The sequence below is a fragment of the Gottfriedia sp. NPDC057948 genome (genome assembly GCF_042887255.1).
Taxonomy (GTDB): Bacteria; Bacillota; Bacilli; order Bacillales; family Bacillaceae_G; genus Gottfriedia.
This window is the reverse complement of the sequence record NZ_JBHVPN010000005.1, coordinates 1-57,671: the sequence shown is the minus strand read 5'-3', so window position 1 is coordinate 57,671 and position 57,671 is coordinate 1. Positions and strand designations below refer to the sequence as shown.

Below are 57,671 nucleotides of genomic sequence, written 5' to 3'. Positions count from 1 at the left end.
AACAATGTAATTTTAGATGAGAAAACTTGGGTTCGCTATAAAAATGAAATTGTTAGCGGATGTTCAATCGCTGATCAGGAATTTTTATCCAAAATAAGGAATAACTACGGATTTTCATTTGAAATAGATAAAATTAAGTTTAATGAACCTAGTGTATTTTTATTGGGATTACAAGACTCGGTCGTTGGATATAAAGACGCATTTACTATTCTTGAAAATTATCCAAGAGCATCATTTGCAATTTTAGACAAAGCGAGCCATAATCTTCAAATCGAACAAGAGAAACTATTCAACTCGCTGATCAATGAATGGTTAGACAGAATATTAGATGTAGAAGAAGGACGTAGTATTACTTAAGATAAAAAAGAAGAGTTACTTTGATAACTCTTCTTTTCAGAGTGTTGAAATATAAAATCGTCAATAGGGGAAACGAACTTTAAGTGAACATTTTATAATGATAAAATTAGCATTTTTTGATCTTTAAATGGTTTTAAATGTTAATATGTTTGAGCAATTTCATTATTTCAATAACACTAGAAATGATTTTTTTTAGAAGTTAAAAATATTATGAGCTTTTTTTAGAAAACAAATTCGATTGTTTAGTTTAATATATGTTCAATATTAATTGATCTACAATCTGATTAATTACCACAGTTAGATTACTCTAAGTAAAGGCTATTTGATTAGGGTTTATCGCAGACATTTTTTTGATGAATAAGTTGATTGGAATGGAGGGATGCTCGACTCCTATGGGATTAGCGGGAAGGCTGAGACCCCGCAGGCTTGCCGAGGAGGCGAAAGAATCTCGCCCCATGGAAAGCGAGCATCCTGTAATGGAAATCAACATCACTCTGCTACTTTACGAAAATTTGATAAATAATTGACAAGGTTGTTTTTCAACAGCATGATAAAAAAGCAGACACAAGTCTGCTTTTTTATTGATATCTATGATTTAAACTTGCAGTAGGGGGCGTATGTTTTACTGAATAAAACTTATTTAAAGATTGATCTACATATACCCAGCCCTTCCAGCCTAAGTGAATTGTATCTTTTAAGAAAAACTCATCGTATTCATGTGAAGAAAAATCAGCTACTTGGAATCCAGCATCTTCAATTTGTTTTCTAACCTTTTTGTAATATACTTCTCTACCTTCTTTTGGGAAGCCAGCGTAATCATACCATGGTCCATTTACTGGAACTGAAATAAACAACGCTTGCGTATGCTCTTTTTTTAATAATGCTAATACCATTTGAAGGTCATCATATTCTGGCGATACACCATAGTTACTATTTCGTTTATAATTTTTTAAAGCTGGAAGACGATTTTGAATGTGCTTTATATAGTATTTATTAATTATTCCGAAATGGTTAGAAGTTGACTCACGTTTGCCAATTTTATCAGCAACTTGTGCTACCCGATCCCAGGATAAATCTTCATATTTTGATTTTTTTAATCGGAAGTTTTTATCAGGATCCATTATAACAGTCTCGAAAAGATCTTTCTTTTCAAGTATTTTAAAATAAGTGTAAGCTAACGGTTTTTCAGCCATAGCTTCGAACTTAATTTTTTTGCTATTTGAAATAAAAGCATTTAATTGGGTTACTAATAAAGAGTCTTTTTTGATAATTGATAGCGTTAAAAGTCTCTTTGCAATTTGTCTCTTTACTGAATTATCAATTGTATTATTAAAAACGAATGAATAAGTTTGAAGCGCAGAATAATTAGGTGAAAAATGAGTATCGTCAATGCCATGTGGAATAAACCACTGTGGAGATAAAACAAACACAATTTTTCTATTTTTTATTCCATCACCTAAAGATGCTAAGTCAAGAAAATGAACGAGACTTTGTGATCCCCCTCGACCAATTAGATAGGGAGTAAATTCATTTTTTTCTCCCATAAAAAATCTAGAAGGATGGAAGGGGTCTCTTCTAGCAAGTTCTGAAGACCCAAAAATAGGTAGGAATTTTGGGTCTTTTATCATTTTATCTTGAAGTAGGGTCCCTTGAAATGTTTCAGGGTTTAAGGATGCTGCTGTATTATTTAATCGTTCTTTTGTAATAAATAGTTCGTAAAAAGAATTTGGAAGATACAAAGCTAGTAAAAAAATGAGAATAGCTGTTATCATCCCAAAAAATTGAACTTTTTTCATTTTCTAGCCTCTAAAATCGAAATGATTTTATTTGGTGTTGCCCACTCCTCGCGATCGAAGTCAGAAATCGTCACGTTGATACCGAGTTGTTCTTCAACTTCAACTAATAAGCTAACTGTACCAAATGAATCTAATAATCCTTCTTCAAAAATCAGAATATCTGGGTTTTCAATCACTTCATCTGTATTACATAAATCTGCTAAAATGTTTAAAACTTCTGCTCTTAAATTTTCCATTATACTAATTCTCCTTTAGTTAACTAGATGTCCTGAAAATATTAAAAATCCGAAACAAATAAAATGGAATGTAATAATAACCGCCAATACATGTGTTAGTTTAGTATTTTTCCAAATCTTTTTTTTCTTATTGAATTGTTCAAACCAATCAAAACTACACATCAATATGGCTTGGTATAAACCATAAAGTAGGTAATTAATTTGGATCCCATGCCATGCACCCATTAGTAAAAATAAGGTAGTATAACTGATATAAGAAATATTTCTTCTGTTTTTAACAATTTTTTTCTTAGTCAGTAAGAATACCATTCTCATATATACATAGTCGCGAAACCAAAATGATAAGCTCATATGCCAGCGATTCCAAAAGTCTTTTATATTCCGACTAATGAATGGCATATTAAAGTTTTCAGGTGTTTTAATACCTACTATATAACTAACGCCGATTGCAAATGCACTATAACCTGCAAAATCAAAAAATAAGTACAGACTATATGCATACATATACGTTAGATTTGAGACAAATGTATGCCCGAGTGTAAACTGTGTTTCAAGTATATGAACGTTAATTAAATAACCAATTATATATTTATAGAGAAAACCAATAAAAATTTTATGAACACCAATTTGAAAATACTCCCTGTATTCAATAGCCGTTAGCTTTTTTTGACAATCCTGTTGAAATCTCCTAAAACGATCAATTGGTCCAGATGAAATCGTTGGAAAAAATAATAAAAACTTCAAGAAATCAACAATCTTTATTTCCTTTATACTGTTGTCACGTATTTCAATAATGACTTGTGTTGCTTTAAATGTTAAATAGGAAATTCCTAAAAAGCCTACAAGTGTAGTACTTTCAAAAACCGGTGAAACCTTTACAATCAATAAAGGTAAAATTGATAGAAAAACACTTAAGTAATATACAGTTGAATGGTTTGAGTTCTTCCGATAAACACTATAACCTTTTATTAAAATAATTACCCAAATTATATAAGTAACTAAATAGAAGGTTTGTATTTTAGAAGAGGAAAAGACTAATAATAAAAACACAAAAGAAAGAAATGTTGTGTAGTTAGTTGATCTTTTTCCTAAAAACCCTAATATGACTGCTGGGATTAGCAGAACAAATAAAATACCGAAAAACGTAAAACTACTGTATGGAATCATTGGTGAGTTTGCTCCAATAATTTTTTTCGATCAACTTTACCGTTCGTTGTCATTGGTAAGCTTTGTAAATAACTAAATTTTCTTGGAATCATATAAGTCGGCATATATTTATTTAATTCTTGTTTTAAAAAACGTGTTAAATGATAGTCCTTTTCGAAATCGTGTTCTTTAACAACTACTAAACAATGTAAATCTATACACTTACCATCTTTCATCTCTGGTAATATAACGGCAGAATGAACTAATGGTAATCTTCTAATGTTATTTTCAATGTCCTCAATTTCAATCCGATAACCGTGTAGCTTTACTTGGAAATCAATCCTACCTTTATAGAATAATAATCCGTTATCAAAGTAACCAGAATCACCAGTTTTATAGGCGCGCATGCCATTTATTTTATTGTAGGCTGCATCAGTTTTTAACTGATTATTAAGATACCCTTTACTAACGCTTGGACCAGCTATAATAATTTCTCCTGTTTCACCTTCTGGAAGTGGGTTACCCAATTCATCCATAATGTAAATGATTGTATCGTCTTTCGGCGTACCAATCGGTAATGGGGAGTATTGGTTTATGACTTCCTCAGTAATCTGGACGAATGTTACAGCAACTGTCGCTTCTGTTGGACCGTAAGTATTATAAATCTCTGCTTTAGGAAATCTAGATAAAAGCTGTTTAGCACTATTATTCGATAGTACTTCACCACAGAAAAGAAAAGTCTTTAAGTTGGGTAGTAACAATTCGCTGAAATTTGGATTCATCATACACATCTCTATAAATGAAGGTGTAGAAGTCCAAACCTCAATATCACTTGCCATTAAATAATCGAATAGTGCTTTTGGTCGCTCAATCAAAGATTTTTCAACAGAAATGAGTGTGCCACCAGATAATAACGATGGATATAAATCCATTACTGATAAATCAAAAGAGAAAGGAGCTTGGTTCAAAAAGCGTTGTCCATTGTGTATATTAAAATCCTTCAATATCCAATTGGTAAAACTACGTAAGTTTTTTTCAGTAATTTGTACGCCCTTTGGATCTCCAGTACTGCCAGAAGTATAGATAATATAAAATGTTTCATCTTCTTTAACATTGAACTCAGTTAAAGGTTTGACTAGATTTGTAGAATCAATAATCTTCTGTAGTTCTCCAAAATTTATGATATTAATTGAATCGAAACCAAAAGTAATATCTTTTGGTGTAATTAATAAAGTAGCTCCAGAATTTGTAATCATTTTTTTGAGTCTCTCAAACGGAATAGACTCATCAACAGGAATATAAGCACAACCTGCTTTTACACTTCCTAAGAAAATGGAAATCATTTCTGCCTGCATATGGCCATACACAATAATGGGCTTATTTGTAAAATTATTTTTTATCATCCAGCTAGCAATCGCATCTGATTGTTGCTTTAAAGTTTTATATGTTAACGAATAATCACTATTTTGAAATGCGATAGTGTCTGGGGTGTTAAGTGCCCAATAATCTATTTGTTCAATAATTGATTTCATCAGTTCACATCCTAAAAATCGTTATATATAAAGGTCCCTGTAAATGAATCTTTAAATCCATATAAGTAGAGTAGTGCAAGTAAAATTGATAAATAAAACGCAGTATAAAATAAAAATCTTAATGTCTTTGAACGGAAAATATGGATTTTACCCATTTGTTTTCACCTTTCTTAATTTTTAGCTAGACGTATTATAACACCGAAAAAAAGATGAAAAATTAACGAAACACCTTTTAAAATTACAGGAAGATAATAAATTATTAAAGGTTAAGTAAATTTTTTCTAATGAAAATCTAATGATTAATGGACGAGATTGTTAATACAATTAGGATAAAGTAAATGAAATGAACTTTTGTTCTTAGTTCATTACTTACCATAACTTTAAGATAGTAGGTGTTGGATCTAAAATAATAAAATAGGGGTAAGGTAAAAATAATGGGGAAAAGGGAATATAGGTAAATCCTTGGCCCTGCTCTATGGGAGATCGGTAAATGATGAAAAAGATTTATTTGTTCTTGATTCCTAGTTTCTTAACTGTTTTAATAATGTCTCCATTTTGTAGTTTTATCTGGAATAAAAACTCTTCGAAAGTGACAGATTCGAATTACTCTACTATGAAAAAAGTTGATTATACAAATGATCAAAATAAGAATACTGGAGAGATTGATCGCTACTTACAGCAAATTCATTTTAACGGAGTTGTTCTTGTTAGGAAGAATAAAGAAAATATCCTTAATAAGGGATACGGTTATCGAGATATCCAAAATCAGTTACAGAACACATCAAATACGTACTTTCCAGTTGGCTCAATTTCTAAATTTTTTGTTTCAACGTTGTTAATGCAATTAAAGGAGGAAGGTAAAATATCGTTTAACGATCCGATATCAAAATATATACCGGAATTTCCAAATGGATCAAAATTAACATTATTTCATTTAATTTCACATACTTCAGGAATTAAGAGAGAAAAAGAGTTATTTAATCCAATTTCATCAACTGGTTTAATAAAGAAAATAGTTAAATCAAATGCTCACTATAAACCGTTAAACAAATGGGATTACAATGATACAAATTATATTTTACTTGCTTACGTTATAGAAAAAGTAACTGGAATTCCTTATGGAGAATATATAAAAACACATATTTTTGATAAAGCGAATATAACTGAAATTGGACAAGGTAATGATTTTTATAAAAAAGGGAATCATGCACTAGGTTATTTATTAATTCAATCTAAAAATAATCCGAAGCAATTACGTATTCCAAATTTTAACTATTTATTAGGCTGTGGAGATATTTATTCAACGGTTTCAGGAATACAAAAAATGGATGAGGCACTTATTTCGAATAAGCTTATTTGGGGTAAAAGTTTTACTCAATTTATTAAGCCGTATCAACATCATTATGCATATGGAATTTATAATAAAGGAAAGTATTTATACAATCATGGGGTAGTTCCAGGAATTAATTGTGTGAATGTATTTGATCCAGTTTCAAAAACATATGTAATTGTGTTTTCTAATAGTCAAAAAATGAAGCCAAATACATTTGCGATCGCAATGAACTTATTTAAACTTGTTAACCAAATTAGTTGAGAACAGTTTGTTGTTTGATTGTGAGATTCCAGACTTTTATAAATTATTTCATAAATTAAATAAAAGATACTCATACTATTTTTTGATAAAGAAAATAGGAGGAGTCTAGTGAAAAAGTTTCTATATTATTTCTTATTAATCATAATGACTAGCAGTATTAATTTGGGCTCTATTAAATTTGTTAATGCGGAAACGAAAGCCGGGTTTAATGAAAACTCATTAACGAGACATATTAAAATTATTGAACAAAAACTAAATGATGCCCCGATTAAGTATCCACAAATAAGTGGAGCATCTAATTCAACTGCACAACAAAAGGTCAATAGCATCTTAAAACAAGGGGCTGATTTAGCGAAAAATAATCGTTTAAAGCTATTAGAAGACGAGAAAGAAGCTAAGTCAAAATGGGATGCTAGCCAAGGGCCGTGGAGACCGTATGAATATGTTTATACTTATAAAGTACTGTACAACAATCTTGATAAATTAAGTGTTATTTATAATGAGTATTCATATACAGGTGGGGCACACGGGATGACAATGGGTACTACATTTAATTTTGACGTGAAAACAGGTGATGTAGTTCCACTATCTAAGCTAATAAACGAAAATACAAAATCCGTACAAGAATATGCTTATCAGCAATTACAAAAGAAATATAAAGGATATGTATTAATAAAATCCCCTAACGAAATTGACTTAAGTGACAAAAACCGACTATGGGCATTTGACCATGCGGGAATTAAATTAATCTTTAAAGAATATGAAGTAGCCGCATATGCTACTGGTATGCCTGAAGTCTTTATACCTGTTCAAGTTTATCAATAATAAAAACTTCCTTTCAGCTTTATATTTATTTCCTTTTTCAAAAGAAAAAAAGAACCTCCATTTTTATAAAAGGTTCTTCTCTTAGAGTGTTGAAATATAAAACGGTCAATAAGGAGAACGTTTTATAATTGATCGTGATAAAATTATCAGTTTTTGATGAGCATTTAATGATTATAAATAATAATTACTTATTTTTCCAGAAGTTAAATTAAGAGCTAATTTTTAGAAGAAAAGTTCAAATGATTAGTATATAAGTTGATGTTTAATCTTAATTGACCAGCAAACTGATTAATAAATTTTTATTTTTCCCAAAGTAAAGGATATTAGATTAGGTTTTGAATGTAAACTTTTTTTGATGAATAAGTTGATTGGAGCGGAGGGGTGCTCGACTCCTATGGGATTAGCGGGAAGGCTGAGACCCTGCAGGCAGCGCCAAGGAGGCTCAGGTCTCGCCCCATGGAAAGCGAGCACCCTGCAGTGGAAATCAACCTTACGCGGGCTCCTTTACGAAAACTTGGTTAATAATTGACGAGATTGTTTTTCAACAGCGTGAAAAAGAACCTTCATTTCTAAAAGGTTCTTTTCTTTATTTATTTAATAAATTTGATTAATGAAATTAAACCTTTTCGTAAATAATGGTAGAGTCTGCATTAAAAACATTCATTTGTTATAACAATATAAGAATAAGTTGAACAACTAAATAAAAATTGAATAATCTAAAATTGAGTATGTACGATTAATAAAGTGTGTGCTAAAGGTCGTTAAAAACTAAAGGCAAAGAAGTTTAATAAAACAACTTAATCTTCAATCTGTTCTTTTAATAATAAAGCATAAAGATCTTCAACACGTTCGGACATAAATCTTTGTGAGTCTTCAACTCCCTTATTGTAAAAAATAGGTCCAAGTTTTTGTGATATAAAGTCTACTAGTAACATCGAACTTAATTCACTTAATTCTTCGTCTCTTTCTTGTAAGAAATACGTTTGTAGTTGATTAATCGCAAATTTTTGTTGATCTGGTGAAAGCTTAGTTGTTTTAGACATTAAATTCCCCTCTTTTTTAGTTGTGATATTAGTTTTTTTATTTCCTATATATATAGTATCTCTATTTATTCTTTTTTTGCGAAAATAGTTACACGTAATAAAACTTTTTTGGTAAAATAGTGCACAGCTTGAAAATACTTTTTAATTGCTTTAAGATTAGAATGAGAATAAAATGAGAATGAACTTAAAATAGCCATTTTCTATTTTATAGAATTTTTATGTAATATTATGGAGGGTGTAAAATGGGAGCTTCTACATTAAAAATAAAAGACCTTCAAGTAGCAATTGAAGGAAAGCAAATTTTAAAAGGTGTAAACCTTGAAGTAAAAGGTGGAGAAATTCACGCAATCATGGGACCAAATGGAACAGGTAAATCAACTTTATCTTCTGCTATTATGGGTCATCCTAAATATGAGGTAATCGGTGGTAGCATCGAGCTTGATGGCAACGATGTTTTAGAAATGGAAGTTGATGAGCGCGCTCAAGCTGGTCTTTTCCTTGCTATGCAATACCCAAGTGAAATTAGCGGTGTTACAAACGCAGATTTCTTACGTTCTGCAATGAATGCACGTCGCGAAGAAGGCGATGAAATTTCATTAATGAAATTTATCCGTACATTAGATAAAAGCATGGAATTCTTAGAAATGGATCCAGAAATGGCTCAACGTTACTTAAATGAAGGTTTCTCAGGTGGAGAGAAAAAACGTAATGAGATTCTTCAAATGATGATGATCCAACCTAAAATTGCTATTCTTGACGAAATTGACTCAGGTTTAGATATCGATGCGTTAAAAGTAGTTTCTAAAGGTGTTAACGAAATGCGTGGAGAAGAGTTTGGTTGCTTAATCATCACTCACTACCAACGCTTATTAAACTACATTACTCCTGACTTCGTACACGTTATGATGCAAGGTCGTATTGTAAAATCAGGTGGTCCTGAATTAGCTGCACGTTTAGAAGCTGAAGGATATGACTGGATTAAACAAGAGTTAGGTATCGAAGACGAGACTGTTGGGCAAGAAGCTTAATCGGATAGGAGGGATTCTCATGACAACTGGTACTACAATTCCATTTAGTCAAGAAACAGTTAAGCAGCTTTCTGCACTGCTAAATGAACCTGCATATTTCACAGAGTTCCGTTTAAATGCACTAGCAAAAGCTGAATCACTTTCTCTTCCAAAGCCAGATAAAACAAATATCTCTAAATGGGATTTCTTTGGAAAAGAATTTAATGTTACAGCTGGAAATGTTCCTACAAAAGATCAATTACCAGAGTCAGTAACATCTTTAATCAATGAAGACACTGATCAATCAGTTTATGTACAATATAATGGTTCTGCTGTATATCACTCTCTTTCTTCTGAAGCAAAAGAAAAAGGTGTAGTATTCGTAGATTTACACACAGCGATTAAAGATCACGAAGATCTTGTGAAAAAATATTTTATGACAGAGGCTGTAAAAGTCGATGAAAATAAATTAATCGCTTTACATGCAGCATTAGTAAATGGTGGAGCTTTCTTATACATCCCTAAAAATGTTGTATTAGAAAAACCAATCCAATCTATTTTTGTTGTAGATGGTGAAAACGTACCTGCATATAACCACGTTTTAGTTGTTGCAGATGTAAACAGTGAAGTTACTTATGTTGAAAACTATGTTTCTACATCTGCTGATTTAGATGCGGCTGTTGTTAACGTTGTTACAGAAGTAATTACATTAGACAATGCAAAAGTTCGTTATGGTGCTGTTGATACTTTAGCTAAAGGTGTTACTGCTTATGTTGTTCGCCGTGGTCACGCTGGTCGCGATAGCAAAATCGAGTGGGCACTTGGCCTTATGAACGATGGAAACTCAGTTTTCGAAAATATTACAAACCTAATTGGAGACGGTTCTTTCGGTGACTTGAAAATGGTTACTGTAGGCCGTGGTGAGCAAACTCAAAACTTTACAACAAGCATTATTCACTTTGGTAAAGGTTCTGAAGGTTGGATCTTAAAACATGGTGTATCAAAAGATGCTGCTACTTCAATCTTTAATGGTATTGGGAAAATTGAGCACGGCGCTTCTAAGTCTAATGCACAACAAACTTCACGTGTATTAATGCTTAGTGAAAAAGCTCGTGGAGATGCGAACCCAATTCTATTAATTGATGAAAATGATGTTATGGCAGGTCACGCTGCTTCTGTTGGTAAAGTAGATCCAACTCAACTGTACTACTTAATGAGTCGCGGTATTCCGAAGAAAGAAGCAGAGCGCTTAGTTATTCACGGATTCTTAGCACCTGTAGTTTCGGAATTACCAATTGAAGAAGTTAAAAAAATGCTTGTTGATGTTATCGAGAGGAAGGTTAAGTAATGGATGTTAAAGCAATCCGTGAAGCCTTTCCGATATTAAATCAAGAAGTAAATGGACATCCTTTAGTATATCTGGATAGTGCTGCAACTTCACAAAAACCTGTTCAAGTAATAGAAGCTGTTGCTAACTACTATAAAGAATATAATTCTAACGTTCATAGAGGTGTACACACTCTAGGAACAAAAGCTACTGATGCATACGAGGGAGCTCGTGATAAAGTTCGTAAATTTATTAATGCATCATCTATTGAAGAGATTATTTTTACTAGAGGTACAACTACTGCAATTAATACAGTTGCTGCTAGCTACGGAAGAACGAACTTAAAAGTTGGAGATGAAATTGTGATTTCTTATATGGAACATCACAGTAACATCATTCCTTGGCAACAGGTTGCTAAAGCTACTGGCGCAACATTAAAATATTTACCATTAGAAGAAGATGGTTCAATCAGCGTTGAGCAAGCAAAAGCTACAATTAACTCAAATACAAAAATAGTTGCGATTATGTACGTTTCAAATGTACTTGGTTCAATTAACCCTGTAAAAGAGATTGCAGCTATTGCTCATCAAAATGGAGCAATTATGCTTGTTGATGGTGCACAAAGTACTCCACATATGAAGGTTGACGTTCAAGACTTAGATTGCGATTTCTACGCATTTTCTGGTCACAAAATGTGTGCTCCTACGGGTATTGGTGTACTTTATGGTAAAAAACATCTACTTGAAAACATGGAGCCTATTGAATTTGGTGGGGAAATGATTGACTTCGTTGACTTACAAGATTCTACTTGGAAAGAACTGCCATGGAAATTTGAAGGTGGAACTCCAATCATTGCTGGTGCAGTTGGTTTAGGCGCTGCTATTGATTTCTTAAATGAAATCGGTATGGATAATATCGAAAAGCATGAACATGAGATTGCGAATTATGCACTTGAACAGTTATCAACTGTAAAAGGCGTAACAATCTATGGTCCGAAGCATCGTGCAGGACTAGTAACGTTTAATGTGGAAGATGTGCATCCGCATGATGTTGCAACTGTATTAGATGTGGAAGGTATTGCTGTTCGAGCTGGCCATCATTGTGCTCAGCCATTAATGAGATGGTTAAAGGTATCTGCTACTGCTCGTGCAAGTTTCTATCTGTATAATACAAAAGAAGATGTAGATGCTTTTGTAAGAGGATTAGTTAAAACGAAGGAGTATTTCAGCGATGTCTATTAATCGAAACATTGATCTAGATGCATTATATCGTCGCGTGATAATGGACCATTATAAAAACCCTCGTAACAAAGGGGTAGGGGCAATATCAGAAAACGATGTAACAATAAACATGAATAACCCTACTTGTGGTGATCGCATTGAACTTCGTTTAAAGGTTGATGATGGAATTGTATCAGATGCTCGTTTTGACGGTGAAGGCTGTTCAATTTCAATGGCATCAGCTTCAATGATGACTCACGCAATTAAAGGTAAAAAAATAGAGGAAGCCCTACAGCTTGCTCAACTATTTTCAGATATGATGCTTGGAAAAGATTATGATGAATCAATTGATTTAGATGATATTGAAGCACTACAAGGTGTTTCAAAGTTTCCGGCACGAATTAAATGTGCAACACTTGCATGGAAAGCGATGGAGAAGGGGTTAAAATCAGAATAACTTCTGAGCTTTAATCCTCCTCTTCTATTAGAAGGGAGCAAGATAAATGTCTACTAATTTGCCAGATATTAGTGATTATAAATATGGTTTTCATGATCGTGACGTATCGATTTTCCGTTCTGAACGTGGATTAACAAAAGAAATCGTTGAAGAAATTTCACGCATGAAAAATGAACCACAATGGATGTTAGATTTCCGTTTAAAATCTTTACAACATTTTTATGATATGCCAATGCCTCAATGGGGTGGAGACATGTCTGATTTACGCTTTGATGAAATTACTTATTATGTAAAGCCGTCAGAGAAAACAGAAAAGTCTTGGGATGAAGTACCTGAAGAAATCAAAAATACTTTTGATAAATTAGGTATTCCTGAAGCTGAACAAAAGTATTTAGCGGGTGTATCTGCACAGTATGAATCTGAGGTAGTTTACCACAGCATGAAACAAGATTTAACTGATCTTGGAATCTTATTTACTGATACAGATACTGCATTACGTGAACACGAAGACATCTTCAAAGAACACTTTGGTAAAGTAATTCCACCAACAGATAACAAATTCTCTGCATTAAACTCTGCAGTTTGGTCTGGTGGATCATTCATTTACGTACCAAAAGGTGTTAAAGTTGACACGCCATTACAAGCATATTTCCGTATTAACTCAGAAAATATGGGTCAATTTGAGCGTACATTAATTATTGCTGATGAAGGTGCACACGTACATTACGTTGAAGGATGTACAGCTCCTGTTTATACAACAAACTCTCTTCACTCTGCAGTAGTAGAAATCATCATTAAGAAAGATGCATACTGCCGCTATACAACTATTCAAAACTGGGCGAATAACGTATTCAACCTAGTTACGAAACGTGCTGTTTGTGAAGCGAATGCAACAATGGAATGGATCGATGGAAACATTGGTTCAAAATTAACAATGAAATACCCAGCAGTAATCCTTAAAGGTGAAGGCGCTCGTGGCCTTACACTTTCTATTGCAATTGCTGGTAAAGGACAACACCAAGATGCTGGTGCTAAAATGATTCACTTAGCTCCAAATACTTCTTCTACAATCGTTTCGAAATCAATTTCGAAACATGGTGGTAAAGTAACGTACCGTGGTATTGTACACTTCGGACGTAAAGCAGCTGGATCACGTTCAAATATCGAGTGTGATACGTTAATTATGGATAATGCATCAACTTCTGATACAATTCCATACAACGAAATCTTAAACGACAACGTTTCTCTTGAGCACGAAGCAAAAGTTTCAAAAGTGTCTGAAGAGCAATTATTCTACTTAATGAGCCGTGGTATTTCTGAGCAAGAAGCTACAGAAATGATCGTAATGGGCTTCATTGAGCCATTTACAAAAGAATTACCAATGGAATACGCAGTTGAAATGAACCGTCTGATTAAATTCGAGATGGAAGGTTCAATTGGTTAATACCGTTGTATAAAGATAAACCCTGTTGCCAAATTGGTAGCAGGGTTTTTTTTGAGGAAAAGAACCATTAGATGCATATGTTGTTTTTTTCTCAGCTTTTTATAGTCGTGCTTAAAATCGAAAGAAATATGTCGAGTCCTGTAATAATATCTTTCATTTTCGGTAGATTATTCGTTTTTTGATCTTAAAAATAACACGCCTTCATCCGATTGAGGTAAAAGTCAATTATCTATATAATTCAAATTATATGAAAATTGGATGAGCAAAATTTGAATTAGCTAAGCTTCATGAGAGGTAATTAGTAACCCCCATTTTCAAATTAAACCATTCAATTTTCTTCAACATTATTATGATCATTGAGGAGTGGTTTGAAAGGATGAAAAGGAAATTAAAAAAAATTTCAACCGTTGCACTAGGAGTAGGTTTAGCTTCTAGCAGTTTATTAGCATCATATTTGAGTACCTCTTCTAAAGTCCATGCAACAACGTCAACTCAACATGTTATTATCAATAATTCCCAACAAGAAAATTCATCTGGTAGTTTGAATCAAACTGAGCAGTTACTTAATAATTTAACTCCTGAACAAAAGAAAGCCCTAGTAAATTTACAATCAATTAATGAAACAGGATTACATTTAGCGCCAAATATAGACAAAAATAGTTCAGAAGAAATTTCCGTCATTGTTGAATTTAAACAACCTACTTCAAAAGCTGCGGTATTAGAAGCAGCAACTGAAGGGAAAGTTTTAGACGAAAAAGAAGCAGATAAACTAGTAGATGACTCACATGCCTCTTTTAAAAATGATTTAGCAAAAGTATTACCAGCAAAAGGAACTAAGAAAGCATCTACATACAAAGTAAATCGTACGTTTAAAACAACATTTAATGGTATTTCAATGAAACTTCCTGCAAATCAAGTTGAAAATTTATTAAAATCGGAAGCTGTTAAAGCTGTTTATAGCGATGTAAAAATAAAGGTAGAACCACCAGTTCAGGCTAAAGATATTGCTCCAGAACAAATGGGGTTAGGAATGGCTGATGAGCGCTCGTATTTACAAGTGGACAAGTTACATGCTGAAGGTCATACAGGTAAAGGAATTAAAGTTGGAATTTTAGATACTGGTATGGATTATAACCATCCGGATTTAAAAGCGGCCTTTAAAGGTGGATACGATTTTGTAGATAATGATAATGATCCAATGGAAACTACATATGAGGATTGGAAGAAATCAGGAAAGGCAGAAAAAAACTCCATTGGTACATATTATACGGAACACGGTACGCACGTTTCTGGTACGATAGGCGGTCGAGGTGCAAATAACAGTAAATATGCTACAACAGGTATTGCCCCGGGTGCTGATTTATATGCATATCGCGTTTTAGGTCCTTATGGATCGGGTCCGACTAATGGTATTATTGCTGCAATTGATCAAGCTACTGAGGATGGGATGGACGTTATTAATATGTCATTGGGCTCCGCTACAAATAATCCAATGGATCCTTTAAGTATAGCGGTAAATAATGCTGTTTTAAATGGAGTAACGGTAGTTCTATCTGCTGGTAATTCTGGGGATGGAATGTATTCATTAGGTACACCGGGTGCTTCAGCATTAGCAATTACTGTAGGTGCAAGTGATGTACCTGTTTCCATAGCAAGCTATAAAGGGACACTAGACACAGTCACTGCAGATTTACGCGCAATTGCGTTAGGTTATAAAGATGATATCAAGAACCTGAAAGGTAAATCGCTTCCTGTTGTATATACTGGCATGGGTGCAACAGCTGATTTTGCAGGGATCGATGTAAAAGGTAAAATTGCTTTAATAAGCCGTGGGAAGGGTATTCCGCTTGCTAATAAAATTACAGAAGCAAAAAATAATGGTGCAGCTGCTGTGCTTTTGTTTAATGATAATGCGGCAGAAGGTCATATTCCTGCCTATTTAGCAGAAGGTCAAAATTACATCCCAACGTTTTCATTAACTAATGCAGACGGTCTAGCGTTAAAGTCAAAGGTAGGTAATGGACAAATTAACTTTACTTTTGGAGAGATGAAGGAATTAAAATCACAAGGGGATAATTTGGCTGCTTTTAGTTCTCGAGGACCAAGTAGGACAAATTATGATATAAAACCAGAAGTCATTGCACCAGGTGTGTCCATGATGTCAACCGTTCCTTCTGATGTGGTAAATGGTGATAAAGGAGACGACTATGAGTATGCTTATGCACGATTATCGGGCACATCAATGGCAGCTCCTGTTGTTTCTGGTATTTCTGCTCTTTTATTAGAAGATAATCCTAATATGAAACCGTCCGATGTTAAGAGTGTTTTAATGAATACTGCAGATTCATTAAGCAAACCATATAGTGTTTTTGAGCAAGGCGCAGGACGTGTCAATCCATATGAAGCGATTCATTCAACTATAGAAATTAAGGTAAAAGATAATACAAATATGATTGTAAATGGAGAAATGAAAGTAATTAATGAAGAAACTGGTGGCCTTAGCTTCGGTCGAGCAGTTTTAACAGGTAAGGACATTTCAGATACACGTTCCGTAAAGATTAATAACAACGCGGGAAAGGCTAAAATATTTGATGTGAAAGTACAATATCAAACAGATTTAAGAGGATCAAAAGACGCAGAGAAAAACGGAGTGAAGGTTCTAACCGAAAATTCTATAAAAGTAAATGGTAATAGTAGTAAAAAAACATCCGTGTTTTTATCGATTCCAAAAACAGCAGAAACAGGTATCTATGAAGGGTATATAATCTATACGAACAAGGACAACTCATCAGAGGTGTACCAAATACCGTTTGGTGTAACGTATGAAGAAAACAAATTTGAAGCATTCGACATTTTAGGATCTCATGCAGTAGCTGCAAACGCCACTTTTGATCAAAGTATATTTTCAGTAAGCGGTTTTTTTGTAAACTTTAAATTAAAAGGACATGTTAAACGAATTGATTTCTTATATTTGGATCCAAAAACTAACAAAATCTTGGGACATTCAGGATATATTAGTGGAAATGCTTTAAATCCAAATACAAATTATAATTCTGCAAACTTAGGCTTTAGTACACCATTTACAGGTGATCAAAGTAAGCCGTTTTCTTCTGATCCTGAATATATGTTATCCCAGTTTGATCATTTTTCAGAATTTGTTAAACATGGAAACTATAAATTTAGGGCAATTGCAACGGACGATCAAGGGAATACATTTAGTTCTGACACTTACTTATTTGTAGATAATACGGCGCCAAAATTTAATATCACTTCTCTTCCTCATGGTGTTTACGAATATGAAGATGGACAAAAATCAGTATTAATTTCGGGATCAATTGACGAAGAAAATATTAAAGCGATGAATGAATATGGTTTTACTAGAGATCAATCTGCAAATAAAGTAGCGTTTTATTATAATAGAGATTTACTAAAACAAGACAAAACAGCAAATACTGCAAATGGTATTGTTCCTTTAAATCCAGATGGTACGTTTAATGCGATTATGCCAATTGATGATACGATGTCCATTCTTCCAGTTCGTTTCTTTGGTGTAGGTGTATCAAGTGCAGTTGATTATCCGAACGCACACGTAACCTATTTTGTAAAAAAAGGTACGCAATATGTAGATGCTAAGCCAGATCAGGTTAACTCAACGATGGGAGATACAGCTACTTATACACTAACAGCAAATAATGTGAAAAATGTAAATGATCAAACATTTACTTTTGATTATTTAAATAAAAATTTTGAAATAGAAAATGTAACAGTACGTCCTGAATTACTGAAAAAAGCTAACGTACAGTTAGAACATAAAGAATTAACTAGTAATGGAGAATTGAATAAACATACGATCCATCTAACAATAAATAACTCAGATGGTATAACTGGAACAACTCCAATGGTAGACGTTAAGGTAAAAGTAAAGAATGAAGATTATTATGAAGGGATTTTACAATTGCAAAATCTTGCTTCAACTTATGTGAATACAGACAAAGCGGAAGTCTCTATTCCTAGTTTATCGGTGGAATCTTATGTGAAACCATCATTCTCACAATTAACATTTTCTCCTATTGCTGAAGGGTTACATTACACGTATGATGGAAGAAATTTATACATGAGGGATTATACAAATATAGGTGCGACTGCATATGTTACTGATTCTAACAACAAATTATACAATGGATCGATCACTTCTTATCCTATAACTTCACCAGCTTATGGGACATACCTGTGGCCTAAAGCAACAATTAAATTGCCTGTCACAGATAAAGAAATGATGTTCACTATTCATGTTCCAGGGCATTTTAAATATAGCAGACCATTTACATTATTTAAACAAGCAGGCGATCAGTATCGTGGCGAATGGAACAATATTTATGGTGAAGTGCAATTACAAGCCGGTGATGTGAACGGTGACCAAGTTATTGATGTTATGGATGCCATATTTATGCAAACATATTGGGGTACGAATAAACGTGCTACAGATATTAATTTTGATGGCAAGGTTGATATGGAAGATTTTGAATTTATTGAAAAAAATTATAAATTAAGAAACCCATCAATGACAATTACTCCAGAACCTAAGTTAAAATATAAGGGTATGACATTAGAAAAAGTAAAAGCAGAGTTGGAGAAAATAGAATAGTAGTTAATTAGCTTAATCATTTTTTACTGACTCCGGTACTTAGATGCATGGCAATCTTGCCATGCTTTTTTCTATTAGTAAAATCATGATGATTTTAATTTAGTTATCTTTTTTATGGTAAAATGGTAGAATTTAACTTGTAGGTTCATGTTCTGTATCAAAGGGGAGGGGTTTTTATGAATTTTAACCTTAAAGAAGCGATTGAAGTTTTAGAAAGAACACCCAAATCATTAGAGTTCTTTCTATCGGGTTTATCAGAATCTTGGTTACAGTGCAATGAAGGGGAAGGAACTTGGAATGCTTCTGAAGTAATCGACCATCTAATTGAGTGTGAAAAAACAAATTGGATTCCAAGGGTGAACTCCATTCTTAACAAAGAAGGAAACAACCATTTTCCGCCATTCGATCGTTTTTCGCATTTAAATGAAAAACATGAAAAATCAATAGAAGAAAGATTACTTGAATTCAAGAATTTAAGAATGGAAAATATTAATAAACTGCAATTATTAGTGGATCCTAATAACCATCTGGAATTAGAAGGGATTCATCCTGACTTTGGCTCCGTTAAATTAAGAGAATTATTATCCACTTTCGTCGTACATGATCTAACCCATATAACTCAAATTACAAGAGTGATGGCAAAAAGATACAAAACTGACGTAGGTCCTTGGATTGCAAATTTAAGTATATTAAAATAATAGCAAGTGTTTATAAAAAGGTATTATTTATACTCGGGGAATTCCGAGTTTTTTTATGTTATGTTAAACTGTTAGTTAAATTAAAGAGAAAATATATTTTTAGTGTATGTAAAAAGGAGAGTAATATAGGTTGGATATCATTCTACAAATTCTTATACTCATCAGTATAGGACTTGCTGCAGGAACAGTCGGATCATTGATTGGTTTAGGCGGAGGAATTATTATTGTTCCAATGCTGCTTAATATTGATCACTTTTTATCCGCTTTTTCGACTGTACCAATTCATGTTGCAGTTGGAACTTCACTGATTACAATTGTGTTTTCATCGCTTTCATCCACCCTTTCGTACCATAAGCAAAAACGAATCGATTATAAGAGTGGTATTTTATTTTTAATAGGTAGTGTTCCTGGTAGCTTACTAGGTACATACATCAATTCGCTTTTAAATACAGAGCGCTTTACTTTATTTTTTGGTATATTTTTAATCTGTATATCAGTCTTTCTATTTGTTTCTTCAAAATTAAATAGAAAATCAAAGGAAGTACATAAAGGGATTATACGAACATATACAAATGATGAAGGCGAGGCATATACATATAGCTATAGTCTTCCATTGGCGATTTCTTTGTCTATTATTATCGGGATTATCTCAGGATTATTTGGAATTGGTGGAGGAATATTGTTAGTACCAATGATGGCGTTTTTATTTGGTTTTCCACCTCAGTTAGCTGTTGCGACTTCAATGTTTGTCGTTATGTTTACGACTCTTGGAAGCTCAATTTCATACATAACATTAGGAGAAGTAAATTTCTATTACATTCTTCTACTTATTCCTGGTGCATGGTTTGGTGGGAAAATTGGAGCATATATTAATCAAAAATTAAAAACTGAAACAATCGCATTAATTTTAAGGTTAGTTGTGTTATTTTATGGCATAAAATTAATTATAGAAAATATTTAAAAAAGGATGGTGGAACAATGGAAACAAATCAAACGTTAAATATTCGGTTGTTCCATACAAATGACATTCATAGCCACTTTGAAACGTGGCCTACAATCGTCGGTTTGTTAAAGTCTAAAAGAGAGTTAGCTAAAGGAAAAGGTGAGGCGACACTTACTTTTGATATTGGGGATTTCGTTGATCGATTTCATCCAATTTCGGAGGCCACTTTAGGAAAAGGTAATGTGGAACTTTTAAATGATGCAAAGTTTGATGCAATTACAATAGGAAATAATGAAGGAATTACCTTATCAAAAGGTGAGTTGTTAAACCTTTATGAAGATGCAAAGTTTGATGTATTAGTTGGTAATTTAAACATTTCAGATGAAGGTACCGAGAGTTTCAGCAAGCCTTTTGAAATATATGAAAAAAATGGATTAAAGCTAGGAGTAATTGGTTTAACAGTCGCTTATCCTGTGTTTTATGAAACATTAGGATGGAGTATAAAAGATCCGTTTGAAATGTTAAATAGCATATTGCCAATTGTCAAAGAGCAATCAGACATTGTCATTATACTTTCTCATTTAGGTATGAGAGACGATCAGAGAATCGCTGAACAATTTTCAGGAGTCGATATTATCTTAGGCGCACATACTCATCATTTATTTCCAAATGGAGAGTATGCTGGTGAAACTCTACTTTGTGGAACAGGTAAACACGGTAACTATTTAGGAGAGGTTTTAATTACTGTAAATAAAGAGACGAAAAGTATTATCAATACTGAAGCTTCAGTTACTGAAGTACATACAGTCCCAACATCTTACCAAGATGAAATGACGAAAATAATGTTGGCTAATTTAATGAGATTAAGTAAAGAAATTTTAAATGAACCAGTGACACAACTACCGAGTAACATGGGTGTAAATTGGTTTAAAGATAGTCCATTGCTGAAATTATTAGCAAATGCACTTCGCCAATGGACTAAATCAGATATCAGTATACTAAATTCCGGTATTTTACTTGAAGGTTTAAATAATGGCCTTGTTACTAAGGGTGACATTCATCGGATTTGCCCACATCCTATTAATCCTTGTGTCGTTAAATTGTCTGGTAAGGAATTATTAAATGTTTTAAATCGTTGTGAAGATAAAGAGCTGACTCATTTAAAGATGAAAGGTTTTGGATTTAGAGGGAAAGTAATTGGGAAAATGGTTTACGATGGAATTGCTTTTGTTAATAAAGATAAGAAAAGGAATTTGAAAAAAGAGGATCTATTTATTAATGGCGAGATGTTAGATTTAAATCGAATGTATGCGATCGGAACTTTGGATTTATTTACATTCGGTCATTTAATTCCTGCAATTCGAGATGCTAGTCATAAAAGATTTTTTATGCCTGAATTTATTCGTGATGTGTTATTTTCTGCTTTAAAAGATGTTTAAAATTTATCAAGATTAGACAGGTTACACTTTTGTTTTTTTCTCATATTTTAGAATGAGAAAGGAGCGTTGAACTTGATCAATTTAAGCCCAATTAAAATAGATAATCATACATTTAATGCTGTTACGGTTTTACTTCCGAAAACTACATTATTGGTCGTTATGAATGATAACGGATATATTATGTGCGGAGCATTAGATGTAGCTTTATTAAATGAAAGATTGCGCGATCGTCAAATTATCGCAGGCCGAGCAGTTGGTGTGAAAACAATAGAAGAATTATTAAATGCGCCTTTAGAATCCATTACTGTTGAAGCAGAAAAGTTAGGTATTCAAAAAGGAATGATTGGAAGGGACGCATTATTAAAGATGATATAAAAAAAGCCACTAAATTTTTTTAGTGGCTTCTTGTGTAAACGAAGTACAAAAAAACTGATTATTACAGCGTATTAACTGTTATGAAGAGCCATATATATAATTAAAAAATTGTTCAAGGAGAAAAACAATGAGAGTTGTTGAAGTATCAACACTTGTCCCAGGTACGATCTTAAGAAAGTCGGTTTATAATGAACATGGAAAAATGATCGTTAATGCAAATATTCCTTTAACAGAAGAGATGATTAATCAAATACATAAATTAGCTATTCAATTTGTTTTAGTACATGCTCAATCATCAGAACATTTAAATGGTAAGACAATTATTTCAGACGAACTTCGCACTGATATCACACAAAAAATAGAAGATACTTTTGTTAAATTAATTAGCGAAGATGTTTATTTAAGGGGGCTATCTTTAGAAAAAAACGCATTGAGGCTTAAAGAAATGATAAAATCACTGCAAAACGAATTATGGCAACAGAAGGATGCTTTATCTTTATTGGTTGACGTATTCCTATATGATGAGTATCTCTTTACTCATTCTCTACATGTAGCTATGTATTCTTTAGGAATTGGAACCGCATTAGATTTAAGTAAAATCGAGCTTAATTTACTTGGATTAGGTGCACTTTTACATGATGTCGGGAAGATGGCTATACCAAAAAAGATTTTAAATAAACGGGACCGTTTAACTGAAGATGAATATGCGTTCATGAAACAACATACAATTGCTGGATACGATATGCTACGACAAGTATCTTCTATTCATCCAATTGTTGCGGACTGTGCCTTACAGCATCATGAAAAGATCAATGGGAGCGGCTATCCAAAAGGTCTAGTTTGTGAGGAAATGCATCTGTTCTCAAAGATCATTGGGATTGCCGACTTTTTTGATGCTGTTACTTCAAATCGAGTATATCGAAAAGCAATGCTCCCGCATGAAGGATTAACATTATTAATTAATGGAAGTGATAAATTTTATGATGCTAAATTAATCAGCATATTTAGCGATCTACTAACCGTTTATCCAACGGGATTACACGTAAAATTGAGTGATGGTAGACAAGGAATTGTTTTTAGTCAAAATGATGCTTCTACAGATCGTCCAGTTGTGCTGATAATTGAAGAAAACGGAAGAAAGTTAAGTATTCCTTATGAAGTGAATCTCTATAATGTGTTGAAATTAGAGATTATCGAATGTGATCAAACAATAAAAAGCATTTATTATTAAATGGGATGTTTCAGAGAAATGACTGGAGCATCTTTTTTCTTGTTTTTGTACAAATCCATTAAGAATGAACAGGCATTGACATGCATACCCATTAGAAAGGGGGCATGGATCCGATGAAGAGGTTTAAGTACAGACGTGTTCCAAAAAATAAATTTTTTGTTTCAAAAAGAAAATCTTTTGGCGGATTTAAAACTAATTCAGCTCAAATAACCCAAACAATTCGTAATATATTTCCAAATAAATATGTAGTTATTTGTATTGTTCTATTATTTTTTTCATTATATGCTTTTTGGGAAATTGATAAAATTTTCACTCCAACGATCTTAAAATATTCTGAGAAACAAACAAGACGAATTGCTTCTTTAGTGATCAATGAAGCGTATGAATCGGCATCTAAGGAACTGCAAGGGCAGGATATTATCATTCGGGATGTTGATGAGAATGGGAAGGCGATAATAAGTACGAATACATATTTAATCAATAAAATAATTGGTTCTACTACTTCGCATGTTGAAGAGAATATACGTAGAGTTGAAAATGGGGATTTATCATTTTTATCTTTATCAAAAGCAGAAATGAAGAAAATGAAGGCGGATAATGAGGGGCTTTATTTAAAAGTACCGATTGGGGTCGTTACAAATACAGTACTTTTAGGTAAACTTGGACCTACTATACCAGTTCGCTTTTCTGTAGTCGGTGATGCAGTGGCTAATGTTACACAAGAAGTTAAGCCATTTGGATTTGATAATTCTGTAGTCGAAATTATTATGAATGTAGAAGTAAATATGAATGTAATTATCCCGTTTAGTACAAAATCAACAAAGGTGAAAGTAGAAGTCCCAATTGCTACTGAAATTATCGATGGGGAAGTTCCAAGTTATATTCCATTTACTCCAAATACTCAGGCTAATCCCATCAACAAAAAAGGAAAAAAATAAATTTAATATAGAGCAGACTAACTTAGTACATAAGGAAAAGTTAGTCTGCTCTTTTATAATTAAAGGTTTCAGTTTACCTTCGTTATTTACTTCGATCCTGACGCTCCCAAAGGCGTAATTTTGGATAAGGATCAAATGACCACTCTGAATAACCATTGTCTTTGTAAATACCATAGTGCAAATGTGGAGGGAATTTTCCAGATGTCCCTGGAGGTCCATATCCAGTACTTCCAACATAGCCAATTAGTGTTCCTGGCTCGACTACTTGCCCTCTTTGGAGGTCTTTGTTAAAGCCGCCTAAATGAGCGTAGTAATGATAATTATTATATAAGTCTCGAATTCCGATTCTCCATCCTCCAATTCGATTCCAGCCCTTTGTCTCAATAACTCCATAGCATGTAGACCTTACAGGAGTACCATAATTTGCAAAAATATCAGTACCTTCATGAACTCTTCGTCCGCCAAAGCTTCGAGGTGCACCCCACGTACTACGATAACTATGTGTACTGCGAATTGGTAATGGGAAGGCATTACCTTCTATATTTAATTTTCCGTAATATTGATACAAACTAGCGTATTCATCGATAATATCAACAGTTATTGCTCTTTGGTAGTAATCCCATAGCATCATTCGAATATATTGCCTGGATGGGCCATAGAAATGCAATCGATGAATGAAAGTGTACAGAATATCCTCATCATCTTCTAATGAAGCTTTTCCGTCATTATTTCCATCTAAACCAATGCCGCTAAATAAATGGATAGTAGGAGCGTATGTGTCTTTCTTAACGGGATTTGATAGGCCACTCCAATCCTCTGGCTTAATATAGATCGAAAGGACCCCATTTTCGCGTTTTGGTATATCGTTCCTAACACTACGGACATTTCGTTCATAAGTATCTATAGCTGCAAAGTAATACCAAGGGATAAACGTTAGTGTTTCACCTTTTTTATATAAGGCCATTCGTTCTTTATTAAGCTGAGCTTGATCAATTTCTTCTGCATTTGTAAATGATGGCATTATGAAGGTAACCACCATACAAAAAAGTACAATTATTTTTTTCAAAACCATCATCCTTTAAATTGATTTACATCTATAGTTTGGTTAAAGGAGCGACTTTCATAAATGGGAATTATAGGATAATAGAAATAATCAAACGAAAGTTTTTCATATCCGCGAAAAATGTAGTAATATATAAACTATTGGAAGAAAAAATGAAATATGTCGTAAACGAATAAACGTTGGAGGAATTTCAAATGGCATCAAAAAAAGAAGAATATTTGAGAAAGCCCGAGTGGCTAAAAATAAAATTAAACACAAATGAATCTTACACAGAATTAAAGAAAATGATGCGATCTAAAAATCTTCACACTGTTTGTGAAGAAGCTCGTTGTCCAAATATCCATGAATGTTGGGCAGTTAGAAAAACAGCTACATTTATGATCCTAGGTGCGGTTTGTACTCGTGCATGTCGTTTTTGTGCAGTTAAAACTGGTTTACCAACTGAACTTGATCTACAAGAACCAGTTCGAGTTGCTGAATCTGTAACACAAATGAACCTTAAACACGTAGTAATTACAGCAGTTGCTCGTGATGACTTAAGAGACGGTGGAGCAGCTGTATTTGCAGAAACTGTTAGAGAAGTTAGAAAAGCAAATCCATTTACTACAATTGAAGTTTTACCATCTGATATGGGTGGGAAATTTGAAAACCTTAAAATGTTAATGGATGCAAAACCAGATATTATGAACCATAATATTGAAACAGTTAGAGAGTTAACTCCACGTGTTCGTGCAAGAGCTACGTATGAAAGATCACTTGAATTTTTACGTAGAGCAAAAGAAATTAACCCTAGCATCCCTACAAAATCAAGCATCATGCTTGGTTTAGGTGAAACAAATGAGCAAATTTACGAAGCAATGGATGATTTACGTGCTGCAGGTGTAAATATCATTACATTAGGTCAATATTTACAACCAACGAAAACTCATTTATCTGTAAAAAAATACTATACTCCTGACGAGTTTGCAGCTCTAAAAGAAGTTGCTTTAGGAAAAGGATTCTCACACTGTGAGGCTGGTCCACTAGTTCGTTCATCATACCATGCTGACGAACAAGTAGAAGCTGCTAAACAAGCATAATAAAAAAGCACTAGCCTAAGCTAATGCTTACTGACTGAAAATCAAATTATTTGGAAATTGTAAAAGCACTAGCCCCTGCTAGTGCTTTTATTTTGATTATTATTTTGAAATTTGGTCAAAATGCATGCTTTGTTTATCCACATCAAAGCCTGAAGCTAAATCTTTGATTTTTTGCTCTAATTGTCCATCATTAAGCTGTCCATATTTATTTAGTTGTTCAATATTATTTATATTTTGTAAGGAATTTGAAGTAAAGATATGATAATAACTAGGAAGTGCAGATTGAGCTGTTTTTTCAACTTGCTTTCTAGCTAGTTTTTTATCACCATCTGATCGATAAGCAATCAATACTTCTTGGTCTGTGACTAGTGTAGCTGCATCGTCTATATCAGGAAGCTTTACAACTAAATAAGAAATGAATTTTGACACTTCTTGTTTATCGATAGTTAAAGTATAATCACCATCTTTACCTAAAACATCTTGCTTTTGTAGTCTAGAAAAGCCATAATCTTTGTAAGAGTTATTTGACATTTTAGCATTTACATCGCCTAAATCCATCGGCTTTGTATTTAATTGTTTAGGTGTTGGATTTGTTCGATGTTCATTTTTATATGTTACGTCCTCATAATCAAATTGTCTAGAATGACTTGGACCGAATGAACATCCTGTTAATAAAAATAAGGTTAATAAACAAACTAAATATTTCCGCATATTAAATACCACCTTTTAATAATCATTGTAGAATTAGTATGCCAAAATATTAGTTACATATTTATGGGAGTAAAAGGAAGGAGAATACAAATTGGTTTGCATACAGAATATTTGCTATGAAGTGGTTGAAGATTACCGTGAAGGATTCAATGAAGAAGCTTTTAAAGCGAGATATGCAGAGATCCTTTCAAAGTATGATTACATTGTTGGGGATTGGGGCTATGAGCAACTAAGACTTAGAGGATTTTTTGATGATTCTCAAAAAAATGTTCCATATGATTCAAAAATAAGTACATTACGTGAATATATTTATGAATATTGTAATTTTGGATGTAAATATTTTGTGGTTAAGAAAGTAAAAAATTAAATGATGGGGAAACCCATCATTTTTTATTTTAGGTAAATTACATAAACAAATTTTGTGGATAAAATATTTTTTGATTTTTTGAAAGAATAAAAACCTTGTGGATAAGTTTGAATCTTTCAACAAAAATGTGAATAACTGAAGACTTAATCACAAAAATAGTGGACAACTTTTTAGTTATCCACTATTTTTCAGATTATTTAGTAAAAATAAATTATTTATCCACAGGTTTGAAAAATTAAAAAATAATTTCACTAAGAAAATCTAATAATTCAGCTGCCTTTTCCTCAGAAATTCCGAAAGCAAATTCTAAGTAACCTTCTTCTTTTAAATCATCTGAACCAATAATTGCAAATCGATTACTTTGCATATCCATAATCATAACTTTGCCGTAATGGCGATCAGAATATACTAAAGCAAGATCATGTCTTTGCTCTTCTCCCATAAAGCTTACAAAACGAGTCTTTGCTTGAATAGTGTCATCATATAAGAAAAAACGTTCTGACATTTTTTATTCCTCCATTATACTAAAATAAGATTTGGCTTATATTCTAAATGGTGATGTGCTTTAATAGTCACACAGTTTTCTCATTACAATTAAATGAGTTTCGACTAAGTCTCCACCTAAGAAAGTAACTCCTGTAGTAGCAAAAATTGCATCGTCACCTTTTACTAAATCATTTAATGTTAATAATTGTCTTGGGTTTAGCACATTTTTCTTACAACGTCCCATCCAATGAGCAGAGGTAAGGGTAGCTGCTTCAGTAACTCTTACAATCTAAGTGCTAGTTCACGCTCGAAAAAAAGTCCAACCCCAGAAAAATATTCACCTATATAATATAACAAAAATCGGTAAGAAACGCTTTCATTTGTCGATTTTTTTCGAATTTAGCTATAAAATAAATATAAGTCCATAAAATGTAGAAGATAGAATTGAGAAGGAAGTGTACATATGTACTTTGTAAATCGTCAAAACATATTAGATCGAATTGAAATTTTGAATTCAATGCTTGAATTTTATGAGTCAAACAGCCATCCAAAAAATAAAATAGAAGAATTAGCTTTGGAAAGAATGACACATCTTTTGATTGACAGTATGTTAGATATTGGAAATACAATGATTGATGGCTTTATAATGAGGGACCCTGGAAGTTATGATGACATTGTTGATATTCTAATGGATGAAAAAGTTATTACTGAATCAACTGGAGAATCGATAAAAAAATTAGTTCCAATTCGAAAACATTTATTACAAGATTACACATCTTCAATTACAGAAAAAATAGTGACGACATTAAGCGAAAATATAGAAGCATATAAGGAATTCCCGGTTGCGGTTCAAGCTTTTCTTGATAAGGAACTAGGAGTAATTAATGCTTTTAGTAGTGATGAGGAAAAATAATCTATTTCAGACTGTTGACAAACGCTCGCTTTCTTCGTTGCTTCGTCTGTCTGCGGTGCTCAATACCGTCAAAGGTAACTCCGCTCCTCACCTGCCTTCGCGCCTCGAAAGACAAGCGTTTTCAATCATTCTGGAAATCAAATTTTAGAACTTTGTCTACACACTGGAATAATTTTCGAATTATTTCTCTATAAAAAAACTTTGAATATTAGGCTGTTCGTTTTTTTGCGAAGTGAATAGCCTGACTAGTAAGGAGTGGCAATATGAAAAAATATAAAGGATACTTAATTGATCTAGATGGAACGATGTACCGTGGCGAGGAGCAAATAGAGGAAGCTAGTCTTTTTATAAAGGCTTTGAAGGAAAAAAATATCCCTTACCTTTTTGTAACGAATAACTCTACACGTAGACCAGAACAAGTTGCTGATAAACTTAATTCCTTTAATATTCCAACTACAAAAGAACAGGTCTTTACAACAAGTAATGCCACAGCAAATTACATAAAAGAACAAAAGGCAGATGCTACTGTTTATATGATCGGTGAAGAGGGCTTACAATATGCCTTAGAGGAAGTTGGCTTAACAATTACAGATGAAAATCCTGATTTTGTAATTAGTGGCTTAGACCGTAGTATTAATTACGAGAAATTAGCAAAGGCTTGTATAGCCGTAAGAAATGGCGCGACATTTATATCTACTAATGGTGACATAGCGATTCCGACTGAAAGAGGCTTATTACCTGGAAATGGTTCACTAACATCTGTTATTGCTGTATCTACTACAGTAAAACCAATTTTTATTGGAAAACCTGAATCAATTATTATGGAACAAGCATTAAAAGTTCTTGGTGTTGCAAAAGAGGATACATTAATGATTGGTGATTATTATGATACAGACATTATGGCTGGGATTAATACTGGTGTTGACACATTGATTGTTCATACTGGTGTAACGACAAGGGATATGTTGTCAAATTACGAAACGCAGCCAACTTATTCAGTTGACTCATTAGAAGAGTGGATTAAAAATATCTAAGAAAACATCTAAACTTAAAAAATCCCACTAGTAATTAATTTACTTGTGGGGTTTTTGTGTTATTTCAAATGAAAAAGTGGTCTCAAATGTTGATTGACTTATGAGACCACTCTTTTTTATTCATCTTCAGCTTTAATTTGATCAGCCTTTTTATGTGCGGCACGATGAGCAAGTCGGCTAGATGCAGCAGCTGCAATTGCTCCAACAATGTCATCTAAAAATGTATTTACTAAGCCTGTAGATTTATCATTTAATCTTTCTAAAATTCCAGGCTTTAATTTATCGATGTAACCGTAATTCGTGAATCCAATTGAACCATACACATTTACGATCGATAAGGCAATTATTTCATCAATTCCATAAAGGCCTTCATCTTTTTTGATAATAGCCAACAACGGCTCCTGTAGTTTATCCTGCTCTGCCAAAATATCTAATTCAATACCAGTAATGATGGCATTTTGTATCTCACGTTTTGTCAAGACTCTCTCAACATTATGTTTACACTCATCCAAAGATAAATTTTCATGATATTTATTCTGTAAAAAGAAAACTAAATCAGCAATGTCATCGAGCGAAACACCTCTTTTTTCTAATAACGATAATGCAGTCTTTTCTAAATCGTGATTTAAATATTCCATTTCATCACCTTTTCCTTATCGATTGATTTAATTACTATAAAAATAACTAAAATGGAGATTTCATAAAATAATTAAAACCTTTATTATAAATTCTTTTTAAGAAATAAGAGGATTAATTATATATGATTCGATATCGAACAAAATTCCCCTTTATAAAAAAAGTTAAAACATAATAAAAAATTGTTGAGACATATAATTTATTACTTATGTCTTATCTGTTGAACCATTTGCCTACATATTTTTATTTAGTACCCGAGTTCTTGGCCTTAGTCTTATGCTTGTCGGGGCTGACCAACTCGCTTCCACATTTCATGATGTCTAGTTCCGGCGGGTAGCCCCTCGAGGTCATAAGCCTAATGCCAATAAAGGTAAAAAGCACCTTTCTTGTCCTTAGTCTTATGCTTGTCGGGGCTGACCAACCCGCCTCCACATTTCATGATGTCTAGTTCCGGCGGGTAGCCCCTCGAGGTCATAAGCCAAAGTCCAATAAAAGTAAAAAGCAACTTTTCTTGGCCTTTGTCTTATGCTTGTCGGGGCTGACCAACCCGCCTCCACATTTCATATATACTACGTCATTTTCTCCCTTTTTGTGTATGGCCATTCGGGTTTATATATAGAAAGTGAAAAAGTAGGGTACAGGTTTTTAGATTTGTGACATATATATTAAATAAGTAGGTATAAGAAGGATGTGAGTGATGATGTTTATTCGCAACCAAAACATCATTCAAGACATGTTTACTCATTATCAAATTCAACCAGCTGAATTACTTCAAGTACAGTCATATTACATGTTTTGGCAGCGGAATAGGGTGTATTTTCTTGCACCCATTGGAAATTTAAAAGAAGATGATTTGCAGGAAATGAAGAGTTTAAGTGATTTTATGAGCTCAACCGGAGATCAATCGGTCGCAACCTTTGTTCAAAATGTTCAAGGGTACTATGTGAGTAAGATTGATGGAAATAATTATTCTTTATTTAAGAGTAACAGACAAAATGAACGCAGTAATAATAACGGTGAAGAACTTGCAATTTTTCATTTAAGAGGGAAAAAATATTCAGATGAATTGAAAAGATTAAATAGGATTGGGAAATGGAAGAATTTATGGGAAAAACGGTTAGAGCAATTAGAAAGATTTTGGCAAAGTAAAGTGAATAGTCATCCCGAAAATTTTTTCGAACAAATATTTATTGAATCTTTTCCTTATTATCTCGGAATGACTGAAAATGCGATTCAATATGTTGTAGATACTGAACTAGATGATACTCCTCAAGTCGTTGATGCAGCAACAATTTGTCATCAAAAAATGACTGAAAGAAGACAAAAAGAAATTCATTTTGCGAAAGTACCGATTGAATGGATTTACGATCATCCAAGCAGAGATCTTGCTGAATGGGTTAGGGATGAATATTTAGAGAATCCTGATAATTATCAAAAGAAAATCCTCTCATTTTTTTATGGTTATGAAAAGAAAAGTCCATTATCTACTTTTGCGTGGCGTTTGTTATTTGCAAGACTGCTTTTTCCCGTACACTATTTTGAAACAATTGAAGGATATTATTTGGCAAGGAGCGATGCGGATCGGAAAAGGTATGAGCGTAAGTTAGTTAATTATCTTGAAAACACTAATGAGTTTGAATCTTTTCTAGGTGGATTTTATGATTTGATCGGACTACCAGCGGCTAAGTTAGGGATTCGTGAAATTAAATGGCTAAAATAAAAAATTCAGACTGTTGACAAACGCTCGCTTTCTTCGTTGCTTCGCCTGTCTGTGGTGCTCATTACCGTCTGAGGTAACTCCGCTCCTCACCAGGCTTCGCGCCTCGAAAGACAAACGTTTTCAATCAGTCTGAATATCAGATTTTTGGTTTTACATACAAATATATACAAAAAAGAGAGGGTTTTTAACCCTCTCTTTTAGTATTGTAAATATATTAGAATACTTGCTCTACCTCAATTACACCAGGTACTTCTTCTAATAAAGCTCGCTCAATACCAGCTTTTAATGTAATAGTTGAACTTGGGCAGCTGCCACATGCACCTAAAAGGCGAAGTTTAACAATACCATCCTCAATATCAACTAAATCAACGTCTCCACCATCACGTAGTAAAAACGGTCTTAATTTATCTAAAACTTCTTGTACTTGTTCTTTCATGTCCATTCATATCGACTCCTTTCACTAATTTTATTATAATCAGTTAAGAGGAAAAAATCTATTACAGAGTACTTTGTGTGTTTGAAATTATTTTCGGACACACCCTTATTGTATGCTAGGAGGAGAAAATGAGTAATAAAATTTTAGTGGAAGTTTTTGGAGCTGAAGTAATATGTGCAAGTTGTGTAGGAATGCCATCATCAATTGAAACTTTTGAATGGCTTCAAGCTGCACTTCAAAGAAAATATCCTGACTTAGCCTTTGATTTTCACTACATTGATATATTTAATGTAGTGAATAATGAAAAAGAAGATTTCGCTGAACGAGTAAGAAATGATGAATTTTTTTATCCAGTAGTTTTAGTAAATGGAAATGTTGTAGGTGAAGGTAATCCAAAATTAAAAGATGTTTATAACGCTATTGAATTATAATGAATTTAAACCCCTTACAAAAATTTAAGGGGTTTTTTATTGAATATAGATTGTTTTTCTGTAGGGGTCTTATTGTAATTGATTCTTTTCCAAAAAAATTAAAATGTTTTAATAAAATTCACTATTTTATGTAAAATGCTGAAGATTTACATGATAGAATAGAAGTGTAAAGACAAATAAATTACAATTTTTGGCATATATATAGAATTGGGAGGAGGGGTGGAATGGTTACGATCAGTTTATTTGTAATTGGAGTTTTATTAATTATTATCGAAATGTTTTCGTTAACCTTTGTATTCTTGTGGATTGGTATTGCGAGCATTCTAGCATCAGTTGTAAATTATTTAACAGGATCAAACACCTTTACTTTTATCGTTTTTATTGTTAGTGCATTAATTTTGTGGCTTAGTACAAAGAAATTTGCAAAAAGAATCCACCAGCATAAAACGATAGAAAATGGAGTATATGCATTAGTTGGTAAAGAGGTGGTTGTAGCTTCTGTTGAAATAAATGATGATACAGTAGGCACGACCAAAATTTATGGTGATGAATGGACAATCCGTTCTACTGAACCATTATTTTTAAATGAAAAGGTAATTGTAACAAAAATAGAAGGTGCAACTTTATACGTGAAAAATAACTAATTGAGGAGAAGTGCTATGTCTGATGTAAGTTCTATGGTTGGTCCAATTATTATTGGTATTATTGTTTTATTTGTTGTGTTACTTTTATTATCAAGTATTCGTATTGTTAGACAATCTGAAGTATATCTAGTAGAACGATTAGGGAAATTTCATCGTAAGTTAGAGAGTGGAATCCACGTTGTAATGCCATTTGTTGAACGTGTAGCTAGTAAAAAAACATTGCGTGAGACTGTGGTAGATTTTCCACCACAATCAATGATTACAAAAGATAATGTTAGTATCCAAGTAGACTCAGTTGTCTTTTATCAAGTAACTGATGTTGTACGTCATGAATACGAAATTGCTAATCCACTGTCTGCGATTTCCAATTTGACTGCTACTACGTTACGTAACTTAATAGGGGAATTAGATTTAGATGAAACTTTAACAAGTCGTGATACAGTTAATAATAAACTCCGTTCAATTCTTGACCAAGCAACTGATAAATGGGGAATGAAGGTTAATCGTGTAGAGATCCGAAATATTATTCCACCTGTTGATATTCAAAATGCGATGGAAAGACAAATGCAAGCAGAACGTACACGTCGTGAAAAAGTATTAAATGCACAAGGTGAAAAAGAATCAAAAATCCTGAAAGCAGAAGGGGAAAAGCAATCAAAAATTCTTGAAGCAGAAGGGGAACGTTTAAGCCAAGTTGAAAAAGCTCGAGGAGAAAAAGATTCTCAAGTTTTACGCGCTGAAGGGGAAGCGGAAGCAATCATTAAACTTGCTGAAGCGAAAGCTAGAGGGGAACAACTTGTGTTAGATGTTTGGAGAAATGCAGAGCCAACTAAAGAAATGGTTCAATTGCGTTCAATGGAAGCATTAGAAAAAGTAGCTTACGGTCATGCATCAAAACTTGTTATTCCCACAGACGCTACAAAGCTTTTAGGGATGGTTGAAAGTGTAAAAGAAGTTATTAAATCTGATAAAACAGAATAAAAAAAAGCCCCTTAGCAATTATGTTAAGGGGCTTTTTAGCATATTAATTTTGTTAAAAAGATTTGTTAATCAACCATTGTGGTATTTATACATCCATAAGATTCCAGACTTAATTAATCTTGGAACACGTCCGAGTAGTGGGCGTTCATTGAATAGTCCAAAACCATGTTTTTTACCTAATGAGCCCATAATACCTTTTAATTTTATTTTAGGCATTACTTCTGGAAGGTCTTCACCTTTCCATTTCTTTTGTAAAACCATAACGATTTGTTCTGCTTGAGCTTCCGCAAGCTGTGCAGAAGGTGCATATGGTAATGATGCACAATCTCCCACTACATAAACATGCTCATCGTTTGGCATGTGATGATATTTCGTTACAACGATTCTTCCTGTATTGTCTTTTTCTACGTCTAAATTGCGGACAACTTCAACTGGTTGAATTCCCGCTGTCCAAATAACAGCGTCACAATGAATTTCATCATCATGGTTAAATAAAGTATTTTTCTCAACCTTTGTAATGTTTGAATTGCTAACAATTTTTACATCGTGCTCAATGAACCAGTTTTGTACATAATAACTAAGTTTTTCTGGAAACATTGATAAAATTCGGCTTCCACGATCAAAAAGTAAAATTTGTAAATCGCTTCTACTTTCTCTTAGTTCACTAGCTACTTCTACACCACTTAAACCAGCACCTACAACACCGATTACTGAATTAGGAGGTAGACTGTTTACATTTTCATAAGCGTTTCTTGTTTTTTCAATTGTTTGAATACTATAAGTATGTTCCGGTGCACCAGGTACATTATGGTATTTATCCTCACAACCTAAACCGATAATTAAATCATCATAAGAAACTGATTTTCCATTGCTTAATTCTACTTTCTTGTTTGCCGTATCAATTGTAGTAATATCTCCATATACAACCTTTAATTTCTCATGAGTTGGTAATGGTATTCTAATGTGTTGCTCTGGAACTGTACCTGCAACTAATGCATAATACTCAGTTTTAAAGCAATGAAAAGAATTTCGATCAATCAATGTGATATGAACATCCTCAGGTAAATCAGATGTTAATAGACGTGACAAAGCACGAATATTTCCATATCCGGCACCTAGTAATACGAGGTTTTTCATAGTTGATGTTCCCCTTTTGTTTTATTAGCGTTGAATGAAAAAATTTTTCTATTTTTCGACAATTATATTATATATATTTTATGTTAAAATAACAACGCCTAACTCGGTAAAATAAAGCTCATTCCATTTATTCTCAAAAGGATTGACGTTTTTTAAAAAAAAGAGTAACTTTATGATGAGCAAGGAGTGAAAAATAGTGAGACCATTAGTCGAATTTTGTATAAAAAACCTAGCAGACGGTGCACAAAAAGCTTTAGAACAGCTTGAACGTGATCCAAATCTAGACATACTAGAATATGGCTGCCTTGGATATTGTGGAAAATGTAGTCTATCACTTTTTGCACTAGTTGAAGGGGAAGTAGTTACTGGAGAAACGGCAACCGAGCTAGTAGATAATATTTATATTTTCTTAGAAGAAAATATGTTGATATAAGAAGCACTGTTAATAATTAACAGTGCTTTTTTCTATTTTTCGAGCTATTTCAACAATATTTTAATCTTCCTTAAAATCCGTTTTACATCTCTCGAACATTCCCTAAATCAAACAATTCAATATTAGGGAAAAATTACAATTCTTTAGATTCATGACATTAACCAATATTATTTTTATTACGTACACTATTTTTAATTGTTGAGCAAAATTAATGCAAAAAAAATGAGCATTCACCTAAGTGAAGCTCTTAAAATGTTTCTATATCGAGAAACGGGGGATGTTCTTATTGTGCTCAATTCATTTAAATTTTATACTTGTATTAATAAAAAAAGTAAGGAGTCATGAAAATGAATTCTTTTCGTTATACAAAAATGCATGGATTAGGAAATAACTATATTTATGTAAATATGTTTGAAGAAAATTTAAGAGAAAAAGAGCTTTCTAAACTTGCAGTTGAAGTTTCAAATATTAATACAGGTATTGGTAGTGATGGAATGATATTAATCTGTCCATCAGAAGTTGCAGATGTAAAAATGCGAGTATTTAATAATGATGGGTCAGAAGCTAAAAATTGTGGTAATGGTCTTAGATGTGTAGCTAAATATGCATATGAACATGGAATTGCAAATAATACTTCATTTAAGATTGAAACGATCAGTACAATTGTTGAAGCAACGGTACATGTTGAAAATAATATTGTTAATCAAGTAACAGTAAACATGGGGAAACCAATATTCCAAAGATCACAAATCCCAATGATTGGTGATGACCAGGAATATGCTAAGGACAGAATTTTCTTTGAAGAAAAAAGCTATGAATTTTCAGCAGTTTCGATGGGAAATCCACATGCTGTTTTTGAAGTAACTGATATAAAAAAGGCACCATTAACAACTTTAGGTCCAATTGTTGAAAAACATGATTTATTTCCTGAAAGCGTAAATGTTGAATTTATCGAATGTTTGCCGCATAATGAGATAAATTTCGTTGTATGGGAGCGAGGTTCTGGTGTAACTCAGGCCTGTGGAACAGGAGCTTGTGCTGCAGCAGTCGCTATGATACAAGAAGGTAAATATAAACGAGATGAACCGATAACTGTTCACCTCCAAGGTGGAGATTTACAAATTACTTGGTCTGCTGATGGGGATGTATGGATGAAAGGCCCAGCAGTTACAATAACAGAAGGCATATACTATACTCAAAGAGGAGTGAAATAAATGATTACAGTTACTGAACAAGCAGGTTTAAAAATTAAAGAAATGATTGAAAACGAAGAAGATCAAAACACTTTTGTACGCTTGGGAGTAAAAGGTGGAGGTTGCTCTGGACTTTCATATGGACTTGGTTTCGATCCACAAAAAAATGATGATGACACAGAATTAGAATATCATGGCATTAAGTTTTTAATTGATAATGAAAGTGCTCCAATTTTAAAGGGAGTTGTAATTGATTTCAAGGAGTCATTACTAGGTGGAGGATTTACAATCGAAAATCCAAATGCAATCGCATCATGTGGATGTGGTTCTAGTTTTAGAACAGCTACGAATGCAGGTACACCTGAAGAGTGCTAATTCAGACTGCCCGCCAAGCGCTTGCAATCAGTCTGAAAATCAAGTTTTTAGTACTTTGTCTAAACACTGATAGGATACGTTTGTATCCTATTTTTTCTATTATACAAACTAGGCAAAATTCTTAATTGTTAATATTTTTACAAATTCAGGGTAAATTATTGAATCTTTTTTGAAGTTGTGTACTATTATATAGTGTAGATAAAAATTTGAATTAGTTTTTTAAGAAGTTGGTTGTGAAATGGTTCACGAATTGTGTTGTACTTTGTTCAATATATCACAAGTAAGATTAAAATTATTTTAGAAACATTAAAGAACTATGACCTGGTTGTACTTTCGCAGTTGAACCAATATATGTTATAGCATGGTTGATTGCTGTTGGTGCTTCACCAAATCTAGAAGCAATTAGTTTAACTTTTCCATCGTATGTACAAATATCGCCAGCAGCATAAATACCTGGACCATTTGTTTCCATGTGTGAGTTAACAATGTATAAATGCATGTCATCTATAATAGAATAATATCATATTTTATACCGATTAACTGAGGTGTGGATCAAAAAATAACCAATTTCGCTTAATATTTTGAGAATTCTACCGATTAGATTTATGCTTGAAATCTTACACAAAAAACTTTAATATTGTTATAGGCTAATTGTTAACATTTTGTGACAATTATTACGAAATATTTAGACAAATCTCCCTATATAAACGTTTGCTCACTTATGTACTAATTTATAATGAGTTAGATTGCTCACTATTGAGCTTAGTTATAAATTTAGAGATATTACGGCAAATTGTAGGTACTTAATATAATTTAAAAGGATGGTATGTATATCATGAATAAGCCTAAGATTGTAATCCTTGGAGCTGGGTACGGTGGAATTATTACTGCAACTCGACTTCAAAAAACATTATCTGCAAATGAAGCGGACATTACACTAGTAAATAAAAACAGCTACCACTACCAAGCAACATGGTTACATGAAAATGCAGCAGGTACATTACACCATGACCGTACACGTCTTGATATTAAAGACGTGATTAATCAAGATAAAATTAACTTTATTCAAGATACTGTTACTCAAATCAAACCTGAAGAGAAGAAAGTATTACTTTCTAATGGCGAATTAGATTATGATTATTTAGTAGTTGGACTAGGTTTTGAGTCAGAGACTTTTGGAATTAAAGGATTAAAAGAACATGCATTCTCAATTGCTAACATTAATGCTGCTCGTCAAATTCGTGAGCATATTGATTACAGCTTCTCTAAATACTACAACACTCCAGTTGAAAAGCGCGATGAGTTATTAACGATTATCGTTGGTGGTGCTGGATTTACTGGTATTGAATTTGTTGGTGAACTTGCAAACCGTGTTCCAGAATTATGCAAAGAATATGATATCGATCGTGATTTAGTTCGTATTATTTGTGTAGAGGCTGCACCAATGGTATTACCAGGTTTTGATCCTGAATTAGTTGACTATGCTGTTTCTCAATTAGAGAAAAAAGGTGTAGAATTCAAAATTGGTACAGCTATTAAAGAATGTACTGAAGATGGGATCATCGTTGCTAAAGGTGATGTAGAAGAAAAAATTAACTCTGCAACAGTTGTATGGGCTGCAGGTGTACGTGGAAATGCATTAGTAGAGGAATCTGGTTTTGAGGCTATGCGTGGACGTGTAAAAGTTACAAAAGATATGCGTGTTCCTGGAAATGACGATGTATTCATCGTTGGTGACTCTGCTTTATTAATTGACGAAGCAAGTAACCGTCCATACCCACCAACAGCACAAATTGCAATTCAACAAGGATTTAATGTTGCACACAACTTAGCAGTACTAGTTCGTGGAAAAGGTGAATTAGAAGAATTCACACCAGACATTAAAGGTACAGTATGTTCATTAGGACATGATGATGCAATTGGCGTAGTTTACGGTAAAAAATTAACTGGTTGGAAAGCTTCATTTATGAAAAAAGTAATTGATAACCGTTATTTATTCGTACTTGGTGGACCAATGTTAGTTCTTAAAAAAGGTAAATTAAACTTGCTATAAGCATATTAGGATATTAGCTCGACGTAAGTCGGGCTTTTTCTTTGTATATTATTTAAATGTGAATTGGCAGCAGGGGTTGACGTAGTTTCCAATTTTAAGTATTAAGTGTAGGTTCAACTACGCCTCTGTCTTCACCTAAAAAGCTCGCCAATAGACGCGTTTTCTTTATCGTAAAGGTGGTCATTATAGATGAGTAAAAGAGGCAATGTATGGTTAGGGGTAGCTGGTTTAGTGAAAGACTCTGACGGAAGATGGTTAGTTGTAAAGAAAAAATATAGTGGCTTAAAAGGTTTATGGTCTTTACCAGCAGGTTTTGTAAAACAAGATGAAACTATTGACCAAGCAGTTTTAAGAGAGATTAATGAGGAAACAGGCGTAAATGCAACTTTAATTGGTTTAATAGGTGTTAGGACTGGCGTGATTCGCGAAGAAATTAGTGATAATATGTTAATTTTCTTATTACAGGCAGATGATACAACGATATCGATTCAAGAAGAAGAGTTATCAGATGCACGTTTTATATCTGAAGAAGAGCTACTAAAGGATCCTACATCTTCATTACTAATTAAATACTTAATTGAAAATCCGCCGAATAAACCAATGAATGTAGTTAAAGGTTTAAACCCAGGAAATCAATTCCAATATACAACCTATCACTTTATTAAGTAATTTTTCAATAATTTGAATTTTTTTAAAATTGACGATAGGACAAGAAGGTTTTACACTGTATATAGAAAAAATGTGGGGTGTTTTTTATATGGTGATGAGTATTCCAGTTTTACTAATTTCAATTTTGTTATTTTTCGTATTAGCTTTTGGAATCGGTTTCCTTGCAAATATGCTTTTTCGAACAACTTGGTTTATGGTAGTAATCTATCCACTATTAATCGTTATGATTGTGGACAAGATTAGTACGGTAAAATATTTTACGAATACTACTGTAGCTTTTGAGACATTAAAGTCAAACTTAATGGCAGTAGGAACTGGTGATATTGTTATTTTAACAGCAGGTTTAGTAGGGGCAATTATGTCAGGAGTCGTAATCCTTTCATTAAGAAAAAATGGATATCAAATGTTCTAACTTCTAACTTTCTCATATATGAGAAAGTTTTTTTTATATTTTTTTTGTTTTAGGGAAAGATGAAAAGATGAAAAGGAGTGAAATGATTCATTGGGTATAAATAAAAAATTATTTAGACGTGTTATTTTATCTATTTTATTCATTATTGCTTTGTTTTCTTCTTTAAAAATCCTTGCAAATATTCAAGTAGCTACTATAAAAGGCTGGTTTAGTGAATCAATTGCAATAAATAAAGTATTTGCTGAAGAAAATAAAACGATCACAAATGAGAGCATAATGATTACGATGGCAAAAAACATCGAACATAATACGAATTGGAATAATTATAAAAAGGTAACAGTTACTGCAACTGGCTATACAGCTGGAAGAGAATCGACAGGAAAAAGTCCTAAAGACCATTCATATGGAATTACTTATTCAGGTGTGGAAGTAAAGAGGGATTTATTTTCAACCATTGCAGCCGACTTAAACGTATTTCCGATAGGAACGGTTTTATTTATTCCTGGCTATGGATATGGCGTGGTAGCAGATAAAGGTGCAGCGGTAAAGGGACATCATCTGGATTTATATTTTCAAACTGTTGGAGATGTATTTGAGCATTGGGGAAAGAAGAAATTGGCTGTTTATATAATAAAGCAAGGGTCAGGAAGATTTACTGAATCAGATCTTAAAGAATTGAATGAACAAAACTCATTACAAGTATTTAGGCAGCAATCAAAGAATCAAATTGGAGAATAGATTATGGAAAAAATAAATTATAGCTTAACAATTAATGCACCAATTGAAGCTGTTTTTGAAGTTGTTGATTCAGATGAGCATTTAAAAAAGTGGATGGATGGTTTCATAGAGAATAAGTATGACGAAAATTTTAACAGAGAAAAACCTGTTGGTCATAAGTTTAAGCAAAAGTTAGAAGAAGATGGGGAAATTCGAGAATATGATGGTGAAATCATTTCTTATAGCCCGCCAAAAGAATTAGGTATTCGATTAAAGCATACTAATTTTACAGCTGATGCGGTCTATCGCTTTTTTTCTGTTGAATCAAATCAAACCCGCGTAGATTATGAATGTAGCTTGGAAATGTCTTCAGTAGTAGCAAAAATGACGGGCTTCATATTCAGTTGGTTCACAAAACGAATTGTAGTAAAACAAATGAGTAGTTTAAAAGAATATGCAGAAAAGCGATTTGATGGTGTATTATAAAAACATGCCCCTTGCATTAATAGCAAGGGGTTTACAACGTTAATAGGATATTTATTTTGAATAAAAGGAAAATCTTTTCATTATCTCGAATTTAAAATAAGTAAAATTTTATAATAAAATAGAAATTGTTATCTTTTGTTCAAACAAGTAAGCAAAAAAACAGAGTTGTTTAAAGGGAGTAAGCTTTAATGGAGAGGTGGAGGCGTAATGGAGGAGAAAATGACCTTAATGCATGCTTTAGGCATGACGATAGAGTCTGTTGAAGAAGGAAAAGTAGTGATGAAAATGGAGGTAACGGAAAAAGTACACCAACCGTTTGGTTATTTACACGGTGGTGCTTCAGTTGCTTTAGCTGAAACAGTTGCGAGTGTAGGAACGTTTTCGATGATTGATCAAGAGAATCAACTTGCTTTTGGTCTTGAAATAAACGCAAATCATTTACGTTCTGTTCGTGACGGTGTCGTAACAGCAGTCGGAACTGCAGTACATACAGGTAAAACGACAATGGTTTGGGATATAAAAATTTACTCCGAGGATGAGCAGTTAGTTTGTATCTCGAGATGTACAGTTGCGATTAAAGATAAACGAAATTAACATAAAGAGCTGCTAAATTACGATTGTAATTTAGCAGTTTTTTTATGACCGAGGATATCAAGCTAATAACACTTGGTAAATGGAACAGTCAGGTTTCTTAAATATTAAAATGCAATTTAAAATGACTATTTCTAAAAAGAAAAAATAGAAACTCATCAATTTTATCGTAAACTTATGGTAAAATAATTAAGTTGTGTATATAAAATTTCGAAGATAAGTGAGACATCCTCTATTTAAGGAATTAGAAATTTTTGAGATAGAGAAGAAAGGAGACATTTGATGAAAAATATATATTACACAGGCTTTAATGCACTTTTATCAATTATTATGTTTACGGTCGCCATTACATTAAACTTCTTTCAAATGACTATAAACTTTTTATCAGTATCTGGTATTCTACAACCACTTACAGATCTACTTCCAGAGAAGGAAATTAGAATCCTTACATTTCTAGGTATAGCATTTCTTTTCTATTTAGTTTTGAGTGGATTCAAATTAATTTCTGATATGATCTGGCAATTTGCGCTACTACTATTTTCAAAGGACAATGAAGGAGTCGACTTATTAGCAACAAAGAAATATTCTTTCGTCTTTTTAATAGGTGGATTAATTGCTATCTTTTTAAATAAATCTTTAGTGTATATTGCTATTATTTTAATAGTATCAGTAATTGCATTTTATATTTTATTTTTAATAAAGCAAAGATCTAACTATACAATTGTAGGGGTCATTGGTTTTATAATGATCCAATTAATCGTTTGGGGATTAGTAGGAAGCGGAGTTGTATATGGCGCTTTTACAGTTCTAGCTAAATTTAAAACTTCAATGCCATTTTAAAAAAGTAGCACTTTTGAGTATCTCAAAAGTGCTACTTTTTTGTTTATAGATTAATATAATTGGCCATTCACAACGATATTTTGCCATATGCGCTGAGTAGGTGGATAAGAATAGTTTTTAGGAATTGGGATTCTTTGTTTATCATTACCAATCCACGTACCAATTGTATAATTTGAAGTTAACCCCATGAACCATAGATTCGTATTATCGTTAGTTGTACCTGTTTTACCGCCAATATAGTTTAACGGCATATAGATATGTTTAGCCGTACCATCTTTAACTACAGAGTTTAACATGCTTCTCATCGTTTCGTTTGTTGATGGATTGTAAACACGAATTGCTTTAGGTTCATTATCGTATAATACCGTACCATCTCTTAACGTGATTTTTTTAATTGCGGTATTTTCATAAAATACCCCATTGTTTCCAAATGTAGAGTATGCATCTGCCATTTCTAATGGTGACATACCGACATTGAAGCCACCAAGAGCACGACCTAGCTCTACACGGTCTTCATTTGTAATCGTTCTAAACCCAAACTTATCTAAGTATGAATAACCTACACGTGGTGTAAGTTGCTCATATAATCGAACTGCAGCCGTATTAAATGAGTTCTGCATAGCAGTACGTATAGTTACATCCCCGTATTCTTTTTTACTATCATTTTTAGGACAATACGTGCCTTTACAGTAGTTATCTGCGTTTACTTTTGTATCTGGTGTAGCCCCAAAGGTTTCGATATATGGTGCATAAACTAGTAATGGTTTAATTGTTGAACCTGGCTGTCTAAATGATTGAAATGCTCGATTTAGATTGTGAGGTTCATAGTTTCTTCCACCAGAAATAGCAATAATTTCATGTGTATCATTTCTTATTACAACTGCTGCGCCCTGTGTATTTGTTGAAAGCGTTCCTCGATTAACTGCGTTAACTGTCGCTTGTTGTACTGAAGGACTTAAGCTTGTATAGACTTTTAAGCCTTGATTTTGTAAATATAATGCTCTCTCTTGAACAGTTTTTAATTTTTTTAATTCAGTTTGTTGTGCCGCTGATAGCTTGCTAGTATTAAATTTTCCTTTTTTACCAGCTAAAATACTCTTCAGTTCAGAATCTACGTAAGAATAGTAATCAGGATATTCCTGTGTTTTACTATCTTTCTTTAGCGTAATTTTTTCTTTCATAGCAGCAGTATACTGTTGTTCAGTGATTTTTCCCTGATCTCTAAGTATACCTAAAATTCTTTCTTGACGCTTCTTAGCATTATTAAAGTTTTTCAAAGGATCATATAAAGTTGGGTTATTTGGAATTGTACATACGAAAGCTGTTTGAGCAATACTCAAATCTTTTGCCGATTTGCTAAAATATGCTTTACTTGCAGCTTCAATTCCATAGTTTCGATTTGCAAAATAAATTGTATTAATGTACATTTCTAAAATTTCATCTTTAGAATACTGTTTTTCAAGTTGTAAAGAGATTTGAATCTCTTTTATTTTGCGTTCGACTGTACGTGCTTGAGTTAAATATAAGTTTCTTGCAAGTTGCTGAGTAATTGTACTAGCTCCCTGTTCTATTCCACTATTCGAAACATTCACCATAAATGCCCTAGCAACTCCAAATAAATCAATACCTTTATGTGTATAAAAATATCGATCTTCGGTAGAAATAAAGATATCTTTTACTAGTTGCGGAATATCACCGCTTTTTAAATTAATTCTATTATCACCAGAAGCAGGAATATAAAAAGGATTATTATTTCGATCATAAAAAACACTGTTCTGTGATAAAGAAACAACAGGCAGTTCTTCTACCTTTTTTTTGGGAATATGTTTTGAAGTCTCATATGCCATCATAGCTTGCTGAGATGTGAAATAAAAGACAAGAAAGCTTATTATAATAATAATAAATCCAATAATTTTTTTCATAATAGCCCTCTATATACTTTCTATTTTTTAATTCGTTTAAGAAAAAATTAAACGAACGATATTATTTTAACACGATTTTTCATCTTGATGGGTATCTTATGTTATTTTTTACACAAATTGGTTGTATTAATAAAATAAGGAATAAAGTTGAAAATAGGCAATTTGTCTTACTTGAATATTCGTTAATCATATAAGACAATAAGTAAAAATCAGAAAATTTATTTTTCTGGAGGTGAGGAAATGAAAGAGCAGTTCCTGTTTATTGATTTTGAATTTACAATGCCCGATGGAAAATCAAAAGGAATTAAATTTTTTCCGGAAATCATTGAAGTTGGTTTTGTAAGTGTCATTAATGATGAGATTAATCAAACATATTCTTCGTTTGTTAAACCGCTGCAATTTCCAACGTTATCCTCAAGATGTAAAAGGTTTCTAAATATCTCTCAAGAAAATGTTGACCATGGAATACAGTTAAAAGAACTTGGAGAAATATTAAATGAAGCGACAAAAAACTATAGAACCACAGTGATTACTTGGGGCAACATGGATATGAGAGTATTAAAACATAATTGCGAGGCTGCGAATATTTCATTCCCAATTCATGGGGAAGTAAGAGACTTATGTCTTGAGTATAAAACCTTCTTCGGTAACCAAAATCAAACTGGCCTTTGGAACGCAATGAAAGAGTATGGAAAAGATGGAACTGGAAATCACCACAAAGCACTAGACGATGCATTAACAACATATCATATTTATAAATTAGTTGAAAAAGATAAGCAATACATGAAAAAACCTGCACCAGCGACTTTGGGAGACTTAATTGATTTTTCATTACTAAAGAAAAGAATATCTTCATACTAAAAACCAATTGATTTTAAATCAGTTGGTTTTTTATTTTATTGAATAACAACCATGTCAATTAAATTACCAAATTTTCGAAAAGGAGTAGAGTGATGTTGATTTCCACTACAGGATGCTCGCTTTCCATGGGGCGAGATTCTTTCGCCTCCTCGGCGCCGCCTGCTAAGGTCTCAGCCTTCCGGCTAATCCCATAGGAGTCGAGCATCTCTTTTGTTCCAATCAACTTATTCATCAAAAAAAGTCTGCAACAAAACCTAATCAAATAGCCTTTACTTAGAGTATTCTAAGAGTTGTATATTAATTGCTTGTAGGTCAATTAATATGTGAGCATTAATTAAACTAATCAATTGAATTTGTTTTACTAAAAATAAGCTCATAATATTATTAACTTCTGAAAAAAACTTACTAGTGTTATTGGAATCATGAAATTGCTCAAACATAGTAACATTTAAAACCGTTAATAAATCATCCAAAAAAAAATAATTTCAACATTAAATAAATGTTCATTTAATGTCCGTTTTACCTTTTGACCATTTTATGTGGTTGAAAGAGAGATTCTGAAGTTAAGATCCTAATTCACTGACATATTTTATAAGTGCGAATAATGGAGTTAAATTAAATGTTTTTAATATTTTTTGATGTATAAGACGTTCATGAGTTTCACTTACCATTGGATTACAAATAGAAAATCATTAGTATCTTAACTATCAATAAAAAATCTCTCGACCAATACCTCATTTTTCTTTGATTATTAAAGAATACTTTGTATAATTGGCAGTGGGAGTGATGGGACTATGATGGAGTTTTTATATTTTCCTGAAGATAAAACAGAGTATATACCTGCCGTTATTTCATTAATCATTTTTATGATAGGTGCATTTATTACTTTTTACTTAATTAAAAAGGCATCGCTGAAAGAAGAAAAGCGTATAACAGAATTAATGGAATCAAAAGAAAAAAAATCATTACGTGAATAAAATAATTCAAAATGGGGACTTAATAAGGAAGGTCTCTTTTTTTTGATTTACATCACATTTTTATCACATTTCTGTGATAGATTTATTTTTGTGAATTTATTAGCTAAATAGACTAATTCAAATCTGCTCAACAAAGCGAGTTTAAAACATTAACTATATCGATCTAAAATTTAAGATCTGTTTAATTTAGCAGAATCTTAGGAGGAAATACATATGAAAAAACTACTAAGTCTATTAATTGTCAGCATTATGATTACTGCAGGATGTTCTAATGAGAAGAAGAAGGAACCAGTAGTTGAAAAACCAGTTGATGTAAATATACTTCTGCCGACATCCGATATAAATTTAAATAAAGAAATTACAATACGTGCTGAAGTTAGTCAAAATAATAAAGCTGTTTCTGACGCTGATGAAGTTCAATTTGAAATTGGTAAAAATGGTGAAGATAGTATTGCCATGCTTGATGCAAAAAATGGTGCAGATGGTATTTATTCAGCTACATACAAATTTACTGATCCAGGAGATTACTATGTAATTGCCCATGTTACTGCTAGGGATCAACATTCAATGCCTAAAAAGGATTTTAAAGTTCAAACTACTACCGCAACTAGTAATAGTAATGGTGAAAAAAGTGAGCATGAAGCTCACAGTGGAGATGATCATCATGGCAATGTAATGATTCATTTAATGGGTACTGAAAATATAGATGCAAATAAAGAAAATCTATTTACGATTCATCTTATGACGAATGATGGAAAACCGCTAGAAAAAGCGAATGTGCGAATTGAAACATGGAAAGATGAGCAAGGAAAGCATGACTATACTGATGCAAAAGAAGCTGCACCAGGCGAATATGAAGTTAAGTATACTTTTAAAGAAAAAGGAACAAATACAGTAAAGGTTCATGTTGAAAAAGAAGAACTACATGACCATACTGAAAAAGAAGTCACTGTAAATTAAATAATAATGAAGGCTATCCTATCTTTGATGAATAGAAGGATAGCCTCTTTTATATAAAAGCTTGAAGTCAAGAGCTACTGACTGATATCGCTTTTATGGGGGTGAATATTTTGAGAAAAATTTCGATTTTCAGTACGATTTTACTTTTCTTATTTTGTACTGGCTGTGTGCCAAATAATATGTCACACATTAAGGATTCGGAAAATGTCCTTATTTCAGTAAATAAAAAAGTGGGAAGTTTAACGTTCCTAAATTTAGATGACTTACATAAAGTAACAGATTGGAATTTAAATAGAGATGTAAGTGGAGCAGTATTATTACAAGACGGAGAAGATATTGCCTTATATCATCCAACGAATCCAAAAATAGATATTTATCATCTTTCAACAGGGGACCATGTCGATAGTTGGAACGTTGGTATTGGTATTACTAATATAATTTCTTTAAAAAGTAATCAGGTGATTGCTGTAACGAATGGAAAAAAGAATAACATTACATTTTTAAATCGTAAGGGTAAGGTTCTTAAAAAAATTAAAATAGGTAGAAATCCAATTTCGATGGTTGAAGATAGGATTCATCATAGATTATATGTTAGCTTGTTTAATGAACGAAAAGTAATTGGAATAAACTTAAGTAGTTTTAATATTGAACAAACAATCGAAGTACCGTACACATCGGTAGGCTTAATTTTAAACAAAGATTCATCTGAACTATATGTTGGGGGACATGGAAATGGTGAAGAGGAAAATGAGGACGTAAAAGTATATTCAACTATTACTGGTAAGCAACAAAAGTCACTTCATACGCCTTTAATGCCTATTTCGTTTTTTCAAAATGAAGATGGATTGTTTACGATTGCCCATGGAACCAATCAAATTTATAAGTTAAATCCGAATGTAGTTAATCAGACTAAGTTTATTGAAGTTGGATCGAATCCATATACAGCTATTGGTTTTAAACATACTGCGTATGCAGCTAGCTATGATTTAAATAAGCTGTACGAAATAAATACGACAACGATGAAAATTGAAAGAGAAGTTGCAGTAGGAAGAGGACCTTTTCAATTATTGTTAAGAGAGGGCATTCGTCATGATTGAAAGAAAGATATTGATTGTTGATGATGAACAAGAAATTTGCCAATTGGTTGGAATGTATTTAGAAAATAGTGGATATAGTTGGGACGAAGCAAACAATGGTGAGAGTGCATTGTCAAAAATAAGTCAATCAAACTATGATTTATTAATTTTAGATATAATGATGCCGATAATGGATGGATGGACCCTTTGTAAAAAGATTAGAGAAACATCAAATGTACCTGTGATTTTCTTGACAGCAAAAGGTGAAGAGTGGGATAAGGTAAATGGATTAAAAATGGGAGCGGATGATTATATCGTAAAACCATTTAGTCCTGGAGAATTAATTGCAAGAGTAGATGCAGTTTTAAGAAGAACGAAAAATTCGGATGCTTCCGTTTTACAGATTGGCCAAATCAAAATAAATGAAAAGTCTAGGAATGCTTTTGTATCAGACAAACCTTTATCACTTACTTTAAAAGAATATGATTTGCTTCTTTTCTTTTGTAAGAACCAAGACCACGTTTTTAGCCGCGAACAAATTTTAGAAAAGGTTTGGGGTTTCGATTATTTTGGTACAGCTAGAACAGTTGATACACATATAAAAACATTAAGAATTAAATTAGGACAGGATGCAGATTATATTTCTACGGTTTGGGGTGTAGGGTATAAATTTGGGATAAACGGATGAGGAAATTACTCTATTCGTTATCGTTTTTACAAAAGCTTTGGTTAACGATTTGTTTAATCGTAATTTGTACAACAATCTTTTTCTTTTTAATGTTTCAGTTTGCATATAAGCAATTATATGTTTCATATGTTCGTTCCACTTTAATCCAAGAAGGTACAAGTTTAGTAAAACATTATCATAAAACGAATAATGTTAGTGACTTTTCAGAATTTGTTTCAAAATTTGATGCTGTTTCAAATGCCAATGTTTTATTTATTAGTAATCCAAGAGATTTAAGTGCATGTATCCCTTATAATGTAAGCCACCAATCTTTCATTACTGAAGATGATCGTGAAACTTTATTAAAAGGAAAAGTGATTACGAAGACAGGATTTGAAAAAAGATTTAAGCATCAAATTATCGGTGTCGTTGTTCCGGTTGTAAAAAAAGAAAAACTTGAAGGAATTATTTATTTACACTTACCTTTAAGGAGTGTTACTGAATTAATCCAACAATCAAAATGGATCTTTACGATTAGTACATTATTATTTGCTTTCATTATTCTTTTAATTGGCAGAAGTATAATAAAACAAATGATTAAGCCTTTATCAAGAATGGAGCAAATATCTTATAAAATGGCAAATGGTGATTACACCGAACGTATACACTACAATAGTGGTGATGAAATAGGAAAATTAGCTACTGCGTTTAACTCGATGTCTGATTCTTTACAAAAAGAAGATGAAAATAGAAAAGAGTTTTTAGCCAATGTTTCTCATGAATTAAGAACGCCGTTAAGTTATGTTAAGGGATATAGTGAAGCAATTTTAGATGGTGTAATAAAACAAGAACAACAACTAAAATATGTTGGTATCATTCAGAAAGAGGCTAGTCGGATGCAAAGATTAGTTAGAGATTTACTTGACTTGGCCACATTAGATGGTCAGCAATTTCCACTTAGTCAAGAACCTAATGTAATTGCTCAGCTAATTGAAGATACAATCGAAACATATTCTCAGATTCTTATTAAACGGAATATTAAAATTCAAAAGAATTTAGATGAGACGATTATCGCAAATGTTGACCCAGATCGTTTTCAACAGGTAATCCACAATTTACTTGATAACTCAATTCGTTACACACCTATAGGTAAAACGATTTATATTACACTATTTCAAGATAAACAAGTTACGTTGGAAATTTTAGATGAAGGAAAGGGAATTCCATCTGAAGAGATTCCACATTTAGGAGAAAGATTTTATCGAGTCGATAAAGCAAGATCAAGAAACGAAGGTGGAACTGGATTAGGACTTGCTATCGTAAAGCATATTATTGACCAACACAATGGTAAGATAAAATTTATGAATATAGATGGTAAAGGTTTGAAGGTTATTATTACTTTGCCGATATTTGAAATATAATAAATGTGAAAAAGAGTCCAAGGTTCGAGGACTCTTTTTTTATACAAAATTTGAAATACGTTCATAAATATGTTCAGGAATTTCTTCAGGAATTAAGTGTCCTGCTTCTGGATAAGTATATAAAGTTGAGTATCTTAAATCTCGATGCAATCTTTCGCCTACTTCTAATGGAACTACTTTATCTTTTTCACCCCAAATTAATAGAGTAGGTACAGATATATTTTGTAAATCTTCAGGACTTAAATCACCTTCTCGATCACGAATCATCTTTGTTAATGCTCTAAAAATTTCATCTTGTAAAAAAGGTTCCTTGTATCCGTTTATCATCTCATCATCGATTAACTTCTGATCATGAACAACTGAAATTAGTGAATTCATAATGCCTTGTTTAGCTAAATGCCTTTTTATATATAGATAGAAAAAAGGAAAATAAGATGAAATAATTAAATGTGGATTTGCCCTTCCTAAATAACCAGAACTACATAATAAAATCACTTTTTTAACAAGCTCCGGTTCTTTCTTTGTTACATATAAAGCAATTTGCCCACCCATAGAATGTCCGACTAAATAAATGTTTTGTAAATTTAAATGATTTACAAGAGAGATTACGACATTCGCAAAGTTATCATACGAATATTTAAAATTTAAATGTTTTCCACTTTTACCAAACGGGGGGAGGTCAATTACGACAACAACATGATCTTTTGAGATAAAAGGGATTAGTCTTCGGAAACTGAAGCAAGATGATAAAAAACCGTGAATTAATACAAATACTTTTGAATCTTGCTTATTGCTATTATGGTATCCGTAAAGTTCATAATAAACATCAAGTCCAGAAACCTTATATGTTGACTGCATTGTTCTAGAATGATTCATCATCCAAACTCTCCTTTAAGTTTTTGGATTATTATGTCCAAACAAAAGGAATACATTCTATATCTAAGTAATGCTCTGTATGTCACCATATGTTATGCAAATCGCTAAAATACTTTTAAATTATAAGTTTTTCGTCAATTCTAAATAGAGACAAAGTATTTATTTAAAATAATTGAAATAGCCCAACCTTTAAAGTGACTATAATAAGTAAAGGGATTTTAGAAAAGAAGTGCCATTTATAAGTAGTGAGCAAACTTTAAAAGTTGGTCTGTGTGTGCTAAAATTTAGTTAGTGGAATTGAACGAAAATTAGGAGTGTTTTGAATGGCACAAAACTACAATATTGGAAAAGTTTACACTGGTAAAGTAACAGGGATTCAAACGTATGGTGCCTTTATTTCACTTGATCACCAAACACAAGGACTAGTACATATTTCCGAAATTATTAATGGATATGTTCGCGATATTCGAGACTATATTTCTGTTGGGCAATTAGTAAATGTACGTGTACTGTCTATTGATGAGATGACAGGAAAAATAAGTTTGTCTTTAAAAGGAGCAAGTATCGATCAAGGATTTAATGGTGACGAGAGCTTAAAACATGCAGCTAGACTATTAAGAGAGCTTAAACCTGATGGATTTAGCACCCTGCATAAAAAATTAAATGAATGGCTTCGCGTTGAGATGAAGAAAGAAAATATGACGAATTAAAAAGGAAGGGGATACCCTTCCTTTTTAATTCTTAGAAAAGTATAGATACAAAAGAGACTAATTCGTCTGCGATTTATCTAACTTCATTTGTTTCAGGATGTGTTCCTAGCTCTTCTGAAGGTTTAAATAATAAGCCAAGGTTAATTAATCCTGAAATACCAACGATACCATAAATAATTCGAGCAAATGCAGAATCTGCACCACCAAAAATTGCTGCAACTAAATCAAATTGAAAAAATCCAATTAAACCCCAGTTTATAGCCCCAATAATTGTAAAAATAAGTGCAATACGTTGTAATGTACTCATATAGGTTAACCTCCTTTTTTATGACCTTCTAACATAGCTTTCCTCAATTGTTTTTGTTTATGTACTCAAAAATAATTATAAGGAGAAATGTCTTTTAAGTTTTTGTTAATTTTTTCACATAAATATAATTGCATTTACTTGCTTTCAATTATTTAATTAGGTACATTGTAAAGGTATTACAACTATTTAAGGAGGTTTGATGTATGACTTCTCATATTAAATTTGACTATTCAAAAGCAAAAATGTTTTTTCAAGATCATGAAATATCATATTTAAGGGATGCAGTGAAATTATTTCACCATACAATTCATGAAAAAACAGGAGCAGGTAGCGACTATTTAGGATGGGTAGAGTTACCTAATGACTATGACAAAGAAGAATTTTCTCGAATTCAAAAAGCAGCAGAGAAAATTAAATCAGATTCAGACGTTCTTTTAGTAATTGGTATCGGTGGATCTTATTTAGGTGCACGCGCTGCAATTGAAATGTTACAACATTCATTTTTTAATATTGCTTCTAAAGAAGAAAGAAAAGCACCTCAAGTTTTCTTCGTAGGAAATAATATTAGTTCTACATATATGCACGATTTAACTCAAGTTTTAAAGGATAAGGATTTTTCTATTAATGTTATCTCAAAATCTGGGACAACTACTGAACCAGCTATTGCATTCCGTATTTTTAGAAAGCTGTTAGAAGAAAAATATGGTGTTGAAGAAGCTAAACATCGTATTTATGCTACAACTGATAAAGCACGCGGGGCATTAAAAACGGTTGCTGATGAAAAGGGATATGAAACATTTGTTATTCCTGACGATGTAGGTGGACGTTATTCAGTATTAACTGCAGTTGGTTTATTACCAATTGCTGCAGCGGGTATTGATATTGAACAAATGATGAAGGGTGCACAAGATGCATATAGAGAATACAACTCTTCAGAATTAGAAGATAATCAAGCATATCAATATGCAGTTGTTCGAAATGTTTTATATAACAAAGGTAAAACAATTGAGATGCTTGTTAACTACGAACCATCTTTACAATACTTTGGAGAATGGTGGAAGCAATTATTTGGAGAGAGTGAAGGGAAAGACCAAAAAGGGATCTATCCATCTTCAGCAAACTTCTCAACGGATTTACATTCTCTTGGACAATATGTACAAGAAGGTCGACGTGATTTATTTGAAACAGTTTTATCTGTTGAAAATCCTCGCCATGAATTAACAATTGAACTTGAGGATAACGACTCTGACGGATTAAATTATCTTGCTGGTAAAACTGTAGATTTTGTTAATAAAAAAGCATTTGAAGGTACAATATTAGCTCATGCTGACGGTGGAGTACCAAATCTAATTGTTTCATTACCAAAATTAGATGAGTATACTTTCGGTTATACAGTATACTTCTTTGAACTAGCTTGTGCGATGAGTGGATATTTACTTGGTGTAAATCCGTTTGATCAACCAGGTGTTGAAGCATACAAGAAAAACATGTTTGCATTATTAGGTAAACCAGGATTTGAAGAACTAAAAATGCAATTAGAAGAACGCTTAAAATAATATAAAGACAAAAGGACCGTTGTTAAATTTACTTTAACAGCGGTTTTTTTATTGAAATTACAAATTAATATTCATGTTTTTACTTAATAAGAAAATACTATTAAAAAAGGAGGAGAAAAGCATGTATCCTTTAAAATCAAAATTAGAGAATGCAATATTTCCGCTTAATGATATTGAGGGGAAATTAAAAAATCATGGATTTGTAATTGGAGCAAACTGGGAATATGATCATGGGAGTTTTGATTTATTAATGCAGGATGATGACGGGTATCAATATTTAAGATTACCTTTTAATGTTACTTCAGGTTCGTTAGATATGAATGGAGCAGTTATACAATTTGATACTCCCTTTTTATTAACTCATATTTATAATGAGGGGCTAGATGATAATGTTGGTTTAGAGGGGAATTTAACTGGATCATTAAACCAGTTCCAAGAACCAATTGAAAAAGATGGAAAAGTTCCTAGAAAATATCAAATAAAAGGGTTTGAAATTCTTAAGAGAATTGAGGACGAACTTTTATAAAAAAAGAGCCAACCCTTTTGGATTGGCTCTTTTTTGATAGCAATTGTTAAGTAAGTAAGATAAGAAAATCATCTTTTGCAATTTTAATACTTTTATCGGGTCTGATGATTGTTTGTTTATCTCGAATGATTCCAATAATCATTTTATCGTTGTTTAATTCTTCAACTACAATATCGAAATAAAATTTTCCAATCATTTTTTGTTCAACTTCCAAGATTTTTACTGTAAAGTTTTCTAATTGATTTGTTAACTTAAGTACAACATCTGAATATCCTCTATGCATAATCGAACCTGACATTACAAAGGAAGTTAACAAATTCGCTTCAATTATTTCATTGGCGCCAGCTCGATTTGCGTTAATAACTTGATTTTTGGTTAAGATTTCTGCGATACAATTAATTGATTGGTTAAGACCTTTCGTAGCGATGATTGTTAAAATTGTTTGCATATCAGCATCTTGCTCATTTTTATTTTGATCAGCTGTAATTAAGATTGTTTTAGCAAATTTTATATTTGCTTTTTCTAAAACTGAGTCATTAGAGGCAGAGCCTTTTACAAAGTGCACCTTATCTAAATCATTAGGTAATAACTCTAAACTTTCATCAATTAATACGATAGAGATCTGGTTTGAAGATGCACGTAGTTGTTTAATAACATTCTTAACTCGTTCATTCCAACCTACTATTATAATATGGTTCTTTCTTGTAAATGTAAGTGTACCTCTAAAATCCGCGTCTTGGTTCCTAAATGTTTGTGCCGTGAATGAAATCATATAAAAGGAACCAAATCCAGTACCTAGTAGAATTAATATAACTGCAAAAAAACGTCCAACTGGAGATAAAGGTACGTAATCACCGTAGCCTACTGTAAACGTAGTTACTATTGACCACCACATACCGTCCCAAACAGTTGGAAAAGTAAATGGCTCAGCGAAATGGATGATCGATCCGAAAATAGCAATCAACGAAAATAAAATTAAAGTAATTTTTAATAGTGTATAGGATTTAAAATAGATAGGTTGGTTACGAAATACTTTCAAGCTTATACCTCCATCGCAATTTCGTAACACTTATTTTTACCAATATGCAATAACTTATCACTACTATATACTTTCTATTTCAATTCCACGGATGTTTTTTATTTGTTCAATATCATAATAAATTTCTGTCGTTCTTCGTTTATTAAACACTAATAATTTCATTTGGACATAATGTTCATCATTATTTAATCCTTTAATTTTAATGTTTTTAACTGTAATATCGTGAGCGGTAATTTGATCAATGACAATATTTATATTTTCGCTTCCTAATACTGTTAGCTTCAAACTTATATCTCTTTCTTTTAATCTTTTAGGACCAAGCTTGTTAATTAGGTAAGGAATTAATTCTACACTTATTATTAATAAGCCTACACCTGCTAATGCCTCGGCGTAAAAGCCAGCTCCAACAATTATTCCGATACCCGATGCTCCCCAAATCATTGCAGCTGTTGTTAATCCGGCTATTGTATCATTACCTCTTCGGAGAATTACTCCAGCTCCAACGAAACCGATTCCTGATACTATTTGAGCCGGTAAACGTAACGGATCCATGGTTATATTTAAATAATCACTCCCATGAAATGAAAAGGCAGAACTAATAGAAACAATTGTTAATAGGCAACTCATTATTGAAATAACAAGGCATGTTTTTAATCCAAGAGGTTTTCTTTTTAACTCTCTTTCTAAACCGATAACGGAACCTAACATTGCTGATACTAGTAATTTTATGAGGATATCTGGTTGTAGATCCATTTTCTAAACCCCTTTTCTATATAGTTTATGGCTAATTCGACATTGCCTATTACACTTCCTTCGTAATATATATAAATTTTTTTATCATTTATAAAAAAAATGAGAAAAAGGGCTTGTCATAATCTAAATGGGATGTTATATTTATATACGTCGCCAAGATGGTTCGACAAAAAACGAAATGAAGCAAAAAAAATAAAAAAAAATATTGACTCGCTGTTGAAGAGATGTTAATATGAAAAAGTCGCAAATGACGCGACAAAGTGAACTTTGAAAACTAAACAAAACATGAAGTAAACGTCAATTATTAGTTTTTTGAGCAATACAAGATTTAAACTTAACTTTTATGGAGAGTTTGATCCT

60 protein-coding genes and 2 pseudogenes (1 of these 62 running past the window's edge) are annotated in these 57,671 nt (G+C 32.6%); 42 read left to right on the top strand and 20 right to left on the bottom strand.

Translation table 11 applies throughout. From position 1 onward, the window contains the following. A protein-coding gene (locus ACFVRR_RS10650; RefSeq protein WP_387327959.1) for an alpha/beta fold hydrolase crosses the window boundary here: on the top strand, positions 1-357 show its final stretch. 477 nt of this gene lie to the left of the window's left edge; the window shows 357 of its 834 coding nt (coding positions 478-834); its start codon lies off the left edge, out of view; its stop codon occupies positions 355-357. A gap of 578 nt (positions 358-935) precedes the next feature. Here the strand turns inward: ACFVRR_RS10650 and dltD are convergent. From dltD to dltX, 5 genes are read right to left on the bottom strand one after another with little or no spacing between them, the layout of a single operon-like run. Next, on the bottom strand, positions 936-2,153 hold the full coding sequence (gene dltD / locus ACFVRR_RS10645; RefSeq protein ID WP_387327956.1) for a D-alanyl-lipoteichoic acid biosynthesis protein DltD: 1,218 nt from the start codon (positions 2,151-2,153) through the stop codon (positions 936-938). Continuing rightward, on the bottom strand, positions 2,150-2,389 hold the full coding sequence (dltC, locus tag ACFVRR_RS10640; protein WP_387327954.1) for a D-alanine--poly(phosphoribitol) ligase subunit 2: 240 nt from the start codon (positions 2,387-2,389) through the stop codon (positions 2,150-2,152). Before dltC ends, dltD begins: the two co-directional genes overlap by 4 nt. Before the next feature lie 15 nt (positions 2,390-2,404). Next, positions 2,405-3,556, bottom strand: coding sequence for a D-alanyl-lipoteichoic acid biosynthesis protein DltB (gene dltB / locus ACFVRR_RS10635; RefSeq protein WP_387327952.1), 1,152 nt, complete (start codon positions 3,554-3,556; stop codon positions 2,405-2,407). After that, positions 3,553-5,067 (bottom strand): D-alanine--poly(phosphoribitol) ligase subunit DltA, encoded by a 1,515-nt coding sequence (dltA, locus tag ACFVRR_RS10630; protein WP_387327949.1) that lies wholly within the window; start codon positions 5,065-5,067, stop codon positions 3,553-3,555. The genes dltB and dltA overlap by 4 nt, the downstream gene beginning before the upstream one ends. Positions 5,068-5,078: 11 nt before the next feature. Then, a complete protein-coding gene (gene dltX / locus ACFVRR_RS10625) occupies positions 5,079-5,222 on the bottom strand; it encodes a teichoic acid D-Ala incorporation-associated protein DltX (RefSeq protein ID WP_082459405.1) in 144 nt (47 codons plus the stop codon). A gap of 335 nt (positions 5,223-5,557) precedes the next feature. Between dltX and ACFVRR_RS10620 the strand changes: the two genes are divergently transcribed. Together ACFVRR_RS10620 and ACFVRR_RS10615 are read left to right on the top strand one after the other, a co-directional pair. Continuing rightward, positions 5,558-6,661: a serine hydrolase domain-containing protein gene (locus ACFVRR_RS10620; protein WP_387327946.1), complete on the top strand. Its 1,104-nt coding sequence runs from the start codon at positions 5,558-5,560 to the stop codon at positions 6,659-6,661. 108 nt (positions 6,662-6,769) lie between these two features. After that, positions 6,770-7,486 (top strand): DUF3298 and DUF4163 domain-containing protein, encoded by a 717-nt coding sequence (locus tag ACFVRR_RS10615; protein WP_387327943.1) that lies wholly within the window; start codon positions 6,770-6,772, stop codon positions 7,484-7,486. A 797-nt stretch (positions 7,487-8,283) separates the two neighbouring features. Here the strand turns inward: ACFVRR_RS10615 and ACFVRR_RS10610 are convergent. Further along, on the bottom strand, positions 8,284-8,529 hold the full coding sequence (locus tag ACFVRR_RS10610; protein WP_387327941.1) for a DUF2164 domain-containing protein: 246 nt from the start codon (positions 8,527-8,529) through the stop codon (positions 8,284-8,286). A gap of 242 nt (positions 8,530-8,771) precedes the next feature. Here ACFVRR_RS10610 and sufC point away from each other — a divergent pair, with 242 nt between their 5' ends. From sufC to yunB, 12 genes are all read left to right on the top strand, one after another. Further along, positions 8,772-9,557, top strand: a complete 786-nt coding sequence (gene sufC / locus ACFVRR_RS10605) for a Fe-S cluster assembly ATPase SufC (protein WP_387327939.1) — start codon at positions 8,772-8,774, stop codon at positions 9,555-9,557. A 19-nt stretch (positions 9,558-9,576) separates the two neighbouring features. Continuing rightward, the gene (sufD, locus tag ACFVRR_RS10600; RefSeq protein WP_387327937.1) at positions 9,577-10,884 is read left to right on the top strand and encodes a Fe-S cluster assembly protein SufD; all 1,308 of its coding nucleotides are present in this window, start codon (positions 9,577-9,579) and stop codon (positions 10,882-10,884) included. Then, positions 10,884-12,104, top strand: a complete 1,221-nt coding sequence (locus ACFVRR_RS10595) for a cysteine desulfurase (RefSeq protein ID WP_387327935.1) — start codon at positions 10,884-10,886, stop codon at positions 12,102-12,104. The genes sufD and ACFVRR_RS10595 overlap by 1 nt, the downstream gene beginning before the upstream one ends. Continuing rightward, positions 12,094-12,540 (top strand): Fe-S cluster assembly sulfur transfer protein SufU, encoded by a 447-nt coding sequence (gene sufU / locus ACFVRR_RS10590; protein WP_387327932.1) that lies wholly within the window; start codon positions 12,094-12,096, stop codon positions 12,538-12,540. Before ACFVRR_RS10595 ends, sufU begins: the two co-directional genes overlap by 11 nt. 46 nt (positions 12,541-12,586) lie before the next feature. Further along, on the top strand, positions 12,587-13,984 hold the full coding sequence (gene sufB / locus ACFVRR_RS10585) for a Fe-S cluster assembly protein SufB (RefSeq protein ID WP_387327929.1): 1,398 nt from the start codon (positions 12,587-12,589) through the stop codon (positions 13,982-13,984). Between the two features lie 376 nt (positions 13,985-14,360). After that, on the top strand, positions 14,361-18,629 hold the full coding sequence (locus tag ACFVRR_RS10580; RefSeq protein WP_387327926.1) for a S8 family serine peptidase: 4,269 nt from the start codon (positions 14,361-14,363) through the stop codon (positions 18,627-18,629). A 176-nt stretch (positions 18,630-18,805) separates the two neighbouring features. Continuing rightward, on the top strand, positions 18,806-19,327 hold the full coding sequence (locus ACFVRR_RS10575; RefSeq protein ID WP_387327923.1) for a DinB family protein: 522 nt from the start codon (positions 18,806-18,808) through the stop codon (positions 19,325-19,327). Positions 19,328-19,466: 139 nt separating this feature from the next. After that, positions 19,467-20,288 carry a sulfite exporter TauE/SafE family protein gene (locus ACFVRR_RS10570; protein ID WP_387328333.1) on the top strand — a complete coding sequence of 274 codons (822 nt, stop codon included), beginning with the start codon at positions 19,467-19,469 and terminating at the stop codon, positions 20,286-20,288. 17 nt (positions 20,289-20,305) lie between these two features. Further along, a complete protein-coding gene (locus ACFVRR_RS10565; RefSeq protein WP_387327921.1) occupies positions 20,306-21,709 on the top strand; it encodes a bifunctional metallophosphatase/5'-nucleotidase in 1,404 nt (467 codons plus the stop codon). 72 nt (positions 21,710-21,781) lie between these two features. Continuing rightward, a complete protein-coding gene (locus ACFVRR_RS10560; protein WP_069034827.1) occupies positions 21,782-22,084 on the top strand; it encodes a YunC family protein in 303 nt (100 codons plus the stop codon). Positions 22,085-22,211: 127 nt separating this feature from the next. Next, entirely contained in the window at positions 22,212-23,315 is a 1,104-nt protein-coding gene (locus tag ACFVRR_RS10555) for an HD-GYP domain-containing protein (RefSeq protein WP_387327919.1), read from the top strand. A 113-nt stretch (positions 23,316-23,428) separates the two neighbouring features. Beyond that, positions 23,429-24,253: a sporulation protein YunB gene (gene yunB, locus ACFVRR_RS10550; protein ID WP_387327916.1), complete on the top strand. Its 825-nt coding sequence runs from the start codon at positions 23,429-23,431 to the stop codon at positions 24,251-24,253. An 82-nt stretch (positions 24,254-24,335) separates the two neighbouring features. Here the strand turns inward: yunB and ACFVRR_RS10545 are convergent, their stop codons facing one another. Continuing rightward, entirely contained in the window at positions 24,336-25,325 is a 990-nt protein-coding gene (locus tag ACFVRR_RS10545) for a M23 family metallopeptidase (protein ID WP_387327914.1), read from the bottom strand. Between the two features lie 185 nt (positions 25,326-25,510). Between ACFVRR_RS10545 and lipA the strand changes: the two genes are divergently transcribed. Then, entirely contained in the window at positions 25,511-26,395 is an 885-nt protein-coding gene (gene lipA, locus ACFVRR_RS10540) for a lipoyl synthase (protein ID WP_056468726.1), read from the top strand. Between the two features lie 99 nt (positions 26,396-26,494). Here lipA and ACFVRR_RS10535 read toward each other — a convergent pair whose 3' ends face one another. Then, on the bottom strand, positions 26,495-27,106 hold the full coding sequence (locus ACFVRR_RS10535) for a YhcN/YlaJ family sporulation lipoprotein (RefSeq protein WP_387327910.1): 612 nt from the start codon (positions 27,104-27,106) through the stop codon (positions 26,495-26,497). Positions 27,107-27,197: 91 nt separating this feature from the next. Here ACFVRR_RS10535 and ACFVRR_RS10530 point away from each other — a divergent pair, with 91 nt between their 5' ends. Beyond that, positions 27,198-27,473: a YutD family protein gene (locus tag ACFVRR_RS10530; protein WP_056468720.1), complete on the top strand. Its 276-nt coding sequence runs from the start codon at positions 27,198-27,200 to the stop codon at positions 27,471-27,473. Positions 27,474-27,708: 235 nt separating this feature from the next. Here the strand turns inward: ACFVRR_RS10530 and ACFVRR_RS10525 are convergent, their stop codons facing one another. Further along, positions 27,709-27,978 carry a DUF3055 domain-containing protein gene (locus tag ACFVRR_RS10525; RefSeq protein WP_025672291.1) on the bottom strand — a complete coding sequence of 90 codons (270 nt, stop codon included), beginning with the start codon at positions 27,976-27,978 and terminating at the stop codon, positions 27,709-27,711. 14 nt (positions 27,979-27,992) lie between these two features. After that, positions 27,993-28,197 (bottom strand): annotated as a pseudogene (glpX, locus tag ACFVRR_RS10520) (fructose-bisphosphatase class II); the annotation flags it as partial. 225 nt (positions 28,198-28,422) lie between these two features. Between glpX and ACFVRR_RS10515 the strand changes: the two are divergent. Both ACFVRR_RS10515 and ACFVRR_RS10510 read left to right on the top strand, forming a co-directional pair. After that, positions 28,423-28,872 carry a DUF86 domain-containing protein gene (locus ACFVRR_RS10515; RefSeq protein WP_387327906.1) on the top strand — a complete coding sequence of 150 codons (450 nt, stop codon included), beginning with the start codon at positions 28,423-28,425 and terminating at the stop codon, positions 28,870-28,872. Positions 28,873-29,135: 263 nt separating this feature from the next. Continuing rightward, complete coding sequence (locus tag ACFVRR_RS10510; RefSeq protein WP_387327903.1) at positions 29,136-29,906, top strand: TIGR01457 family HAD-type hydrolase; 771 nt, start codon at positions 29,136-29,138, stop codon at positions 29,904-29,906. Between the two features lie 116 nt (positions 29,907-30,022). Here the strand turns inward: ACFVRR_RS10510 and ACFVRR_RS10505 are convergent, their stop codons facing one another. Next, a complete protein-coding gene (locus ACFVRR_RS10505) occupies positions 30,023-30,544 on the bottom strand; it encodes a phosphatidylglycerophosphatase A family protein (RefSeq protein ID WP_387327900.1) in 522 nt (173 codons plus the stop codon). 719 nt (positions 30,545-31,263) lie between these two features. Between ACFVRR_RS10505 and yutH the strand changes: the two genes are divergently transcribed. Next, the gene (yutH, locus tag ACFVRR_RS10500; RefSeq protein ID WP_387328330.1) at positions 31,264-32,262 is read left to right on the top strand and encodes a spore coat putative kinase YutH; all 999 of its coding nucleotides are present in this window, start codon (positions 31,264-31,266) and stop codon (positions 32,260-32,262) included. Positions 32,263-32,476: 214 nt separating this feature from the next. On the opposite strand, the gene ACFVRR_RS10495 is transcribed toward yutH, so the two are convergent. Continuing rightward, positions 32,477-32,704, bottom strand: a complete 228-nt coding sequence (locus ACFVRR_RS10495) for a NifU family protein (RefSeq protein WP_025671774.1) — start codon at positions 32,702-32,704, stop codon at positions 32,477-32,479. Positions 32,705-32,826: 122 nt separating this feature from the next. Between ACFVRR_RS10495 and ACFVRR_RS10490 the strand changes: the two genes are divergently transcribed. From ACFVRR_RS10490 to ACFVRR_RS10480, 3 genes are all read left to right on the top strand, one after another. Further along, positions 32,827-33,129 (top strand): DUF1462 family protein, encoded by a 303-nt coding sequence (locus ACFVRR_RS10490; RefSeq protein ID WP_387327897.1) that lies wholly within the window; start codon positions 32,827-32,829, stop codon positions 33,127-33,129. 224 nt (positions 33,130-33,353) lie between these two features. Next, positions 33,354-33,773, top strand: a complete 420-nt coding sequence (locus ACFVRR_RS10485) for an NfeD family protein (protein WP_387327896.1) — start codon at positions 33,354-33,356, stop codon at positions 33,771-33,773. Between the two features lie 15 nt (positions 33,774-33,788). Continuing rightward, positions 33,789-34,754: an SPFH domain-containing protein gene (locus tag ACFVRR_RS10480; protein WP_387327893.1), complete on the top strand. Its 966-nt coding sequence runs from the start codon at positions 33,789-33,791 to the stop codon at positions 34,752-34,754. Positions 34,755-34,823: 69 nt separating this feature from the next. Here the strand turns inward: ACFVRR_RS10480 and ACFVRR_RS10475 are convergent, their stop codons facing one another. Further along, complete coding sequence (locus tag ACFVRR_RS10475; protein WP_069034814.1) at positions 34,824-35,891, bottom strand: NAD(P)/FAD-dependent oxidoreductase; 1,068 nt, start codon at positions 35,889-35,891, stop codon at positions 34,824-34,826. A gap of 196 nt (positions 35,892-36,087) precedes the next feature. On the opposite strand from ACFVRR_RS10475, the gene ACFVRR_RS10470 reads away from it, so the two are divergent. From ACFVRR_RS10470 to ACFVRR_RS10460, 3 genes are all read left to right on the top strand, one after another. Next, positions 36,088-36,324 carry a YuzB family protein gene (locus ACFVRR_RS10470; protein ID WP_056468696.1) on the top strand — a complete coding sequence of 79 codons (237 nt, stop codon included), beginning with the start codon at positions 36,088-36,090 and terminating at the stop codon, positions 36,322-36,324. Positions 36,325-36,671: 347 nt separating this feature from the next. Beyond that, positions 36,672-37,538 (top strand): diaminopimelate epimerase, encoded by an 867-nt coding sequence (gene dapF / locus ACFVRR_RS10465; RefSeq protein WP_387327889.1) that lies wholly within the window; start codon positions 36,672-36,674, stop codon positions 37,536-37,538. Next, positions 37,539-37,892, top strand: coding sequence for a HesB/IscA family protein (locus ACFVRR_RS10460; RefSeq protein ID WP_098565754.1), 354 nt, complete (start codon positions 37,539-37,541; stop codon positions 37,890-37,892). A 292-nt stretch (positions 37,893-38,184) separates the two neighbouring features. Here ACFVRR_RS10460 and ACFVRR_RS10455 read toward each other — a convergent pair. After that, a pseudogene (locus tag ACFVRR_RS10455) lies at positions 38,185-38,379 on the bottom strand (ferredoxin--NADP(+) reductase); the annotation flags it as partial. A gap of 348 nt (positions 38,380-38,727) precedes the next feature. On the opposite strand from ACFVRR_RS10455, the gene ACFVRR_RS10450 reads away from it, so the two are divergent. The 7 genes from ACFVRR_RS10450 (at position 38,728) to ACFVRR_RS10420 (ending at position 43,660) form a co-directional block, all read left to right on the top strand. Continuing rightward, the gene (locus ACFVRR_RS10450; protein WP_141437789.1) at positions 38,728-39,945 is read left to right on the top strand and encodes an NAD(P)/FAD-dependent oxidoreductase; all 1,218 of its coding nucleotides are present in this window, start codon (positions 38,728-38,730) and stop codon (positions 39,943-39,945) included. 189 nt (positions 39,946-40,134) lie between these two features. Next, positions 40,135-40,614 (top strand): NUDIX domain-containing protein, encoded by a 480-nt coding sequence (locus ACFVRR_RS10445; protein WP_387327884.1) that lies wholly within the window; start codon positions 40,135-40,137, stop codon positions 40,612-40,614. A 94-nt stretch (positions 40,615-40,708) separates the two neighbouring features. Further along, entirely contained in the window at positions 40,709-41,026 is a 318-nt protein-coding gene (locus ACFVRR_RS10440; RefSeq protein WP_286133565.1) for a YuiB family protein, read from the top strand. Positions 41,027-41,116: 90 nt separating this feature from the next. Continuing rightward, complete coding sequence (locus ACFVRR_RS10435) at positions 41,117-41,764, top strand: 3D domain-containing protein (protein WP_387327881.1); 648 nt, start codon at positions 41,117-41,119, stop codon at positions 41,762-41,764. Between the two features lie 3 nt (positions 41,765-41,767). Next, a complete protein-coding gene (locus tag ACFVRR_RS10430; RefSeq protein ID WP_097976377.1) occupies positions 41,768-42,229 on the top strand; it encodes an SRPBCC family protein in 462 nt (153 codons plus the stop codon). A gap of 207 nt (positions 42,230-42,436) precedes the next feature. After that, positions 42,437-42,823: a PaaI family thioesterase gene (locus tag ACFVRR_RS10425; RefSeq protein ID WP_387327878.1), complete on the top strand. Its 387-nt coding sequence runs from the start codon at positions 42,437-42,439 to the stop codon at positions 42,821-42,823. Between the two features lie 279 nt (positions 42,824-43,102). Beyond that, positions 43,103-43,660 (top strand): DUF5366 family protein, encoded by a 558-nt coding sequence (locus ACFVRR_RS10420; protein ID WP_387327875.1) that lies wholly within the window; start codon positions 43,103-43,105, stop codon positions 43,658-43,660. A 50-nt stretch (positions 43,661-43,710) separates the two neighbouring features. Here the strand turns inward: ACFVRR_RS10420 and ACFVRR_RS10415 are convergent, their stop codons facing one another. Next, the gene (locus tag ACFVRR_RS10415) at positions 43,711-45,582 is read right to left on the bottom strand and encodes a transglycosylase domain-containing protein (protein ID WP_387327872.1); all 1,872 of its coding nucleotides are present in this window, start codon (positions 45,580-45,582) and stop codon (positions 43,711-43,713) included. A gap of 240 nt (positions 45,583-45,822) precedes the next feature. Between ACFVRR_RS10415 and kapD the strand changes: the two genes are divergently transcribed. Next, the gene (gene kapD, locus ACFVRR_RS10410; protein ID WP_069034803.1) at positions 45,823-46,443 is read left to right on the top strand and encodes a 3'-5' exonuclease KapD; all 621 of its coding nucleotides are present in this window, start codon (positions 45,823-45,825) and stop codon (positions 46,441-46,443) included. Between the two features lie 58 nt (positions 46,444-46,501). On the opposite strand, the gene ACFVRR_RS10405 is transcribed toward kapD, so the two are convergent. Further along, positions 46,502-46,675, bottom strand: coding sequence for a hypothetical protein (locus ACFVRR_RS10405; protein WP_387327869.1), 174 nt, complete (start codon positions 46,673-46,675; stop codon positions 46,502-46,504). 562 nt (positions 46,676-47,237) lie between these two features. Here ACFVRR_RS10405 and ACFVRR_RS10400 point away from each other — a divergent pair. The 5 genes from ACFVRR_RS10400 to ACFVRR_RS10380 all read left to right on the top strand — a co-directional run bounded on the left by ACFVRR_RS10400 (position 47,238) and on the right by ACFVRR_RS10380 (position 51,544). After that, positions 47,238-47,420 (top strand): hypothetical protein, encoded by a 183-nt coding sequence (locus tag ACFVRR_RS10400; protein ID WP_069034802.1) that lies wholly within the window; start codon positions 47,238-47,240, stop codon positions 47,418-47,420. A gap of 213 nt (positions 47,421-47,633) precedes the next feature. Then, positions 47,634-48,380 (top strand): FixH family protein, encoded by a 747-nt coding sequence (locus tag ACFVRR_RS10395; RefSeq protein ID WP_387327866.1) that lies wholly within the window; start codon positions 47,634-47,636, stop codon positions 48,378-48,380. Positions 48,381-48,490: 110 nt separating this feature from the next. Continuing rightward, complete coding sequence (locus tag ACFVRR_RS10390; RefSeq protein ID WP_387327864.1) at positions 48,491-49,477, top strand: YncE family protein; 987 nt, start codon at positions 48,491-48,493, stop codon at positions 49,475-49,477. Beyond that, complete coding sequence (locus ACFVRR_RS10385; RefSeq protein WP_097977240.1) at positions 49,470-50,144, top strand: response regulator transcription factor; 675 nt, start codon at positions 49,470-49,472, stop codon at positions 50,142-50,144. The genes ACFVRR_RS10390 and ACFVRR_RS10385 overlap by 8 nt, the downstream gene beginning before the upstream one ends. Then, positions 50,141-51,544 (top strand): sensor histidine kinase, encoded by a 1,404-nt coding sequence (locus ACFVRR_RS10380; protein ID WP_387327861.1) that lies wholly within the window; start codon positions 50,141-50,143, stop codon positions 51,542-51,544. Before ACFVRR_RS10385 ends, ACFVRR_RS10380 begins: the two co-directional genes overlap by 4 nt. 39 nt (positions 51,545-51,583) lie before the next feature. Here ACFVRR_RS10380 and ACFVRR_RS10375 read toward each other — a convergent pair whose 3' ends face one another. Further along, positions 51,584-52,420, bottom strand: coding sequence for an alpha/beta fold hydrolase (locus ACFVRR_RS10375; RefSeq protein WP_286133595.1), 837 nt, complete (start codon positions 52,418-52,420; stop codon positions 51,584-51,586). A 323-nt stretch (positions 52,421-52,743) separates the two neighbouring features. Here ACFVRR_RS10375 and ACFVRR_RS10370 point away from each other — a divergent pair, with 323 nt between their 5' ends. Next, a complete protein-coding gene (locus ACFVRR_RS10370; protein ID WP_098861035.1) occupies positions 52,744-53,130 on the top strand; it encodes a CvfD/Ygs/GSP13 family RNA-binding post-transcriptional regulator in 387 nt (128 codons plus the stop codon). Positions 53,131-53,203: 73 nt separating this feature from the next. On the opposite strand, the gene ACFVRR_RS10365 is transcribed toward ACFVRR_RS10370, so the two are convergent. Continuing rightward, entirely contained in the window at positions 53,204-53,437 is a 234-nt protein-coding gene (locus ACFVRR_RS10365; protein ID WP_056468643.1) for a DUF378 domain-containing protein, read from the bottom strand. A gap of 203 nt (positions 53,438-53,640) precedes the next feature. On the opposite strand from ACFVRR_RS10365, the gene ACFVRR_RS10360 reads away from it, so the two are divergent. Continuing rightward, a complete protein-coding gene (locus ACFVRR_RS10360; RefSeq protein ID WP_387327857.1) occupies positions 53,641-54,993 on the top strand; it encodes a glucose-6-phosphate isomerase in 1,353 nt (450 codons plus the stop codon). A 121-nt stretch (positions 54,994-55,114) separates the two neighbouring features. Then, positions 55,115-55,519, top strand: coding sequence for a YugN family protein (locus ACFVRR_RS10355; protein ID WP_098233887.1), 405 nt, complete (start codon positions 55,115-55,117; stop codon positions 55,517-55,519). 46 nt (positions 55,520-55,565) lie between these two features. Here the strand turns inward: ACFVRR_RS10355 and ACFVRR_RS10350 are convergent, their stop codons facing one another. Continuing rightward, a complete protein-coding gene (locus ACFVRR_RS10350) occupies positions 55,566-56,558 on the bottom strand; it encodes a potassium channel family protein (RefSeq protein WP_387327853.1) in 993 nt (330 codons plus the stop codon). 63 nt (positions 56,559-56,621) lie between these two features. Beyond that, positions 56,622-57,311: an MgtC/SapB family protein gene (locus tag ACFVRR_RS10345; RefSeq protein WP_387327850.1), complete on the bottom strand. Its 690-nt coding sequence runs from the start codon at positions 57,309-57,311 to the stop codon at positions 56,622-56,624. Positions 57,312-57,671: the final 360 nt, after the last annotated feature.

Excerpts from the sequence above, each read along its gene's own strand:
- sufU (WP_387327932.1), top strand. The coding sequence starts at position 12,094 with ATGTCTATTAATCGAAACATTGATCTAGATGCATTATATCGTCGCGTG.
- ACFVRR_RS10415 (WP_387327872.1), bottom strand. The coding sequence starts at position 45,582 with ATGAAAAAAATTATTGGATTTATTATTATTATAATAAGCTTTCTTGTC.
- ACFVRR_RS10375 (WP_286133595.1), bottom strand. The coding sequence starts at position 52,420 with ATGAATCATTCTAGAACAATGCAGTCAACATATAAGGTTTCTGGACTT.
- ACFVRR_RS10395 (WP_387327866.1), top strand. The coding sequence starts at position 47,634 with ATGAAAAAACTACTAAGTCTATTAATTGTCAGCATTATGATTACTGCA.
- sufC (WP_387327939.1), top strand. The coding sequence starts at position 8,772 with ATGGGAGCTTCTACATTAAAAATAAAAGACCTTCAAGTAGCAATTGAA.
- dltC (WP_387327954.1), bottom strand. The coding sequence starts at position 2,389 with ATGGAAAATTTAAGAGCAGAAGTTTTAAACATTTTAGCAGATTTATGT.
- ACFVRR_RS10345 (WP_387327850.1), bottom strand. The coding sequence starts at position 57,311 with ATGGATCTACAACCAGATATCCTCATAAAATTACTAGTATCAGCAATG.
- ACFVRR_RS10380 (WP_387327861.1), top strand. The coding sequence starts at position 50,141 with ATGAGGAAATTACTCTATTCGTTATCGTTTTTACAAAAGCTTTGGTTA.
- ACFVRR_RS10515 (WP_387327906.1), top strand. The coding sequence starts at position 28,423 with ATGTACTTTGTAAATCGTCAAAACATATTAGATCGAATTGAAATTTTG.
- ACFVRR_RS10620 (WP_387327946.1), top strand. The coding sequence starts at position 5,558 with ATGATGAAAAAGATTTATTTGTTCTTGATTCCTAGTTTCTTAACTGTT.
- ACFVRR_RS10490 (WP_387327897.1), top strand. The coding sequence starts at position 32,827 with ATGAGTAATAAAATTTTAGTGGAAGTTTTTGGAGCTGAAGTAATATGT.
- ACFVRR_RS10535 (WP_387327910.1), bottom strand. The coding sequence starts at position 27,106 with ATGCGGAAATATTTAGTTTGTTTATTAACCTTATTTTTATTAACAGGA.
- ACFVRR_RS10525 (WP_025672291.1), bottom strand. The coding sequence starts at position 27,978 with ATGTCAGAACGTTTTTTCTTATATGATGACACTATTCAAGCAAAGACT.
- ACFVRR_RS10420 (WP_387327875.1), top strand. The coding sequence starts at position 43,103 with ATGAAAAATATATATTACACAGGCTTTAATGCACTTTTATCAATTATT.
- ACFVRR_RS10545 (WP_387327914.1), bottom strand. The coding sequence starts at position 25,325 with ATGGTTTTGAAAAAAATAATTGTACTTTTTTGTATGGTGGTTACCTTC.
- ACFVRR_RS10555 (WP_387327919.1), top strand. The coding sequence starts at position 22,212 with ATGAGAGTTGTTGAAGTATCAACACTTGTCCCAGGTACGATCTTAAGA.
- ACFVRR_RS10475 (WP_069034814.1), bottom strand. The coding sequence starts at position 35,891 with ATGAAAAACCTCGTATTACTAGGTGCCGGATATGGAAATATTCGTGCT.
- yunB (WP_387327916.1), top strand. The coding sequence starts at position 23,429 with ATGAAGAGGTTTAAGTACAGACGTGTTCCAAAAAATAAATTTTTTGTT.
- ACFVRR_RS10495 (WP_025671774.1), bottom strand. The coding sequence starts at position 32,704 with ATGGACATGAAAGAACAAGTACAAGAAGTTTTAGATAAATTAAGACCG.
- ACFVRR_RS10385 (WP_097977240.1), top strand. The coding sequence starts at position 49,470 with ATGATTGAAAGAAAGATATTGATTGTTGATGATGAACAAGAAATTTGC.
- ACFVRR_RS10485 (WP_387327896.1), top strand. The coding sequence starts at position 33,354 with ATGGTTACGATCAGTTTATTTGTAATTGGAGTTTTATTAATTATTATC.
- ACFVRR_RS10440 (WP_286133565.1), top strand. The coding sequence starts at position 40,709 with ATGAGTATTCCAGTTTTACTAATTTCAATTTTGTTATTTTTCGTATTA.
- ACFVRR_RS10580 (WP_387327926.1), top strand. The coding sequence starts at position 14,361 with ATGAAAAGGAAATTAAAAAAAATTTCAACCGTTGCACTAGGAGTAGGT.
- ACFVRR_RS10405 (WP_387327869.1), bottom strand. The coding sequence starts at position 46,675 with ATGAATAAGTTGATTGGAACAAAAGAGATGCTCGACTCCTATGGGATT.
- dltD (WP_387327956.1), bottom strand. The coding sequence starts at position 2,153 with ATGAAAAAAGTTCAATTTTTTGGGATGATAACAGCTATTCTCATTTTT.
- dapF (WP_387327889.1), top strand. The coding sequence starts at position 36,672 with ATGAATTCTTTTCGTTATACAAAAATGCATGGATTAGGAAATAACTAT.
- ACFVRR_RS10565 (WP_387327921.1), top strand. The coding sequence starts at position 20,306 with ATGGAAACAAATCAAACGTTAAATATTCGGTTGTTCCATACAAATGAC.
- ACFVRR_RS10445 (WP_387327884.1), top strand. The coding sequence starts at position 40,135 with ATGAGTAAAAGAGGCAATGTATGGTTAGGGGTAGCTGGTTTAGTGAAA.
- kapD (WP_069034803.1), top strand. The coding sequence starts at position 45,823 with ATGAAAGAGCAGTTCCTGTTTATTGATTTTGAATTTACAATGCCCGAT.
- ACFVRR_RS10480 (WP_387327893.1), top strand. The coding sequence starts at position 33,789 with ATGTCTGATGTAAGTTCTATGGTTGGTCCAATTATTATTGGTATTATT.
- ACFVRR_RS10430 (WP_097976377.1), top strand. The coding sequence starts at position 41,768 with ATGGAAAAAATAAATTATAGCTTAACAATTAATGCACCAATTGAAGCT.
- ACFVRR_RS10505 (WP_387327900.1), bottom strand. The coding sequence starts at position 30,544 with ATGGAATATTTAAATCACGATTTAGAAAAGACTGCATTATCGTTATTA.
- sufD (WP_387327937.1), top strand. The coding sequence starts at position 9,577 with ATGACAACTGGTACTACAATTCCATTTAGTCAAGAAACAGTTAAGCAG.
- ACFVRR_RS10360 (WP_387327857.1), top strand. The coding sequence starts at position 53,641 with ATGACTTCTCATATTAAATTTGACTATTCAAAAGCAAAAATGTTTTTT.
- ACFVRR_RS10595 (WP_387327935.1), top strand. The coding sequence starts at position 10,884 with ATGGATGTTAAAGCAATCCGTGAAGCCTTTCCGATATTAAATCAAGAA.
- ACFVRR_RS10510 (WP_387327903.1), top strand. The coding sequence starts at position 29,136 with ATGAAAAAATATAAAGGATACTTAATTGATCTAGATGGAACGATGTAC.
- ACFVRR_RS10370 (WP_098861035.1), top strand. The coding sequence starts at position 52,744 with ATGGCACAAAACTACAATATTGGAAAAGTTTACACTGGTAAAGTAACA.
- ACFVRR_RS10365 (WP_056468643.1), bottom strand. The coding sequence starts at position 53,437 with ATGAGTACATTACAACGTATTGCACTTATTTTTACAATTATTGGGGCT.
- ACFVRR_RS10425 (WP_387327878.1), top strand. The coding sequence starts at position 42,437 with ATGGAGGAGAAAATGACCTTAATGCATGCTTTAGGCATGACGATAGAG.
- lipA (WP_056468726.1), top strand. The coding sequence starts at position 25,511 with ATGGCATCAAAAAAAGAAGAATATTTGAGAAAGCCCGAGTGGCTAAAA.
- ACFVRR_RS10460 (WP_098565754.1), top strand. The coding sequence starts at position 37,539 with ATGATTACAGTTACTGAACAAGCAGGTTTAAAAATTAAAGAAATGATT.
- ACFVRR_RS10355 (WP_098233887.1), top strand. The coding sequence starts at position 55,115 with ATGTATCCTTTAAAATCAAAATTAGAGAATGCAATATTTCCGCTTAAT.
- dltX (WP_082459405.1), bottom strand. The coding sequence starts at position 5,222 with ATGGGTAAAATCCATATTTTCCGTTCAAAGACATTAAGATTTTTATTT.
- dltA (WP_387327949.1), bottom strand. The coding sequence starts at position 5,067 with ATGAAATCAATTATTGAACAAATAGATTATTGGGCACTTAACACCCCA.
- sufB (WP_387327929.1), top strand. The coding sequence starts at position 12,587 with ATGTCTACTAATTTGCCAGATATTAGTGATTATAAATATGGTTTTCAT.
- ACFVRR_RS10400 (WP_069034802.1), top strand. The coding sequence starts at position 47,238 with ATGATGGAGTTTTTATATTTTCCTGAAGATAAAACAGAGTATATACCT.
- ACFVRR_RS10450 (WP_141437789.1), top strand. The coding sequence starts at position 38,728 with ATGAATAAGCCTAAGATTGTAATCCTTGGAGCTGGGTACGGTGGAATT.
- ACFVRR_RS10610 (WP_387327941.1), bottom strand. The coding sequence starts at position 8,529 with ATGTCTAAAACAACTAAGCTTTCACCAGATCAACAAAAATTTGCGATT.
- ACFVRR_RS10575 (WP_387327923.1), top strand. The coding sequence starts at position 18,806 with ATGAATTTTAACCTTAAAGAAGCGATTGAAGTTTTAGAAAGAACACCC.
- dltB (WP_387327952.1), bottom strand. The coding sequence starts at position 3,556 with ATGATTCCATACAGTAGTTTTACGTTTTTCGGTATTTTATTTGTTCTG.